This window comes from Sphingobium sp. KKT206 (assembly GCF_055640555.1).
Map to the genome: position 1 here is coordinate 3,458,640 of NZ_CM145764.1, position 57,671 is coordinate 3,516,310.

General features: G+C 63.3%; 49 protein-coding genes (2 of these 49 cut by a window edge). 27 read left to right on the top strand and 22 right to left on the bottom strand.

The features are described 5' to 3' along the window. The 5 genes in view from ACZ2HM_RS16770 to ACZ2HM_RS16790 are tightly spaced (each overlapping or abutting the next) and all read left to right on the top strand, a layout consistent with a single transcriptional unit that may run on beyond the window. Nucleotides 1-178, top strand: partial view of a CaiB/BaiF CoA-transferase family protein gene (locus tag ACZ2HM_RS16770; protein WP_470425763.1) — the final stretch only. The gene continues 1,907 nt to the left of window position 1, outside the view; only the last 178 of its 2,085 coding nucleotides appear in the window; its start codon lies beyond the left edge, outside the window; it ends in the stop codon at nt 176-178. Next, nucleotides 175-1,476 (top strand): 2-hydroxyacyl-CoA dehydratase subunit D, encoded by a 1,302-nt coding sequence (locus ACZ2HM_RS16775; RefSeq protein ID WP_037474934.1) that lies wholly within the window; start codon nt 175-177, stop codon nt 1,474-1,476. Before ACZ2HM_RS16770 ends, ACZ2HM_RS16775 begins: the two co-directional genes overlap by 4 nt. Beyond that, nucleotides 1,473-2,516 (top strand): TRAP transporter substrate-binding protein DctP, encoded by a 1,044-nt coding sequence (gene dctP / locus ACZ2HM_RS16780; RefSeq protein ID WP_237748826.1) that lies wholly within the window; start codon nt 1,473-1,475, stop codon nt 2,514-2,516. Before ACZ2HM_RS16775 ends, dctP begins: the two co-directional genes overlap by 4 nt. Next, complete coding sequence (locus tag ACZ2HM_RS16785; RefSeq protein ID WP_037474937.1) at nt 2,513-3,442, top strand: alpha/beta hydrolase; 930 nt, start codon at nt 2,513-2,515, stop codon at nt 3,440-3,442. Before dctP ends, ACZ2HM_RS16785 begins: the two co-directional genes overlap by 4 nt. Continuing rightward, entirely contained in the window at nt 3,439-4,596 is a 1,158-nt protein-coding gene (locus tag ACZ2HM_RS16790) for a CaiB/BaiF CoA transferase family protein (RefSeq protein WP_037474939.1), read from the top strand. Before ACZ2HM_RS16785 ends, ACZ2HM_RS16790 begins: the two co-directional genes overlap by 4 nt. A 69-nt stretch (nt 4,597-4,665) precedes the next feature. On the opposite strand, the gene ACZ2HM_RS16795 is transcribed toward ACZ2HM_RS16790, so the two are convergent. The 8 genes from ACZ2HM_RS16795 to ACZ2HM_RS16830 form a co-directional block, all read right to left on the bottom strand. Continuing rightward, entirely contained in the window at nt 4,666-4,770 is a 105-nt protein-coding gene (locus ACZ2HM_RS16795) for a DUF2474 family protein (RefSeq protein ID WP_076605484.1), read from the bottom strand. Beyond that, nucleotides 4,770-5,768, bottom strand: coding sequence for a cytochrome d ubiquinol oxidase subunit II (cydB, locus tag ACZ2HM_RS16800; RefSeq protein ID WP_037474943.1), 999 nt, complete (start codon nt 5,766-5,768; stop codon nt 4,770-4,772). The genes ACZ2HM_RS16795 and cydB overlap by 1 nt, the downstream gene beginning before the upstream one ends. Further along, entirely contained in the window at nt 5,765-7,168 is a 1,404-nt protein-coding gene (locus tag ACZ2HM_RS16805; RefSeq protein ID WP_037474946.1) for a cytochrome ubiquinol oxidase subunit I, read from the bottom strand. Before ACZ2HM_RS16805 ends, cydB begins: the two co-directional genes overlap by 4 nt. A 63-nt stretch (nt 7,169-7,231) precedes the next feature. Further along, nucleotides 7,232-8,023, bottom strand: a complete 792-nt coding sequence (locus ACZ2HM_RS16810; RefSeq protein WP_470425764.1) for a sulfite exporter TauE/SafE family protein — start codon at nt 8,021-8,023, stop codon at nt 7,232-7,234. Then, nucleotides 8,020-9,600 (bottom strand): bifunctional protein tyrosine phosphatase family protein/NAD(P)/FAD-dependent oxidoreductase, encoded by a 1,581-nt coding sequence (locus tag ACZ2HM_RS16815; RefSeq protein ID WP_470425765.1) that lies wholly within the window; start codon nt 9,598-9,600, stop codon nt 8,020-8,022. Before ACZ2HM_RS16815 ends, ACZ2HM_RS16810 begins: the two co-directional genes overlap by 4 nt. A 28-nt stretch (nt 9,601-9,628) precedes the next feature. Further along, entirely contained in the window at nt 9,629-10,039 is a 411-nt protein-coding gene (locus tag ACZ2HM_RS16820; RefSeq protein WP_470425766.1) for a DUF6691 family protein, read from the bottom strand. Beyond that, complete coding sequence (locus ACZ2HM_RS16825; RefSeq protein ID WP_037476462.1) at nt 10,039-10,476, bottom strand: YeeE/YedE family protein; 438 nt, start codon at nt 10,474-10,476, stop codon at nt 10,039-10,041. The genes ACZ2HM_RS16820 and ACZ2HM_RS16825 overlap by 1 nt, the downstream gene beginning before the upstream one ends. Continuing rightward, entirely contained in the window at nt 10,473-11,390 is a 918-nt protein-coding gene (locus ACZ2HM_RS16830; protein WP_037476460.1) for an MBL fold metallo-hydrolase, read from the bottom strand. The genes ACZ2HM_RS16825 and ACZ2HM_RS16830 overlap by 4 nt, the downstream gene beginning before the upstream one ends. 102 nt (nt 11,391-11,492) lie before the next feature. On the opposite strand from ACZ2HM_RS16830, the gene ACZ2HM_RS16835 reads away from it, so the two are divergent. The 3 genes from ACZ2HM_RS16835 to ACZ2HM_RS16845 all read left to right on the top strand — a co-directional run bounded on the left by ACZ2HM_RS16835 (nt 11,493) and on the right by ACZ2HM_RS16845 (nt 14,205). Continuing rightward, entirely contained in the window at nt 11,493-12,116 is a 624-nt protein-coding gene (locus tag ACZ2HM_RS16835; RefSeq protein ID WP_037476458.1) for a peroxiredoxin, read from the top strand. Next, complete coding sequence (locus ACZ2HM_RS16840; protein ID WP_037476456.1) at nt 12,113-12,499, top strand: ArsR/SmtB family transcription factor; 387 nt, start codon at nt 12,113-12,115, stop codon at nt 12,497-12,499. The genes ACZ2HM_RS16835 and ACZ2HM_RS16840 overlap by 4 nt, the downstream gene beginning before the upstream one ends. Nucleotides 12,500-12,666: 167 nt before the next feature. Beyond that, nucleotides 12,667-14,205 carry an alkaline phosphatase D family protein gene (locus ACZ2HM_RS16845; protein ID WP_037476454.1) on the top strand — a complete coding sequence of 513 codons (1,539 nt, stop codon included), beginning with the start codon at nt 12,667-12,669 and terminating at the stop codon, nt 14,203-14,205. Between the two features lie 65 nt (nt 14,206-14,270). On the opposite strand, the gene ACZ2HM_RS16850 is transcribed toward ACZ2HM_RS16845, so the two are convergent. The 5 genes from ACZ2HM_RS16850 to ACZ2HM_RS16870 form a co-directional block, all read right to left on the bottom strand. Then, nucleotides 14,271-16,376, bottom strand: a complete 2,106-nt coding sequence (locus ACZ2HM_RS16850) for a phosphocholine-specific phospholipase C (RefSeq protein ID WP_037476452.1) — start codon at nt 16,374-16,376, stop codon at nt 14,271-14,273. Nucleotides 16,377-16,403: 27 nt separating this feature from the next. Beyond that, the gene (phnE, locus tag ACZ2HM_RS16855; RefSeq protein ID WP_470425767.1) at nt 16,404-17,405 is read right to left on the bottom strand and encodes a phosphonate ABC transporter, permease protein PhnE; all 1,002 of its coding nucleotides are present in this window, start codon (nt 17,403-17,405) and stop codon (nt 16,404-16,406) included. Continuing rightward, entirely contained in the window at nt 17,402-18,172 is a 771-nt protein-coding gene (locus ACZ2HM_RS16860) for a phosphonate ABC transporter ATP-binding protein (RefSeq protein ID WP_470425768.1), read from the bottom strand. Before ACZ2HM_RS16860 ends, phnE begins: the two co-directional genes overlap by 4 nt. Continuing rightward, nucleotides 18,169-19,092: a phosphate/phosphite/phosphonate ABC transporter substrate-binding protein gene (locus ACZ2HM_RS16865; RefSeq protein ID WP_470425769.1), complete on the bottom strand. Its 924-nt coding sequence runs from the start codon at nt 19,090-19,092 to the stop codon at nt 18,169-18,171. Before ACZ2HM_RS16865 ends, ACZ2HM_RS16860 begins: the two co-directional genes overlap by 4 nt. Nucleotides 19,093-19,183: 91 nt before the next feature. Then, on the bottom strand, nt 19,184-21,394 hold the full coding sequence (locus tag ACZ2HM_RS16870; RefSeq protein WP_470425770.1) for a TonB-dependent receptor plug domain-containing protein: 2,211 nt from the start codon (nt 21,392-21,394) through the stop codon (nt 19,184-19,186). Nucleotides 21,395-21,666: 272 nt separating this feature from the next. Between ACZ2HM_RS16870 and ACZ2HM_RS16875 the strand changes: the two genes are divergently transcribed. Next, on the top strand, nt 21,667-22,563 hold the full coding sequence (locus ACZ2HM_RS16875; protein WP_037476176.1) for a MurR/RpiR family transcriptional regulator: 897 nt from the start codon (nt 21,667-21,669) through the stop codon (nt 22,561-22,563). Between the two features lie 13 nt (nt 22,564-22,576). On the opposite strand, the gene ACZ2HM_RS16880 is transcribed toward ACZ2HM_RS16875, so the two are convergent. From ACZ2HM_RS16880 to ACZ2HM_RS16890, 3 genes are all read right to left on the bottom strand, one after another. After that, the gene (locus ACZ2HM_RS16880) at nt 22,577-23,245 is read right to left on the bottom strand and encodes an HAD hydrolase-like protein (RefSeq protein WP_237748876.1); all 669 of its coding nucleotides are present in this window, start codon (nt 23,243-23,245) and stop codon (nt 22,577-22,579) included. A 286-nt stretch (nt 23,246-23,531) separates the two neighbouring features. Next, nucleotides 23,532-24,923, bottom strand: coding sequence for a sensor histidine kinase (locus ACZ2HM_RS16885; protein WP_037476178.1), 1,392 nt, complete (start codon nt 24,921-24,923; stop codon nt 23,532-23,534). After that, a complete protein-coding gene (locus ACZ2HM_RS16890) occupies nt 24,913-25,566 on the bottom strand; it encodes a response regulator (protein WP_037478628.1) in 654 nt (217 codons plus the stop codon). Before ACZ2HM_RS16890 ends, ACZ2HM_RS16885 begins: the two co-directional genes overlap by 11 nt. 109 nt (nt 25,567-25,675) lie before the next feature. Between ACZ2HM_RS16890 and ACZ2HM_RS16895 the strand changes: the two genes are divergently transcribed. Genes ACZ2HM_RS16895 through ACZ2HM_RS16905 form a run of 3 tightly spaced genes read left to right on the top strand, consistent with a single transcriptional unit; the run spans nt 25,676 to nt 29,578 of the window. Next, nucleotides 25,676-26,764 (top strand): ABC transporter substrate-binding protein, encoded by a 1,089-nt coding sequence (locus tag ACZ2HM_RS16895; RefSeq protein WP_037476182.1) that lies wholly within the window; start codon nt 25,676-25,678, stop codon nt 26,762-26,764. After that, the gene (locus tag ACZ2HM_RS16900) at nt 26,761-28,242 is read left to right on the top strand and encodes an OprO/OprP family phosphate-selective porin (RefSeq protein WP_470425771.1); all 1,482 of its coding nucleotides are present in this window, start codon (nt 26,761-26,763) and stop codon (nt 28,240-28,242) included. Before ACZ2HM_RS16895 ends, ACZ2HM_RS16900 begins: the two co-directional genes overlap by 4 nt. Before the next feature lie 34 nt (nt 28,243-28,276). Then, nucleotides 28,277-29,578: a CitMHS family transporter gene (locus ACZ2HM_RS16905; protein ID WP_037476188.1), complete on the top strand. Its 1,302-nt coding sequence runs from the start codon at nt 28,277-28,279 to the stop codon at nt 29,576-29,578. A 62-nt stretch (nt 29,579-29,640) separates the two neighbouring features. Here ACZ2HM_RS16905 and ACZ2HM_RS16910 read toward each other — a convergent pair whose 3' ends face one another. Continuing rightward, a complete protein-coding gene (locus tag ACZ2HM_RS16910; protein ID WP_470426874.1) occupies nt 29,641-29,979 on the bottom strand; it encodes a hypothetical protein in 339 nt (112 codons plus the stop codon). Between the two features lie 497 nt (nt 29,980-30,476). Here ACZ2HM_RS16910 and ACZ2HM_RS16915 point away from each other — a divergent pair, with 497 nt between their 5' ends. The 3 genes from ACZ2HM_RS16915 to ACZ2HM_RS16925 all read left to right on the top strand — a co-directional run bounded on the left by ACZ2HM_RS16915 (nt 30,477) and on the right by ACZ2HM_RS16925 (nt 36,068). Beyond that, nucleotides 30,477-32,594: a TonB-dependent siderophore receptor gene (locus tag ACZ2HM_RS16915; protein ID WP_052027786.1), complete on the top strand. Its 2,118-nt coding sequence runs from the start codon at nt 30,477-30,479 to the stop codon at nt 32,592-32,594. 17 nt (nt 32,595-32,611) lie between these two features. Then, nucleotides 32,612-33,781 (top strand): PepSY-associated TM helix domain-containing protein, encoded by a 1,170-nt coding sequence (locus ACZ2HM_RS16920; protein ID WP_237236489.1) that lies wholly within the window; start codon nt 32,612-32,614, stop codon nt 33,779-33,781. 190 nt (nt 33,782-33,971) lie between these two features. Continuing rightward, complete coding sequence (locus tag ACZ2HM_RS16925) at nt 33,972-36,068, top strand: right-handed parallel beta-helix repeat-containing protein (protein WP_470425772.1); 2,097 nt, start codon at nt 33,972-33,974, stop codon at nt 36,066-36,068. A 204-nt stretch (nt 36,069-36,272) separates the two neighbouring features. Here the strand turns inward: ACZ2HM_RS16925 and ACZ2HM_RS16930 are convergent, their stop codons facing one another. The 4 genes from ACZ2HM_RS16930 to ACZ2HM_RS16945 form a co-directional block, all read right to left on the bottom strand. Beyond that, nucleotides 36,273-37,529 (bottom strand): ABC transporter permease, encoded by a 1,257-nt coding sequence (locus ACZ2HM_RS16930; RefSeq protein WP_470425773.1) that lies wholly within the window; start codon nt 37,527-37,529, stop codon nt 36,273-36,275. Next, a complete protein-coding gene (locus ACZ2HM_RS16935; RefSeq protein WP_470425774.1) occupies nt 37,526-38,968 on the bottom strand; it encodes an ABC transporter permease in 1,443 nt (480 codons plus the stop codon). Before ACZ2HM_RS16935 ends, ACZ2HM_RS16930 begins: the two co-directional genes overlap by 4 nt. After that, the gene (locus tag ACZ2HM_RS16940; protein ID WP_037478594.1) at nt 38,965-39,702 is read right to left on the bottom strand and encodes an ABC transporter ATP-binding protein; all 738 of its coding nucleotides are present in this window, start codon (nt 39,700-39,702) and stop codon (nt 38,965-38,967) included. Before ACZ2HM_RS16940 ends, ACZ2HM_RS16935 begins: the two co-directional genes overlap by 4 nt. Nucleotides 39,703-40,020: 318 nt before the next feature. Then, the gene (locus tag ACZ2HM_RS16945; RefSeq protein ID WP_037476121.1) at nt 40,021-40,554 is read right to left on the bottom strand and encodes a MarR family winged helix-turn-helix transcriptional regulator; all 534 of its coding nucleotides are present in this window, start codon (nt 40,552-40,554) and stop codon (nt 40,021-40,023) included. Between the two features lie 185 nt (nt 40,555-40,739). Between ACZ2HM_RS16945 and ACZ2HM_RS16950 the strand changes: the two genes are divergently transcribed. The 11 genes from ACZ2HM_RS16950 (at nt 40,740) to ACZ2HM_RS17000 (ending at nt 56,051) form a co-directional block, all read left to right on the top strand. Next, entirely contained in the window at nt 40,740-43,667 is a 2,928-nt protein-coding gene (locus ACZ2HM_RS16950; RefSeq protein ID WP_470425775.1) for a TonB-dependent receptor domain-containing protein, read from the top strand. 24 nt (nt 43,668-43,691) lie between these two features. Continuing rightward, the gene (locus ACZ2HM_RS16955) at nt 43,692-45,110 is read left to right on the top strand and encodes an MFS transporter (protein ID WP_470425776.1); all 1,419 of its coding nucleotides are present in this window, start codon (nt 43,692-43,694) and stop codon (nt 45,108-45,110) included. A 14-nt stretch (nt 45,111-45,124) separates the two neighbouring features. Next, complete coding sequence (locus ACZ2HM_RS16960; RefSeq protein WP_470425777.1) at nt 45,125-46,039, top strand: TauD/TfdA dioxygenase family protein; 915 nt, start codon at nt 45,125-45,127, stop codon at nt 46,037-46,039. A gap of 9 nt (nt 46,040-46,048) precedes the next feature. Beyond that, on the top strand, nt 46,049-47,020 hold the full coding sequence (locus ACZ2HM_RS16965) for a 2-hydroxyacid dehydrogenase (RefSeq protein WP_470425778.1): 972 nt from the start codon (nt 46,049-46,051) through the stop codon (nt 47,018-47,020). Further along, nucleotides 47,020-47,916, top strand: a complete 897-nt coding sequence (locus tag ACZ2HM_RS16970) for a kinase (protein ID WP_470425779.1) — start codon at nt 47,020-47,022, stop codon at nt 47,914-47,916. The genes ACZ2HM_RS16965 and ACZ2HM_RS16970 overlap by 1 nt, the downstream gene beginning before the upstream one ends. Further along, entirely contained in the window at nt 47,906-48,394 is a 489-nt protein-coding gene (locus tag ACZ2HM_RS16975; protein WP_470425780.1) for a DUF3237 domain-containing protein, read from the top strand. The genes ACZ2HM_RS16970 and ACZ2HM_RS16975 overlap by 11 nt, the downstream gene beginning before the upstream one ends. 219 nt (nt 48,395-48,613) lie before the next feature. After that, entirely contained in the window at nt 48,614-49,867 is a 1,254-nt protein-coding gene (locus tag ACZ2HM_RS16980) for an aromatic ring-hydroxylating oxygenase subunit alpha (protein WP_037476135.1), read from the top strand. 110 nt (nt 49,868-49,977) lie between these two features. Continuing rightward, nucleotides 49,978-50,478 carry an RNA polymerase sigma factor gene (locus tag ACZ2HM_RS16985; protein ID WP_470425781.1) on the top strand — a complete coding sequence of 167 codons (501 nt, stop codon included), beginning with the start codon at nt 49,978-49,980 and terminating at the stop codon, nt 50,476-50,478. A gap of 1 nt (nt 50,479) precedes the next feature. After that, entirely contained in the window at nt 50,480-51,403 is a 924-nt protein-coding gene (locus tag ACZ2HM_RS16990) for a FecR family protein (RefSeq protein WP_470425782.1), read from the top strand. Nucleotides 51,404-51,497: 94 nt separating this feature from the next. Further along, a complete protein-coding gene (locus ACZ2HM_RS16995; RefSeq protein ID WP_470425783.1) occupies nt 51,498-54,536 on the top strand; it encodes a TonB-dependent receptor in 3,039 nt (1,012 codons plus the stop codon). A 90-nt stretch (nt 54,537-54,626) separates the two neighbouring features. After that, entirely contained in the window at nt 54,627-56,051 is a 1,425-nt protein-coding gene (locus tag ACZ2HM_RS17000) for a PHP domain-containing protein (RefSeq protein ID WP_470425784.1), read from the top strand. Nucleotides 56,052-56,379: 328 nt separating this feature from the next. Here the strand turns inward: ACZ2HM_RS17000 and ACZ2HM_RS17005 are convergent, their stop codons facing one another. Beyond that, nucleotides 56,380-57,024 (bottom strand): TetR/AcrR family transcriptional regulator, encoded by a 645-nt coding sequence (locus ACZ2HM_RS17005; protein ID WP_052027529.1) that lies wholly within the window; start codon nt 57,022-57,024, stop codon nt 56,380-56,382. 120 nt (nt 57,025-57,144) lie between these two features. Between ACZ2HM_RS17005 and ACZ2HM_RS17010 the strand changes: the two genes are divergently transcribed. Beyond that, nucleotides 57,145-57,671, top strand: the 5' portion of a protein-coding gene (locus tag ACZ2HM_RS17010) for a Rieske 2Fe-2S domain-containing protein (protein ID WP_470425785.1). The gene runs 520 nt beyond the window's last position; only the first 527 of its 1,047 coding nucleotides appear in the window; the start codon lies at nt 57,145-57,147; its stop codon lies off the right edge, out of view.

The following is a 57,671-nucleotide window of genomic DNA, read 5'->3' on the forward strand; positions in this document are numbered from 1 at the left end:
TCATCCGATCCTGGGACCGTTCGGCCATATCGCGACCCCCATTTCCCTTTCCCGCGACAGGTTCGCACCCTTCCGCGCGCCTGGCATGGGTGAGCATGCCCATGCCATCGCCCGGACCCTGTGCGGGCTTGATGATGCGCGCATCGCCGAACTGGAAGCGGCAGGAGTTTTTCAATGAACGACATAATAGCCCCCCGCGCCACCGGTCAGCGCAGCCGCAAGGATCTGGCCTGCACCTCGGTCGCCAGCGCGTATCAGAAGCAATTTGGCGCGGACCTCAAACGGCGGGTCGTGGACGAAGGCGAACCCTTCGCCATCGTCCAGGCCGACACGCCGCACGAGATTTTCCATGTGATGGACATCCCCATCATCACCAACCAATGGTGGTCGGCCTATATCTCCGCCAAACAATTGTCCGGCCATTATTTCGACGTGATGGCGCGGCATGGCTATCCTGAAAACAGCTGCAAATATTGCTCGCTTGGCCTGGCCTGCACGCTGGCGAACGATCCCAAGACCGCGCCCTGGGGCGGATTGCCCAAGCCAACCGTGCTGGTCGCGCGCCTGACCTGTGACTGCATCCAGCATGTCTTTGGCCAATGGGCACAGGCGCTGGGCAGCGAATTTTTCCCGATGGAAGCGCCGGCATGGGAGCATAAGGAGGCCCATTGGTTCCAGCATAGTCGCAGCGCGTGGCGGCGGGTCTATGAGCCGGATCGCATCGCGCTGATGGTCGCGGAAATGCGCGATCTCATCAGCTTGTTGGAAAATCGCACTGGCCGCCGGTTCGACGAGGCGAAGCTGCATCACCTGATGGAGCGGATCAACGAACAGGAAGGCTATATCTGGGAAGCCGCGCAGGCGATCGGCAGCGCGCGCCCCTGCCCGGTGTCGATCGCCGAACAAATGCCCAATACGATGATTCCGCAATGGCATCGCGGGTCGGACTGGGCCGTCGCCCATGCCAGGCGCTTTCGCGACGAAGTCATGGAACGGGTGGCGAGCGGCGCGGGTGCGGCCGACAATGAACGCGTGCGGCTGATGTGGATCGGCGCGGGCGTGTGGCATGATCCGGGCTTTTATCAGGCGCTGGAAGAGCGACTGGGCGCGGTCTTCGTCTGGTCGATGTATATGCCCTTTGCCGGGCCACAATATATTCGCGAGTTGCAGGGCCAGCCGATGGATGCGCTGGCCAGCCGCATCTGTTCGATGAACGAAGTGCTGCATCTGCCGCCATGGATGAACGGGTGGATGACCAGCGAGGCGGAACGGTGCGGCATCGATGCCTGCGTCATCCTGCTGCCGCCCGACAACCGCCTGTCGCAATCGGGCACGAAACTGACGGCGCTTTCACTGGAAGCAGCGGGCGTTCCGGTGCTGGCGATCGACGCGGACATGGTGGATGCGGCCAATTGGAACCATGACGCGATGGTCGCGATGGTTGCCGACTTTCTGGCCGCGCGGGGGCTGGCGTGACGCTCCGCGCGCTGCTGTCCCTGTTGGTGCCGCTGTGCCTGATGACGGCGTGCGCCCGGCCGCTACCGCCCGGTGTGACGGAACTGACTTATGCGACGCCCTACAGCCCGAACCATCCGTTCAGCAAAGCGGACAAGGCATGGATGGAATTTGTCGAACACAAGTCGCAAGGGCGCATCCGCATTCGGCCGATCTGGTCGGGCGCGCTGCTGTCGTCGGACATGTCGATGGAGGAATTGCGCTATGGCGTGGCCGATGTCGGCCTCATCACGCCCATCTATGTGCGCGGCGGCACCCATCTGATCCGCATCCAGACCGGTTTCTACAGCGGAGCGGACAGCATCGACTCGCAGTTGAAACTCTATCGCTGCATCGCCGCGGCCAACCCGCAGATCGGCCATGAATTGCACGGGCTAAAGGTGCTAGCGGTCCAGGGCGGCTCGCTCGCCGGGATCGTCACGACCGACCGGCAGGTGCGCAATCTGGCCGACCTGCGCGGGCTGCGGCTGCGCGCGCCCACCGAATTGCTCACGGTGCTGGAGTCGCTGGGCGCGGACCCGGTCAACATGCCGATGGCGGATGTCTATTCGGCGATGGCCAAGGGGGTGATCGACGGCGTGATCGCGCCGGGCGACACGTTCAAGTCGCTGCATTTCGCGGAAGTGGCCAGCCATTATAACAACCTCGCTATCCCGCGTGGTGCCTATCCGGCAAGAGCGATAGGGCTGACACGATGGAACCGGCTGAGCGAGGCGGAGCGGGCGATCCTGACGCAGTCGCAAGCGGTGTGGGAGGATGCGCTGTCGCGCGAAATCCATGCGGCGCTGGTCAAGGGGCTGGAGGAAGCCAAGGCGCAGAAGGTGACGATCTCCGGCATGTCCGCACAGGAACAGGCGCGCTTCGATGCCCTCTATCTGCGCGATTCCGAAGGCAATGCCCGCAGCCTGTCGCGGTTTGGCATCGACGGGATGCAGGCGTTCCGAACGGCGCGGGCGGCAGTGCGCGGGCGCGACGATATACAGTGCGGAGGGAAGATATGACGCCTTTGATCGTGATCGCGGCGATGGCAACGATGATCGTCGGCACCGCATCGGCGCAGCCGACGCAGGACAAGGTCGCGCGCCGGATCGGCGATCCTGCAGGCACGGGGCGATGGCCTGCGGTCGCGGAAGGCTTTGCCGACGCGCCCGGCTATACGCTGTACCGTCCCGCCACATGGCCGCGCGAACGATTGCCGTTGGTCCTGTGGGGCAATGGCGGCTGCCGCGACAATGGCCTGTCGGCCAGCCATTTCCTGCGCGAAATCGCCAGTCACGGCTATATCGTGATCGCCAATGGCGCCCCACGCGAAGAACAGCCGCCGCTGACAGCCTTGCCGAACGAGGATGATGCGCCTGCACCGGTGGGGCCGCCACCGGCCAAGGCCGACGAAACGCAGGTGGATCAGTTGCTGGCGGCGATCGACTGGGCGACGCAGGGCATCCATCGCGATCATGTCGATGCACAGCGCATTGCGGTGATGGGGCATAGCTGCGGCGGATTGCAGGCGCTGGCCGCAGGCGCTGATCCGAGGATCGACACGGTCGTCGCATTCAACAGCGGGGTCTATAACCGGCCCGGCGGCGGTCTGAGCGGTGTCTGGATCACCAAGGATGATTTGAAGAAGCTCCACATGCCCGTTGCCTATATATTGGGCGGGCCATCCGACATCGCCTACCCCAATGGGAGCGACGACGTGGCGCGACTATCGCATGTCCCCGTCTTCTACGCGAACAAAGATACGGGGCATGGCGGCACATTTTCGCTCGTCAATGGCGGGGATTATGGTCGGGTCGCGGTCGGATGGCTCGACTGGCAATTGAAGCAGGATGCCGGTGCCGCCGCGATGTTCGTCGGTGCGGACTGCACCCTTTGCCAAGACCCCAGTTGGTCCATCATCCGCAAGCAATTCCCGGAGCAACCATGAACAAGCCGCTCGCGGGCATCCGCATCGCCGATTTCAGCCATGTCATGGCCGGTCCCTACGCCTCGCATCTTTTGCGTCTGATGGGGGCGGAGGTGATCAAGATCGAGCCGCCGCAGGGCGACAGCTTCCGGTCCTACAATGTCGATCCACGGTTCGAGGGCATGTCCCCGGCATTCATCGCCGCCAATGCGGGAAAGAAATCGATCGCCCTTGATCTGAAACAAGCCGACGATCTTGCGATCGCCCAGGGTATCGTGTCGCGCTGCGACGTCCTGCTCGAAAATTTCCGCCCCGGCGTGATCGATCGACTGGGGCTTGGCTATGATGCCGTCCGCGCGTTGAACCCGGACATCATCTTCTGCTCGGTATCGGGCTATGGGCAGGACAGTCCGCAACGGGACTGGCCCGCGATCGACAATATCGTCCAGGCTACCAGCGGCATGATGATGCTGAGCGGCGAAGAGGGCGATCCGCCTGTCCGCGTCGGCTTTCCCATCGTCGATACCTTGACCGGCCAGACTGCCGCCTTCGCCATCCTCTCTGCGCTGATCCGGCGCATGCAGGGTGACGGCGGCAGTTTCATCGACGTCTCCATGTTCGACGCCAGCCTGGCGTTCATGACGTCGGCGGTGACGCCCTTCCTGGTGACGGGGCGCGCGATGACGCGCATGGGCAATACCGGCTATAGCGGCCTGCCGACCGCATCGCTGTTCACGGCAAGGGACGGCCGCCAGGTGTCGCTGGGCGTCGTGCAGCCCAACCAGTTCGCCGCCCTCGCCCGCTTCACCGGCCGCGAGGATTGGTTGCGCAATCCGCTCTTTGCCACGCCGGAGGCGCGACGCGCGAATTTCGACGCCATGAAGGCGGAGTTGGAAACGGTCATCGCCACCCGCGACGCCGCTGATTGGGAAGCGGGCATGAGCGCGGCAGGCATACCCTGCGGCATGGTCCGCCGCGTGGACGAAGCCGCAGCCCTGGCGCGGCCGGACGCCTTATTGTCGTTCGATGGTCTCGGCGGGCCGGATGGCGCGATCCGCGCGCCAGGTGCTGGCTTTCGCCTGACGCCAGGCGCGCAGGAGGGCCAAATGCCGCCCCGACTGGATGAACATCGCGATGAAATATTGGATTGGCTCGGCGTTGCCGACGATCGATAGCCACGGATATCCGCGTTAACCGGCTATATTTTGTCCCATCGATATCAGGTCGTCGCTCCCTTCAAATCCTCAGAGCAACCAGTGGCGCAGGCCTAAGGATAGCAGCCCAAGGGCCGCGATGCTCGCGGCCCAGATGCCGATGAACCAGCCGATTTGGCGTAGCTGTTTACGCATCAGTGATAGCCATCGCTGCCGACCTTGCCGCGGAACACCCAATAGGCCCAGGCGGTGTAGGCGAGGATGATCGGGACGAGTACCGCGCCGCCGACCAGCATGAAGAGCTGGCTGCGATAGGGGGCGGCGGCTTCCCAGATGGTGACGCGCTCTGGTATCACATAGGGCCAGATCGAAATGCCAAGGCCAAGCAGGCACAGCCCGAACAGGGCGAGCGCCCAGAGGAAGGGCTGCGCGTCCTTGCGTTGGGAAAGGCTGCGGTAGAAGAGCGCGGTGACGATGATCGTCGCCAGCGGTACTTGCGCGGTGGCCAGCACGCCGGGCCAGGCCAGCCAGCGGCTTTGATAGCTGCCCTCCAGCGTCAGCGTGGCCAGGCTCACCGCGCCGATCACGACCAGCATGACGATGCCCAGCCGCCCGGCATAGGTCACGGCCTGGCGCTGCAAGCCGCCCTCGGTCTTCCAGTTGAGCCAGCAGGCGCCGAGCAGCGCATAGCCGACCATCAGGCCAAAGCCGGTGAGCAGCGAGAAGGGCGAGAGCCATTCCCACCAGCCGCCCGAATAAGCGCGGCCTTCGACACTGATGCCCTGCAGCAAGGCACCCAGCGCAATCCCTTGGGCAAAGGTGGCGACGGCGGACCCGCCGGTGAAGGCGCGGTCCCACCAGGCGCGATGCGCGGGATCGCGCCAGCGAAACTCGAACGCGACGCCGCGCAGCACGAGGCCGAGCAGCATGGCGATTAACGGCGCATAAAGGGCGGGCAGGATGATGGCATAGGCGAGCGGAAAGGCGGCAAGCAGCCCGCCGCCGCCCAGCACCAGCCAGGTTTCATTGCCGTCCCATACCGGCGCGATGCTGTTCATCGCGGTGTCGCGGTCCTTGCCCACCTTGAACAGCGGGAAGAGCAGGCCGATGCCGAGGTCGAACCCGTCCATCACGACATAGGCGATGATCGCAAAGCCGATGATGGCGGCCCAGATGACGGTCAGGTCGATCATGCTTCGCCTCCTTCGATGGCGGGTGCGGGGGTGATGCCTGCGGTGCGGATCGGCGCGCCGTCCAGCGTGCTTTCATGCGCTTCGGGCGGCTTCTTCATCAGGTGCAGCAGATACCAGATGCCCATGCCGAAGACGCTGAAATAGACGATGACGAAGGCCAGCAGCGAGGCCGCAACCGCGGGCGCATCCAGCGGTGAGGCACTTTGCGCGGTGCGCAGCAGGCCGTAGACGGTGAAAGGCTGCCGCCCGACTTCGGTCACAATCCATCCCGCCAGCACGGCGACGAACCCCGATGGCCCCAGCACCAGTGCGGCGCGATGCAGCCATGGCCAGTCATGCAGCTTGCCGCGCCAGCGCGCGATCAGGCTCCACAGGCCCAGCCCCAACATCGCAAAACCGATGCCGACCATGACGCGAAACGCCCAGAAGACGATCCCGACCGGCGGCTGATCGGCTTCCGGCACGGTGTCGAGCCCCTTCATCGGCGCATTGAGGTCATGCTTGAGGATCAGCGACGATGCCTTGGGAATGGAGACTGCATAATCGACCCGCTTGTTGGCGCTGTCGGGGATGCCGAACAGGATGAGCGGCGCGCCGTCGGGGTGGCTGTCATAATGGCCTTCCATCGCCATCACCTTGACCGGCTGATGCTCCAGCGTGTTGAGACCGTGCATGTCGCCCGCGAAAATCTGGATCGGCGCGACGATCGCCGCCATCCACATCGCCATGGAGAACATGGTCCGCGCGCCGGGGTTGGTCCGGTCCTTGAGCAGATGCCAGGCCCCCACGCCGCCGACCGCAAAGGCCGTGGTCAGATAGGCGGCCAGGACGGTGTGAACCAGGCGATAGGGGAAGCTGGGGTTGAAGATGATCGCCATCCAGCTGGGTCCGGGCAGGAACTGGCCGTTCGCGCCGATCTCGTAACCGGTCGGCGTTTGCATCCAGCTGTTGACCGACAATATCCAGAAGGCGGAGATGAAAGTGCCGATGGCGACCGCGCAGGTGGCGGTGAAGTGCAGCTTGCGCCCGACCTTGTTGATGCCGAACAGCATGACGCCCAGGAAACCGGCCTCCAGGAAGAAGGCAGTCAGCACTTCATAAGCCATGAGCGGGCCGATGACCGGACCCGCCTTGTCGGAGAAGACCGACCAGTTGGTGCCGAACTGATAGGACATGACGATGCCCGACACGACGCCCATGGCGAAGACGACGGCGAAAATCTTGAGCCAGTAGCGGAAGAGATTGGCATAGACGCCCTTGCCGGTGGCGAGCCACAGCCCCTCCAGCACCATCAGGAAACTGGCGAGGCCGATCGAAAAGGCCGGGAAGAGGAAATGGAAGCTCACCGTGAAGGCGAACTGGGCGCGGGCGAGGATCAGGGCGTCTAAGGAGTCGAACATTGGACATGTCCTTTCGCCCGATCTTGTACCAGATGGGCAGGGATAAAGAGATAGGTCAGATTGTCAGAGGCCGGGCAGGAAGGCAGCCGCGCTGCGCCAGAGCATGTAAAGGGCGACGACGAAGATCAGGATCGCAAAGACGGTGGTCAGGCGCCCGGTCTTGGCCCCCAGCCGCTCGGCCAGCCGCGTGCCGCCGACGCTGCCGACGACCCCACCCGCCACGAACACCGCGGCGAGCGGCCAGTCGATCAGCCCGGAAGAGGCATAGTTGGCGGCCGTGGTGAGGCCGAACGCCGTAACGGCGACGAGCGACGTGCCGACCGCCATCAGCATCGGCATGCCGGTCGAGGCGACCAAGCCCGGCACGATCAGGAAACCGCCGCCAATGCCGAAGAAGCCGGAAAACAAGCCCGACCCAAGGCCATAGCCGACCACCTTGGGCGCTTTTTCGCGATTGCATTCTGCGCCCGGATTGCCCGCATTGCCGCGCCCCTTGAGCATCAGCACGCCGACCAGCAGCATGACGAGCGCGAACAGGGCCAGCAATTTGTCGCCATCCACCATCTTGCCAAAGGTCGATCCGGCGAGCGCGCCGACGATGCCCGCCGCGGCATAGATGCCGCCGCAGCGCCATTTGACATGATGGGCGCGGGCATGGCTGGCAAGGCCCGTCGCGGCATTGATGGCAACGGCGAGCGCGCTGGTGCCGATGGCGACATGCGGGTTGGGCACGCCGACCAGATAGACCATCAGCGGCACGGCCAGGATGGACCCGCCGCCGCCGACCAGACCCAGCACGAAGCCGACCAGGCTACCCGACAGGCCGCCCAGCAGATATTGGGTCAGGTCCATCATGACCGCGACTCGATCGGCTGGGGCTTGACCATCCACTCGCGGCCCTTGAGCATTCCATGCCAATAGACTGGCGGCAGGATGGTATCCTTGAGCAGCCAGGACAGGCGTGACGGGCGGGTGCCGTCGATCAGCCAGTTGGGGAAGCTGGGCATCAATTTGCCGCCATAGCCGAACTCGGCCAGCACGATCTTGCCGGCCTCCACGGTCAGCGGACAACTGCCATAGCCGTCATAGGCCGCGACCGGGGGATGGCCATCAAGCGCGGCCAGCGCGTTCACCGCGACCACCGGCGCCTGCTTGCGCGCGGCGGCCATCGTCTTGGCATTGGATGCGGAACAGGCATCGCCGAGCGCGAAAATATCGGGGTAGTGCGGGTGGCGCAGCGTCGCCTCGTCCACCGCGACGAAGCCGGAGGGGGCGGCGAGCAGACTGTTGCGGATGAAGTCCGGCGCGACCTGCGGGGGGACGACATGGATCATGTCATAGCGTTCCGCCACGCGCTTGACGCCATCGCCGTCCGCCTGCTCGAAAATGGCGGTCTTGGCCGGGCCATCAATCTCCACCAGCTTCGACCCGAAATTGAGGTGAATGCCGTAGCGATCGACATAGTCCATCAGCGCCGGGACATAGGCGGCGACCCCGAACAGCGCTGGACCGGCGGTGTGGAACTGCACGTCGCTTTGCGCCAGCACGCCCGCTTTTTCCCAGCGGTGGCAGGACAGATACATCGCCTTTTGCGGTGCGCCTGCGCATTTGATCGGCATGGGTGGTTGGGTGAAGAGTGCGCGTCCGCCCTTGAACGCCTTGGCCAGGCGATGGGTATAGGGGGCCAGATCGTAGCGATAATTGGACGTGACGCCATCATGGCCCAGCGCATCGGCGAGGCCCGGAATGGCGTTCCAGTCGAGCTTGATGCCGGGGCAGACGATCAACACGCCATAGCCGATCCGCCGCCCGTCATCGAGCAGCACCTGTTTGTCATCGGGCTGGAAATGGCTGACCGACCCCTTGATCCAGGTCGCGCCGTTCGGGATCAGGTGCGCCTCGCTACGCCGGGTAAAGCCGCTGTCGAACACGCCCGCGCCCACCATCGTCCAGCCGGGCTGATAATAATGATCGTCGCTCGGTTCGACGATGGCGAGGCGGATGCCCCGGCGGCGCTTGAGGATGCTGGCGGCCGTGGCGATCCCGGCGCTGCCGCCGCCGATGATCAGGATATCATAAGGGGTGGCGTCCTGTCCGGCGACCAGTGCGTCCGCCATCGCCGCCAGTTTTTCGGCGCGCGCGCCTGACCGGCAATAGCCCAGCACCGGGCCAGGGAGGGTATCGAGCGCGTGGCGCATCGCCTGCGCATCGGCATCGGTCATCGCGCCGGGGGTTACGGGGATGTGCGCGAAAGCGAGGCCAGCGGCTCTGGCAACCGCACCGATGTCGGCAGCGGTCGGCTGGCCATCCTCCTCGCCATCGGGGCGGTTGCAGATGATCGCGCGAAATCCGTCGCGCGCGGCCTGTTCGACATCGTGCGGCGTCAGTTGCGGGGCCGTGCCGAAGGCTGGGGTCAGCCGCTTGATATCCATGATGATCCTCCTTGGTCCGGCGTGCCGGTTATGGTCTTGACGTGACGCGGTGCAGCGCCATGCCGCCCAGCATGGCCAGCACGAAGGGAGCGACCGCCGCCGGGGCGAGCGCCAGGCTGGCGAGGGCGGGGCCGGGGCACAGGCCGCCTATGCCCCAGCCGATGCCGAACAGGATCGCGCCGAGCGCAAGTTTGCCGTCGATCCCTCTGGTTTCGGGCAGGTTGAACTGCTGATCGGCAATGGGGCGCTCGATCCGCTTCTGCACCATCCAGGCAAACGCCATCGGGATCATCGCGCCGCCCATGACGAAGGCCAGCGTCGGATCCCACGGTCCCAACAGGTCGAGAAAGGCGCGCACCCGCATCGGATCGGCCATGCCCGATAGGGCAAGGCCCGCGCCGAACAGCGAACCGGACAGTAGCGCAAGGATGACCCGCATCACAAAAGTCCCGCCAAACGGAGGATCGCCACGGTGGCAAAGCCGCTGCCCATGAACAAAGCGGTGGCGGTGAGCGAGCGGCGCGACAGGCGCGACACGCCGCATACGCCATGGCCGCTGGTGCAGCCTGACCCCAGCCGCGTGCCATAACCGACGATCAGGCCGGCAACGATCAGCAGGGCGGGCGCGGGGTAGCTGGCCGGGACGCCGCCCGACAGCAGCGCCACGACCAGCGCACCCAATGGCAAGCCGAGGATGAAGGCGATGGCGACGCTGCGCGGTGCGCCGCCCTGCGTGAAGCCAACGGCCCGCGCCGCAAGCCCGCTGACGCCCGCGATCCGGCCGAGGCCGAGCAGCATGATCGCCGCCGCCACGCCGATCATCAGCCCGCCGATGAGGCCCGCCACCGGCTGCGCATCGGGAAAGCCGGGGATCATAGCTGGTTCACCGGGATCTTGAGATAGGCGACGCCATTATCCTCGGCGACCGGCAGATGGCCCGCGCGCATGTTGACCTGAACCGAGGGCAGGATCAGGCGCGGCATGTCCAGCGTGCGGTCGCGCGCTTCGCGCATGGCGACGAATTCGTCTTCGGTTATGCCGTCATGGGCGTGGATATTGGCCCGGCGCTGGTCCGCCACGGTCGTTTCCCAGACATAATGGTCGCGGCCTGCGGGTAGATAGTCATGGCACAGGAAGAGCCGGGTTTCGGGCGGCAGTTCCAGCAACCGGCGCATCGACCGGAACAAGGTGCGCGCGTCGCCGCCGGGGAAGTCGGCGCGCGCGGTGCCATAATCGGGCATGAACATGGTATCGCCCACGAATACCGCATCGCCGATCACATAGGCGACGCAGGCCGGGGTGTGGCCGGGCACATGCAGCACGGTGACCGACAGGGTGCCGATTGCGAAACTGTCACCATCGGCCCACAGATGGTCGAAGTCCGATCCATCGCGCGGAAATTCCGCGCCGACGTTGAACAGCTTGCCGAACATATGCTGCACCTCGCAGATATGCGCGCCAATCGCGATCTTCCCGCCCAGCTTCTGCTGGAGATAGGGAGCCGCCGAGAGATGATCGGCATGGGCGTGGGTTTCCAGATGCCAATCGACGGTCAGCCCCTCCGCCTCGACATAGGCGATCACCGGATCGGCGGATTCGACATTCGTGCGGCCGGAAGCGGGATCATAGGTCATCACGCTATCGATCACGGCGGCGCGATGCGTCTGCGCGTCATGCACGACATAGGTCACGGTGAAGGTCGGCGGATCGAAGAAGGACTTGATCACGGGCACGCCTTCGCGGGCGGCGAGGATCTGCGTCTGGGCTTTGGTCAATGCGGGGTCGGACATGCGACTTTCCTTTAGTTTCATATTTACATGAATCATGTATATGTATAGAGCTAGGCCGTCAAGGGGTTGCCTCATGGTGGCCAGGATTGCAGGACGACAGGCATGAACGAAGTGATGACAGATGGACGGCGGCCGGTGCGGATCGGCGACATGGCCCCTGATTTCCGTGCCCGATCGACCAAGGGCGATTTTCAACTCTCGGCGCTGCGCGGCCAATGGGTGATCTTCTTTTCGCACCCCGCCGATTTCACGCCGGTATGCAGCACTGAGTTCGCCGCGCTGGCGCGGCGTCAGGCGGATTTCGACGCGCTCGATTGCAAGCTGGTCGGCCTGTCGGTGGACAGCCTCTATGCCCATCTCGCCTGGGTCCGCGCGCTGCGCGATCTGTTCGGCGTGGGAATCGACTTTCCCATCATCGAAGATCCCAGCATGGCGGTCGGCCGCGCCTATGGGATGATCGATGACTCAGCCGTCGACAGCATGGCCATGCGCTCGACCTTCTTCATCGATCCGCAGGGGGTCGTTCGCGCGACGACCTGCTATCCGCATAATGTCGGCCGCTCGGTGGACGAGATGCTGCGCCTGTTGCGCGCGTTGCAGCGGGTCGATGGCGCAAGCAGCCTGACGCCTGAGGGCTGGACGGACGGTCAGCCGCTATTGCTGCCCGCCGCTGACGGGACCGATGCAGCACCCGACTGGTTCTGCCGGTTCGAGGCGTCCGCATGAGCGCGCTTTATGTGGATCGCGACGCCGCGGCGTTGGCCGCTGAAAAGATCAAGGTCTTCGCCCAGCCGCAGCGGTTGATGATCCTGTCCTGCCTGCTGCGCGGCGAACGCAATGTCGGCGAGATCGCCGAGATCACGGGCATCGGCCAGCCAGCGCTCAGCCAGCAACTGGCCGAACTGCGCCGCGCCGACCTGGTGCAGAACCGCAAGGAGGCCAAGCAGGTCTGGTATATGCTCGCCGACGATGGCGTGGCGCTCTGCGTCCGCACGATCGAGGCAATATTCGCAGGCGATGGCGCACCGTCTTTGCCAACCGTCGAACCGACATCCTTACCCGCGCCGACGATCGACGGTGTGGCGGCCTTTGCCCGCATTATACACTAGGCGCGTTCGCCGGTCCGACCCCATTTTGGCTTGGCGACATAGGAGATAGCGGAACAAATCAGATCCTACTCCATGCACGGATATGTATAATTCTCACATAAATATGCAATGATATTGAGTATATTTCACTCTTGGCCAGCATCCGCTGTCTGCAGGGGAGATTCCATATGCTCACACGTCGCCTGTTTCTGGGAGCGTCGACCGCCACCGCGCTTCTAACATCGTCCCTGGTGCGCGCGCAGATCAAGGTGAATCCGTTCACACTGGGCATCGCGTCCGGCGCGCCGCGTGATACCAGTGTGATCCTGTGGACCCGGCTTGCGCCTGACCCGCTGAAAGGCGGCGGCATGCCGTCGAGCGACGTGCCGGTCCGCTACCGGGTCTGGGCCGATGCGGAACAGCGCAGGCTTGTCCGCGAGAGTGAGGCTGTTGCGCGCGCGAGCGAAGGCCATTCGGTGCATGCGCTGATCGAGGGACTGCAGCCGGGTCGCGAATATTGGTATCAGTTTACGGTGGGTGCGTTCGAGACGGCTATCGGCCGGACCCGCACCAGCAATCGCCGCGATCCGTCGGTCAAGCTGGCGGTTGCCAGCTGTCAATCCTGGCAGAGCGGCTATTTCAACGCCTTTGCCGATATGGCGGCCTGGGCGCCGGACTGCGTGATCCATGTCGGCGATTATATCTATGAAGGGGGTATCAGCCCGCTGGGCGAGCGTCGCGTCGATCTGGCCGGAGAACAGCGCGTCTTCCGCACCGTGCGTCAGCATAATAGCGCGGAAATCGTGAGCCTTTGGGATTATCGCAACCGCTATGCGCTCTACAATTCTGACCCCGCGCTCCAGGCGGCGCGGGCGGCCAGCCCGTGGATCGTCGCCATGGACGATCATGAAATCGACAATAATTGGGCAGGCGATACGCCGCAGGATCCCGAAGCGCAGACGCCGCTGGAATGGAAGGTCCGCAAACTGGCCGCCTTGAAGGCCTATTATGAGCATATGCCGATCGAAAAGCCGCCGATCATCGACGGGATCGAGAGCAGTCTGCAGATGTATGGTCTGTATCGCTTTGGCCCGGCGCAGGTGCATCTGCTCGACACCCGCCAGTTTCGCGCCGATCAGGTGTGCGGTGATGGCTTTCCGGGGCAAGTGCCGTGCGCGGAAGCGGCTCGTCCCGACCGGTCGATGCTGGGGGCGACGCAGGAACAATGGCTTTATGGGGCGCTGAATCGATCGGACGCGGCGTTCAACGTACTGGCATCTCAATGCTGGTTGTCACCCTATCGCTACAATAAGGCGCCAGAGCCTGCCGCGGTGAACTTCGACAGTTGGGATGGCTATCCTGTCGCGCGTCAGCAGTTGCTGGATGTTTTGGGCGATGGCGTGGCCAATCCTGTGGCGATCAGCGGCGATTGGCATTGTGCGGCGGCCATGACGATGCATGCCGAGCCGTTAAACGCCAAATCCCGCAGGATCGGGCATGAATTTGCCGGAACGTCGATCGCATCGGAATGTCCATGGGCTGGGGCGATGGAGCAATCGCGCGCTGATAACCCGCATGTGCGCCATTATAATGGCCGTCAGCGGGGCTATTGCCGGTTCGAGGTGGACGGCAAACATTGGACCACGGCCTATCGCGTGGTCGCGGACCAATATGATGCCAAGTCCGCCGTTTCGACCGAGATAGAGATGCGCGTCGCCGACCTGTAGGCTGGTCATGAAAAAGGGGGCTGGCCGATGTCTCGGCCAGCCCCCTTTTTTGCCTTTGCTCGGCTTCAGGCCCGCATGAGCGGGTCGCTGATGCCGTGGCGTCCGGTTTCGACCCGTCCGGCCAGGTGGATGTCCATGCCCGCCATGGCGACGGTCAGATCATACCAGTCTTCGCTCTTCGCCACCGGCCAGCGTTCGTTGGTGCTGCTGCCGCCTATGACCATGACCGCCCGGTCGGCCTGAACCCCATAGGCATCCTTGCCCAATGTGACGCTGGCAGGGGTCGATCCATCGGACGCGAGACGCAGGCGCATGGCCTTGCCCGCCGCATCATAACGGGCGGTGAGGACCGGCGCGGCGGCGGCCTGCGCCAGATCGCCAGTGAAGCCCCGGACGAAGCCATTGGGACCAAGCACGATGAGGTCGAAGCGGCCCTGATCGTTGGCGGCCCATTGATCGTTCAGCGATTTGCCCGCTTCCACCGTGTAGCGGCGCGGGATCTGATGCAGCCTATGCTTGTCATAGACGTGGAAGACGGCACCGGCGCGTCCTTCATTGGTGAATGTCAGGGTTAGAGCATCCTTCGTCGCGACGGCATCGACGTGGAGGATGTAGGGCAGGGCGCGCGATCGGCGGATACCCGCTTCCTGATACATGTCCTGCGGCGCGCGCGGCGGCAGCGCCTTGGGACGGGCAAGATGATCGGCCAGGATCGCGCTGGCGGCGCTGACATCGGGCAGGTCGGGGAAAGTGGCATCGCTACTCTGGCTGAAATCGAAGCAGCTGGTCAGGTCGCCACAGACAGCGCGATGCCATGGGCTGATGCCGGGGATCGTGACACCGAAGCGTTTTTCGAGGAACTGGCCGACCGAAGTGTGATCGAATATCTCGCTGTTGACCCAGCCGCCCCGGCTCCATGGCGAAACGACATACATGGGCACGCGCGGGCCAAGCCCCCAGGGCCGTGTCGTGCCGCTCACATCGTCATCGCGCGACGTATATTTATCCTCATGATCGTCGAAATATTCGCCCGCCAGGTCGAGCGTCGCCTTGCCCGCCATCGTGCCGTCGCGATTATAGGACGGCGGCGCGGGCGGCGGCACATGGTCGAACAACCCGTCATTCTCGTCGAACGTCTGAAAGAAGACGGTCTGGCTCCACAGGTCCGGGTTGGCAGTGAGCGCGTCCAGAACCTCCGCCGTGAAGGCCGCACCCTCGATCGGGGTGGAGGCGCTGGGATGTTCCGATCGCTCCTTGGGCGGCAAGATCCAGGTTACGGCAGGCAGCGTGCCGTCCTTCACATCCTTGGCGAACTGTTCGAGCGAAAAGGCGCTCATGCCGCGCTGATAGAGGGCAGAATCCGGCTTGGCATCGCGGAACCCCTTGAAGGCGAGGCCGCCATGCATCGCGCCGGTCCAATTGTCGTTAGGGTCTTGATAGATGCGCCAGTCGACCCCGGCCGCCTCCAGCACTTCGGGAATGGTCGCCCATTCCAGCGCATTGCCGGCATAGGTGTAGCCAGGCTCCGGCAGTGCGCCCTTGATCCAGCAGCGCAGATTATTGGGTTCCGAATGCGTGTCCCGGCAATTCACGCCCTTGGCCGCGATGGCGGGATCGAAGCTGGAGCCGGACCAGAAGACGATGCGATTGGGGTCGGTGCCGCTGGTGACCGAACAATGATAAGCGTCGCAGATGGTGAAGGCCTCGGCGAGCGCAAACTGGAAGGGAATATCCTGCCGCTTGTAATAGCCCATCGAATAATCGGTCTTATATTTGGGCCACAGACCGAATTTGCCCTGATTCCAGGCGGCCTGCGCGTCGGAAAAGCTGTGTGGGGTGCCCGGCACCTTGAGTGCGTTGGTCCGCTCCGTATCCAGATGGAAGGGCGGCAGGTCGCGCGCGCCGTTGGATTGCCACCAGACCGGGCGATTGTCGGGCAGGGGGATGGGATGGCGATCGCCAAAACCCCGCACCCCTTTGAGCGTGCCGAAATAATGATCGAAGGACCGGTTTTCCTGCATCAGGATGACGATATGCTTCACGTCCTTGATCGTGCCGGTCACGCGCTTGGGCGCGATGGCCAGTGCCCGCCCGATGCTGCCCGGTATGGCCGCCATGGTCCCCGCCACGCTGGCGGTCTTGAGGAAATCGCGTCTGTTCTTCAGGGACATGGCCGCTCCGATCGATAGGATGGGGGGTTATAAAAGGGATTTGCGTAGCCGTCCGGCGCTGCGATCCAGCAGCAGAACGACGATGAAGATCGCGATCAGGATGGTGCCGACATGGCCATATTCATACATGTCGTAGCGGCCCTTGAGTTCCTGACCGATGCCGCCCGCACCCACCAGCCCGATTACGGTCGCCATGCGGACATTCCGGTCGAGGATGTAGAGGGTGTAGGCGATATATTGGGGCAGCACCTGGGGCAGGATGGCATAGCGCCACATCAACATCTTGCCCGCGCCGATGGCGGTCAGGGCTTCCTGTGGCCGGGGGTCGGCATTTTCGGCATCGTCGGCATAGAATTTGCCGAGGAAACCTGCGCCATAGAGGCCAAGCGCCAATATGCCCGCGATCGGGCCGAAACCATAGGCGATGACGAGAAACAGGGCGCTGACCAGTTCGGGAATGGCGCGGCAAAAGCCGATGATGCCGCGCGCCATCATGCGGATGGCCGCAAAGCGCATCATGTTGCGCGCGCCCAGCAACGCCAGCGGAAAGCCGATGAGAATGGCGACGATCGTGCCCCAGAGCGCGATTTCCAGCGTCTCCAGCATCTTGGCCGCGACCAGCCAGACATAGCCCAGCGGTTGCACCAGATAGGTCGTTCGGACCGGGCGGCTTTCCATCCGCATCGTTTGCGGATTGATCGTTTCCGCGCGACGTTCCACGACCTCGACATGGGAAAGGAATGGCAGGTCGGTTGGATCGAAACCCTCGATCCGGCTGATCTCCTGCCGCTCGGAAAGCTGGATGGGAACGAGCTGGCCGATGGCGTTGCCAAGGCCGTCGGCGACCTGTGATTGCTCGGCCAGGCCGAATTGCACGGCAACGGCCTGCGTCGTCATCATCACCATCCGGCCGATTTCGACGCGCTGGCCCGTATACCAAAGCAGCAGGGCCGCGCCGATCAGCGCCAGTATCGTGCCGCTGCCATAGGGGCGCGGGTAGGACCAGCGGGTGGGCGCCTGCGCGGTCATGCCAGCACCGCCTGGACCGGGGCGGAGGCATCCTGCTTTGCATAGATGCGCTTGGCGTCATAGTCGTCGAACATCGCGGGCGGGCCGTCGAACACGACCCGGCCACCCTGCAGGGCGACGATCCGGTCGGCATAATCGCGTGCCAGATCGACCTGATGTAGGCTGCACAGCACGGTCGCGCCCCGTTCGCGCGCCTGCGTCCGCAACAGATCCAGCACCTCGCGGCTGAGCCGGGGATCGAGGCTGGCGACCGGTTCGTCGGCCAGGATGATGGCAGGGTCCAGCATGAAGGCGCGCGCGATGCCGACGCGCTGTTGCTGGCCACCCGACAGCCGATCGGCACGGCGGGCAAGATGCGCTTCGTCCAGGCCGACAGCCGCGATGAGGGCACAGGCCTTGTCCTGCAAGGCCGGGGTATAAAAGCCCGACAGCGCCCGCCAGAAGGGCATGGCAGGCACCGCGCCGGCCATGACATTGGTGGCGACGCTGGCCCTGGCGGTCAGGCCATAATGTTGGTGAACCATGCCGATGCGGCGACGCAAGAAGGGCAGGGTCTTGCGATCGACCGGCTTGCCGCCCACCACCACGCGACCGCCGGTTATGGCGGACAAGCCATTGACGGTGCGCAGCAGGGTGGACTTTCCGGCACCCGAATGGCCCAGCACGACGCCAAATTGCCCCGCAGGGACCGTGAAGGACACACCATCCAGCGCGCATGTGCCGTCGGGATAGTGAACGGTGGTGCTATCGAAACGAATATCCATCATCGTTGCGCCGATTTCTTGAGGATTTCCGCCTTCAGCGCATCGCTGACCATCGCCATCTTCTGCGCGGCGGGGGTGAATTTGGCGGCGGGGAAATGGGCGTCATAGCCATCGACCTGCCCCCCGCCATAGCCCCGGATCATCTCTTGCGTGATGCCGGGTTCATGGGCGATATTCTGGAATGCGGATTGCAGCCGGTTGCGGGTCGCGGCCGGTAGTTTGCTGTTCACGACCAAGGGGGGGTAGGGAATGGGATCGCTGCGCGCGATGATCTTCACATCGCGAACGCCCGGCACATTCTCCCGCACCGCCTTTTCATAGCTTTCGAAGGAGAGGGCTGCGACGTCGACCTGCCCCTGCAACAAGGCGGCGAGGCTGCTGGCATGGCTGCCGGTCAGGCGAACCTCTTTCAGATCCTTGGCCGGATCGATCCCCGCATCCATCAACATGGTCATCGGGAAAATGAAGGACGAGGTCGAATTGACGTCGCCAAACGCCACGCGCTTGCCCCGCACGTCGGCGGCGGTGGCGATGGCGGCGTCCTTGTGTGCGAATAGCCCGGCATAATAGACCGAGGCACCGGATTTGACCGCCACCGCCAGCAATTCGGCGCAACCGCGATCCTTCGCCTGCAAATAGGTGACGGGGCCGACAAAGGCGATGTCGGCCGCGCCGTTGCACATTCCCTCGACCACCGCGCCATAGGATTGGGCGACTTTCAGGTCGAAGGTCAGGCCGGTGTTACGGGACACGGCGTTGAAGATCGGCTGATAGTCCGCCAGCGTCCCGCTTTCCGTGCCGCCATCGGCGGGAATGAGCAGAACCTGCAAGGCTTGCGTCTTCTGGCTTTGCCGGGTCGCCCAAAACAGGCCGACCCCGCCCGCCATCAGCACCAAGATCGCCGCGATCATCCACCGTTTCATATGCACATCCTTCCTATCCCGCTCCGTCGGAGCGGCGGACGGAATAGGTCGGGGCTGTGACATGACGGTGAATGCTCTGTCATATGGGCGATCAGAAGCTGGTGGTGAAGGAGGCGTAGACGGCGCGGGGTTTGCCCTCGAATTCATAGCCGTAGAAATAGGCGTCGCTGTTCGCCGCAATTTCGCCGCGCAGGAAGGCGGAACTGAAGCGCATATTGCCGTAGCCATAGCGTTCGGCATATTTGGTGTTGGTGATGTTGACGACGCGAAGCTGGAAGCGATGCTGCCGCTCGTCGCCCGCCCAATAGGCAATCGACCCGTTCATGACGAAATAATTGCCGAAATTGTTGCGGAACCGGGCGGCCATGCTGCCATCGGGTTGGCGAACATTGCCGCCGCCGGTCGCATATTCCGGCCCCTGATAGCGCGGTAGCAGGGTGACGTGGAACCGGTCATTCGCGCTATGCCAGGCGACATTGCCGGTGATCATATATTCCGGCGTCTCGTTGATCTGAAGATCGGTGCCCGCGAGGCGCGCCTGTTGCTTCGTGTAGTTGATGTTGGCCGTGAACTGCTTGCCGAGGATAAAATCCATGTCCGCGGTGATGCCCCGAATTTCGGTGACGGCGCTGTTGTTGAACCATGTGTTAGGCGTCAGGCCCGACGTACCCTGGATACGGTTGCTGATGTCGGTGCGGAACGCGCCAACTTCGGCATTGATCTGCACGCCGCCGAAGGCTTTGCTGAACCCCACCGCGCCATTATAGGTTTCGGTCGTTTCGGTCTGCAGATTGGGGTTGCCGACCTGGGTCGGGCTGACCGAGAAAAGTTCGTTGGTGCGCGGCAGGCTGTAGGACGTGCCGCCGTTGCCGCGAATGTAGAAGGGACCGATCGGCTGGCGGAAGCCGAATTTCCAGATGGTCTTGGAATCGAAGCTCTTGGCGAAATCGGTGCGGACCGCGAGCGAAATCTTGGTATCCGGGCTGAAGGGGATGACTGGCCGCGCGTCCAAATAAAGACCCGTGATCGTCGTGGAAGCATCGCCGACCGGGAAGACCGGATCGGAGTCATCCTTGTAGGATACGACCTGGACCCCCGCGACGAATTCGACCAGCTTGGGGAAGGTGAAGGTGTTGCGGAAATTGAGACCCCGCTCCTGAAAGCCGCCAACCTTGGAGTCCGCGCCGAAACCCTTGTTGGGATAAGGGGTCGACCGGCCCGTGGCGTCGCCGAAGCGGATCGGCTGGCCCTTCACATCGACACACCCTGCGCGATTGGTGCAGGTTTCGGCGAAGGTTTCAGTATTGTTGAGCCGTGGGTTGCTCCAATAGCCGGTCAGTTCGGAGTAGATCGCATCGGACCAGCGCCGGTCGATCGAGAAATCGATGATCGGGTAGCGGACCCGGTTCGGCGAGAAGGTTTCATTGTCCGGGAACGGATCCTGAAATTCGATCTGGGTATATTGGCCGTTGAGCCGGAAGTTGGTGTCGTCGTCGATCTTCCAGAGATATTTGACGCCGATATTGTTGCGGTTGAGCGGATATTTCTGGATGCCGCCAGCTTTGGCGACGTTGTCGACATAGCTTTCCGGCGCGAAGATGCGCGGGCCGTCGGTCTGCTGGCTGCTGCCATAGACCATGACACTATGCCGCCCTTCGGCATCCAGCGCGAATTTGGCATTGCCCCACAATTCGCGCGAATTGAACTCGCCATAGCTTGCGCCCAATTCCACCTTGTTGGTGCCGTCGGGACGCTTGGTGACCAGACTGATGACGCCGATGCCGCCGTTCGATCCGAAGAAGAGGCTGTTGCCGCCACGGAATACTTCGACGCGTTCGATCATGTGCGGGTCGATCGTCGTCGATCCCCAAATATCTTCCAGCGCCGGGCCACGATCGTACAGCGGCACGCCATCAAGGACGACGAGCGTGTCGCGGTCGCCGCCGCCGTCGAGGCGAATGGTATATTCGCCCTCGTCCGGCGAATAGCCGATATTGGCACCCTTGATGAGGAATTGGGCCAGTTCCGCGAAGTTGCTGGCACCGCTGGCGGCGATCGCTTCGGAACTGACGATCTGGATATTGTTGCCAAAGGCGATGGCATCGGCCGCCACTTTGGTCGCTTCGACGCGCTGGCCGGTCACGATGATCGATGAAGCAGCAGCCTCGGCTTCGGCGGTTGCTTCGGCAGCGGCGGGTGCCTGGGCGATGGCCGTTGTCGGCAGCAGGCTGGCCCCCAGCAACAGGCCAAGATGCACCGCGCCGAATTTCGATCGGCCGTAAGGACGTGAATGTTTCACCATGACAATACCCCCAAAAATGTTCGGGTTGCCGGGGCAGCAGCATGTCGTGGAACCGACTCGATGCTGCAGCGCGTCAACCGCTTGCAGGGGTCAAGTAGGAGGCCGATGTGACAGTTGAATGAACATTACTCAATTTTATATCGCATTAAAAATGAGTTTGCTGTGGTGGGAAGGCACGCAGCGTTGAGCCCGATTAAAATACACTCAATTTTGCAGGGCGACGAAATGCTGTTAGAGGTGGTTCGCGCCCGCGCTCGCCATTCAGGACTCTCATGACAGCCCCTACCCCCAAACGCCGTGCCCTGCCGACCACCGACAATGGTCCCATCGACAACACGCTCAATCGCATTCGCGTGGCCCAGCCGGGCATGGCGAAGGGGGCGAGCCGGATCGCCGATTATATCCTCGCCCAGCCCGAAAAGATCGTCGGCATGTCGGTGACCGAATTGTCCGAAGAGACGGGCGTGAGCGAAGGCAGCATCATCAATTTCTGTCGCGGTATCGGCCTGTCCGGCTTCCAGCAGATGAAGCTCAGCCTGGCCCAGGAAATCGTGCAACCGGTCCAGTTCATCCACGAAGATGTCACGCGCGATGACGACATGGACACCATCTGCCGGAAGGTATTTCATTCCGGCATTCAGGCCTTGCGCGATTCGCTGTCGGTGCTGGACCCCACCGCGCTGTCCCGCGCGGTCGACATGATCCGCGCGGCCAAGCGCGTGGAAGTCTATGGCATCGGCTCGTCCGCGCCGATCGCCGAGGACACGCATTATCGCATGTTGCGCATCGGCCTCGACGCGCGGGTGGTGGTCGATAGCCATGTGCAGGCGATCTGCGCATCCCGATGCGACCCCGATGTCGTCGTGCTGACCATCTCGCACAGCGGCGCCACGCATGAGACCGTGGCGGCCACCCGGCTGGCCAGGGAGGCGGGCGCGAAAACCATCGTCATCACCAATTTCGCCCGTTCGCCAATCCAGGCCTATGCCGACCTGGTCCTGTTCACCATGGCGCGCGAGACGAGTTTTCGCACCGAGGCGATGACCAGCCGGATCGCGCAGCTCTGCGTGGTCGATGCGCTGATCGCGGCCTTGGCGCTGGCGGATTATGAGCGCTCGACCGAGACGCTGCGCCAGACGTTCGACGTTCTGTCGATCAAGCGCTTTTGAGGCGCAACGCCGCTTACCAGTTGAGGATGTCGTCCAGGGTCAGCCCGGCATCCGGCCCGATGAGTATGGGGTAGATGCCATAATCGATCGCGCCTTTTCCGTCCGTTTCCGGATTGTCGCCGATCATCACGGCGTCATGCGGTGCGACGCCAGCGACTTCACAAGCGCGCGCAAACAGGAGGGGGCCGGGTTTGCCGACCGTCACCATAGGAGCAGTCGGTACACAGGCCAGCAAGGCCGCGAGCATCGCCCCGGTTTCCGGCACGATATGGCCATCGGGTCCGGGATGCGTCGTATCGACATTGGCGACGATCAGCTTCGCGCCTCGCTGCAGAGCGTTCGCTGCACGGCATAATTTGGCATAGGTAAAGCGCGTGTCGCGCGTCAGCAGGATCTGATCCGGCGCGTCCCGCACAAGCGTCAGCCCCATCTGCCGGGCATAGGCTTTGATCCGCGTCGTTCCGAGCAGCAAGGTGCGGGCCTCCGGCGTCTGCATGGCCAGGCGTACCGCTTCCGCACCGGCAAGGATGATCCGATCCGGCGCGATATGGACATTCGCCTGGTTCAATATGCGCATGAAATCTTCGGGCAGATGCGTCGAATTGTTGGACAGAATGACGACGCGATCCGCATGCCGCTCCAACAGCGTGCGCGCCGCCGGGATCAGAGTGTTGCCGATCATCACACAGCCGTCCCAGTCGAGGAATATGGCGGCGGCATTGTCGAAAGCGCATTTCGGCGATGGGGAAGAGGATGCCCCATATCGCATAATCTTCATTTGCATGAGCGACCCTTTGGCAACCTGCCTCCGAAATACTCATATATTTCATGTTGTAAAGTGAGATTATCTCAAAATAAGTTAGTGCTTATATCGTTTAAGAGGCGTTACATACCATCGGACACACTCGCTAGGGTCTCGCCGTGATGCCCTGTAAAAGCACAGGGTGAATGGGGCCTGCTCGGCGATATCAGCCTGTAGGGAATCGTATGACGATCGCCGTCCCGACCCGCATATCGCCCAATTCGACGCGGGCACCCATGCGCTGCGCGGCGGATCGGACGATCGCCAGGCCAAGGCCCGTGCCATCAGGCCCCTGCGCGCCGCCCAGCCGGACGAAACGCTCGAAGATCGCTTCCCGTTTGTCAGGCGGTATGCCGGGGCCGTCGTCACGGACGGCCAGCAGCGTTTCGCCCTGCCGCCGCGACAAGGTGATCGATACGGTGCCACCGCGACGGTTGTAGCGGATGCCATTGTCGATGAGGTTCGCGATGATCTCGAACGCCAAAGTGCGGTGGCCGGATATGCCATAATCCGTCCCGTCGTTTGCCTCCAGGTTGAGTTCGACACCGGCCATGATCGCCTGGTTGATCAGGCGGCTGATCACGGCGGAACAGACTTCCTTGAGGTCGACGGCCTCCAGCGGGGCGGACACGCCCGCTTCCTCGGCGCGGGCGAGCGCGAGAAGCTGGGTCACGAGCCGTTCAAGCCGCGTCACAGCATCGCTGATCTCGTCAAGGGCGCCGCTCGATCCGCGCCGGGCCAGCGCGACCTGCACCTTTAGCACGGACAAAGGCGTGCGCATCTGGTGCGACGCATCGGCGGTGAAGCGGCGCACGCCGCCGGTCGCCGTGTCGAGCTGCGCCAGCAACTGGTTGAACGCCGTTGCCAGCGGCTGCAACTCCCTAGGCAAGGGCCCGTTGTCGAGCGGCGAAAAATCCGGACGACTGCTCAGTTCTCGCGACTCGATCGCCTCCCGCAACCGGGCAAGCGGGCGCAGGCTCCACCCCAGCGCCGGGCGTAGCAGCAAGGCCGCCATCCCCACCAACACTAATTCTGCCAGCAGCAGCGCGCCCAACAGCCGATTGGTCAACGCCTTGCGATTGTCGAGCGTTTCGGCGATCTGCACGATGACGGGACGATCGATCCGGGGCAGCATCCGCTTCACCTCGCCGATGCGGATGTCCTGGTCACGATAGCGGGCGAAGCGGAAACGGGGCTGGTCGGTGACCAACGTTTCGGGGTCGGGCGCGGGCAGGTCGGCATAGCCGGTCAGCAATTCGCCTCCCACGGCGATGCGGTAATAGACATTGTCGCGTTCGCCATTTTCCAGCATGCCAAAGGCTGCGGGCGGCAGGTCGAGCGTCACGTCGCCCCGCTCGACCTGCACCGTTTCGGCAATGGCGCCCAGCGCGCCGCCCAAGACCCGGTCGTTGGTGCGGCGCACGACATCGGCGATCAGCGTCGCGCCGCCGATGCCGACAATCGCCGCCACCGCCAGCAACGGCCCCAGCATCGCCGCCAGCAAGCGGGTGCGCAGCGCAATGGCCTGGCGCGGTTCCGGGCCTGTCTCAGTCGGCATCGAGCATATAGCCAACCCCCCTCACCGTGCGGATACCGGGGCCATCGGGCGCCAGCTTGCCGCGCAGCCGGGTGACATGCACCTCGATCGCATTGCCGCCCACCGGCTCGTCGAAACCGAACACTTCGCCGATCAGCAATTCGCGCGGCACGACCTGGCCCGCACGGGTCGCCAGCGCGTCAAGCACCGCCAGTTCGCGGCGGCGCAAGTCCAGCGATCGCCCGGCAATGTCCGCCATGCCGGTCGAGCGGTTGATCGTCAGCGCGCCAACGACAAGCTGCGGTGTCGGATCGCCGCCGCGCCGCCGCCCCAGAGCGCGCACGCGGGCTTCCAGTTCTTCCGGCTCGAACGGCTTGCGCAGATAATCGTCCGCGCCCAGATCCAGCCCGCGCACGCGGTCGTCCAGTGCATCGCGCGCCGTCAGCATCAGGACGGGCGTGCGCGCGCCGCGCCTGCGCAATTCGGCCAGCACCGTGAAGCCGTCGATATCGGGAAGGCCAACGTCCAGTATCGCCAGCGCATAGGGTTCGCTGCCGATCACGGCCAAGGCATCCTCGCCGGTCGCGACATGATCGACGGCATGCCCCCCTGCACGGAGCAATGCCGAAATGCTGCGCGCCAGCGCGGCGTCGTCCTCGATGATCAAAATGCGGATGGGGCACCGGTTGCTGAAAGGTTGATGACAGGTTCCTTTTGTATGCCACCCTCGCATCTTATCCGAACATAGAGGCGGAAAGCGAGGAGATGGAGTGATGCGATGGGTTATTCTGAAGATAGCGATACTGGCAAGCCTGGCCGTGCCCGCCATCCCGGCGCGCGCGCAGCAGCGCCCGACCGGCTATCCGCGCTCCTATGACCAACTGATCGCCGCCGCGCGCGTCGAGCGGCAGGTCAGCGTCTACGCCAATGCCGATCGGGCCGAGATGGTGCCGATCATCCTCGCCTTCAAGCGCCGCTATCCCGGCGTCACCGTCAATTACGCCGACCTGGGCTCGGCCGAAATTGCCCGCCGCTTCCTGGCCGAGACACGCGCGCGAAAGCCGTCCGCCGATCTTGTCTGGTCATCCGCGATGGACCTGCAAGGCAAGCTGATCAACGATGGCTTCGCGCAGGCCTATGCCAGCCCGGAAAAGCCCGCTCTGCCCGCGCCGGCGGTGTGGAAGAATATGGGCTTTGGAGTCACGGCCGAACCGATCGGCTATGTCTACAACAGAAAGGCGATCCCGGCGGCGCGGGTACCGCGCACCCATGCCGCGCTTGAAGCGATGTTGCGGCGCGACCGCCGGGCGCTGACGGGCAAGGTCACCACCTTCGATCCGGCGCTGTCCAATGTCGGCTATCTGTACCTGACCGAAGATTTCGCGATTACCCGCGATACCCGGTCGCTGGTGGAGGCGATGGCCGCGACCCGGCCCGTGCTGGCCACGACAACGGAAGCGATGTTGCGCGCGGTGGCGCAAGGGCGGCAGGCGATCGCCTATAATGTCATCGGCTCCTACGCGCTGGAGCGGGCGCGGCGCGATCCCCGGATCGGCGTGGTCTTTCCGCAGGACTATACGATCGTCACCTCGCGCATTGCCTTCATCGCGCGTGACGCGCGCCATCCGGCGGCGGCAAAGCTGCTTCTTGATTTTCTGCTGTCGCGCCAGGGGCAATCGCTGCTGGCCCAGCACAGCCTTTGGCCGGTGCGGACGGACATCCGCGCCCGCCGCCTGCCCGCTGGCCAGGCCCGCCCGATCCGGGTCGGCCCCCAGCTTCTCGTCAATCTCGATCGCGTCAAACGCCAGCGTTTCCTGCGCGATTGGAACGATATTCTCGTCGCCGGAGCCAAAAGCCAATGACCTCGTCCTTCCTGCGCGGCGGTTGTGCCGCGCTGGCGCTGATCGCCGCTACGCCCGCTCTGGCCCAGGCACCGAGTAACGCCGACCTGGCCGATCTGGTGCGCGCGCAAGCGGCAGAGATTGCCATGCTGAAGGCGCGGCTCGACAAGCTGGAAGGACCGACGGCGGCCACGGTTGCGCCAGAGGCCATGGCCGCGCCGCAAATGGCGCAGCAGCAAGCCACCTCGCCGCCGATGATCGTCAGCCCGTTCGCACCGCAGATTGTGCCGCCTGGTCCTGCCGATATCGACGTGGCGCAAGCGCGCGCCATCGCGGCCGCTGAAGTCGGCCTGAAGACCGAATGGGGTGCGGGGCTGCCGGTATTCCGCAGCGCCGACGGCATATTCACCTACAAGCCGCGCGGCCGCATTCTGGTTGACGTCAGTTCCACCATGGGTTCGCGCTATGGTGGCCGCAACACCACCACGACTGGCATGCGCGCGCTGCGCCTGGGCCTAGAGGGCGGGGTTGGTCCCCATTTCTTCTACCAGTTCGAAACCGATTTCTCCGAAAATGAAGTGGATATCGTCACCGCCTTCATGGGCTGGCGCAACAAGATCAGCACCAATGTCGATTATGACGTGCGCGTCGGCCACCTGTTCAACGACCGCGCGTTCGAAGGCAGCACGGGCTCTGACTCCACGCCCTTCCTGGAGCGTGGTACGGTATCGACCGCCATCATTCCGCAACGCGGCTTCTACGGCATCGGCATCATGGGCCGGATGTTCGGCCCCAACTGGCATGCATCGGTCGCCATCACTGGTGACCGGGTCGACGGGCAACAGGCGACGAACGACAGCCGCACCGTGTCGGCACGCGCGCACTGGAACCCGGTCAAGACCGACAAGACCCTGTTGCATCTGGGCGCTTGGGGCTTCGATGAAGCCTTGTCGAACGCCGCGACCGTCCTGACGCGCAGCACCGTGATCGGCGGACGCTTCAACGGCGCGGTGCGGGTCAGTACGGGCGACCTGCTCGGCGGCCGGTCGACCACCGGCTATGGCGTCGAACTGGGCGGCTATAGCGGCGGCCTGTGGGTGATGGGCGAAGCGGGCCAGCGGATCGCCCGGCTCGACGCCGGTCGGCCTGATTTCAAGAGCAAGGCCTGGAGCGTATCGACCGGCTTTTTCCTGACCGGCGAACTGCCGCCTTACAACCCTCGCCTTGGCAGCTTCGGCCAGCCCAATGTGCTCGATCCCGTCCTCGACGGCGGCACCGGTGCGATCGAGCTGACCGCACGCTATGAAAATCTCGACTATACCGATCTGGCCCTGGGCGGCGAGGGTTGGGCCGCGACCGTAGGGGTCAACTGGTATCTCAACAGCTTCACCCGCTTTCAGCTCAACGGCATCCAGTGGCACAGCGACAATCGTGCCGGCACTTACACCGGCAGCGACGATGGCCAGACCATCTCCGCCCGCGTCGGCGTGACCTTCTGATCCCCCTTCCTCCAGTTCTTTCAAGGACGCAGCGATGAACCTCGCCCTGCTCGGCTTTCTCATGGTCGCCACCTTCATGACGCTGATCATGACCAAGAAGATGACGCCGCTGGTCGCGCTGATCGTCATTCCCTCCGTCTTCGGCGTCATCGCCGGGCAATCGGCGGGGCTGGGCGACATGATGATCGAGGGTATCAAGAATTTGGCGCCGACCGGCGTCATGCTGCTGTTCGCGATCCTCTTCTTCTCGATCATGACCGACACCGGCCTGTTCGATCCGCTGGTCGCGCGGCTGATCCGTATCGTGCATGGCGATCCAATGCTGATCCTGATCGGCAGCGTGGTGTTGTGCGCGCTCGTCAGCCTCGATGGCGATGGATCGACGACCTACATCATCACCATCGCCGCCTTGCTGCCGCTGTACAAAAGGTTCGGGATGAACCGGCTCTATCTATGCTGCCTATTGATGGTGACTAGCGGCGTGATGAACCTGACGCCATGGGGCGGGCCGACCGCCCGTGCCGCGAGCGCGCTGAAGCTGGACCCGGCCACGCTGTTCCTGCCGCTGATCCCCGGCATGATCGCGGGTCTCGCCTTTCTGGTCGGCCTTGCGGTCTGGTTCGGGCGGAAGGAACGCCGCCGCTTGGGCCATGTCAGCGTCCAGCAATCGCACGCGATGGCCGACCTGGCGGTCTCGCAATATCCAGAGGCGCGCCGCCCGCGTCTGATCTGGTTCAACGGTGCGCTGGTCGTGGCGCTGCTCACCCTGCTGGTCTGGGGCCTTTTACCGCTGTCGGTCCTGATGATGATCGCCTTCGCCATCGCCATGATCGTCAACTATCCGGGCGTCGCCGAGCAGAAGGAGCGGATCGCTGCCCATGCCGGCAATGTCCTGTCCGTCGTCTCCCTCATCTTCGCGGCGGGCATCTTCACCGGCATATTGGGCGGCACGGGCATGGTCGAGGCGATGAGCAAGGAAGTCGTCGGTTTCATTCCGCCTGCGCTCGGCCCTTATATGGCGCCGATCACGGCGCTGCTCAGCCTGCCCTTTACCTTCTTCATTTCCAACGATGCCTTCTATTTCGGCATGCTACCCATCCTGGCCGAAGCAGGTGCCCATTATGGCGTGGAGCCGATGGCCATCGCCCGCGCATCGCTGATGGGCCAGCCTGTCCATCTGCTCAGCCCGCTGGTGCCGTCCACCTATTTGCTGGTCAGCCTGGCCGGTATCGACCTGGCCGATCATCAGCGCTTCACCCTGCTGCCCGCAGCGGCGGTGTGCATCGTCATGACGCTGGTGGGCATGATCGCGCTGGCTTTCCCGCTGGTCGCCTGACGCAACCGGCGCGCCGGGGCCGATTAACTGAATAACAGGCGCGCCGACGCAGCGGCGCTGCCTTATCGCTGTTTCTTGGCCATTGTCGCTGTGAAATCGGGATCCTTGTTCGCCACCCAATCGACGAATTTGCGGATGTTGGGATTGTCCAGCAGGCCATCCACCACCATCCCGTGGCGCTGCAGCTCGGAATTGGTGAAATTCGCGATCAATGTCTGCTGGCATATGGGGTGCATGGGAACGACGTCCCGCCCGCCCCGGCTCTTGGGCACGGGATGATGCCACACGATGGTCTTGCCCGTCGGCCGACCGCACAGCCAGCAAGGAACGACCGGCGCTGGCACCTCCTCCTCGACATGCGAGTCATCATAGGAACCATGTTTCGAATGTTTGCGGGCCATCATCTACCTGAATGTCGTAAGATTATGCATCGTCCGTAGAACCACCACGGCGACATTACCACATCGGACATCCAGGCGCGGACCGCCGCATCAATACCATGTGCAATAAGGCACTATTTGCATGGCTGGCCTATTTCCAGACTGCACCTCGCATTGAATCATTTGGACTGGGGATTGCGTATAAAATAACCCCGCCGGAGCTAGCTCACGGCGGGGCCAAGGTTCAGGGAGATGTCGCTCCAAAGGGGGAAAGAAGCGACACCCTATATCTAGGGTCACCGGCAAGCGTTTCAAGGCCTTAGCTTCCAATGCCTCGTTCCACAGGGCGGTTCGCGTGGTGCCCAGCGTTTCCGGTCGCTTTGCGGCATCGCGCCTACGGGAATGGGTAAACCGTCCCGTTGGCGCGATGCGTAAAACGGACTCTGGCCGCTTGCTCTTAGCATTCAAATCCACTATCGCGAATCACTATCATTAGCGAAACTGATATGGGGGTTACTTTGTCCATTTTCCGCGTGGCGCTGTTTGCGTCTGTTTCCCTGTCGGCTTGGGCGTCGGTGGCTTCCGCACAGGATGCCCCTGCGGCGGCACCCGATGCAGCCATGGCCGATAGCGATCAGATCATCGTGACGGGCCGCGCGCAGCGCCTCTACCGCACCGAAACTACGACCGTCGGCAAAAGCGCCGAAGACCCGCTCGACATTCCGCAGGCCTTGCAGGTGATCAACAAGGATCTGTTTGCCGATCAAGGCGCGCGCGACGCGACCGACATCTATCGCAATATTTCGGGTGTCAGCTTCTTTAGCTATGCAGGCGTCACCTTCCGCGGCTTTCGCCAGGACCAGTCCTTCTACGACGGGATGCGCGGCAATCCGTTCATCGGCTTTTCCGTGCCCCAGCTTTTCAATATCGAACGGGTGGAAGTGTTGAAGGGACCGGCAGGGCTTTTCTTCGGCCCTGGTTCGCCCGGCGGCATCATCAACTATGTGTCGAAGGTGCCCGGCGATATCAGCGCCATGCGCCTGGTCGCGACGGCGGGCAATTATGATCGTCGCGGCATATCAGCCGAAGCGACCGGCCCGATCGACAAGGACGGGATCGTCACCTACCGCCTCGGCGGCTTTTACGAGGCGATGAACCCCTATCGGCGCAATACGAAGAATGTGTCGCTGATCGGAGATGGCGGCCTGGCGATCAAGACCAATGAGGGCGGCAAGCTGACGTTGCAGGCGACGGTCTATGACAATGATCTCCAAGCGAACCGCCTGCGCGGCATTTTGACCGACGATGACGGCAATTTCCTGACCGACATTCGCTGGAATGCCAACGAACCTACCGATTTTCTGCATTTGAAGTCGCAGGCCTATCAGGCGCGTTATGCGACCGCGATCGGGGAGCGGGTCACGTTCGACGCGGGGGTGCGCTATTTCAAGGCGACCGAGACGCAGCAATATCATGAGCCGCGCGGGTTGGTCGCTGGCAGCGATGACCTGGTCGCACGCGAGTTTCGCGATCAGATCCGTGACGTCGATGGCCTGTCCTTTTCGGCCAATCTGACGGCGCGGGTCGATTTGCTCGGCATGGAGCATAAGTTCCAGACCGGCGCGGATTGGTATGACGAAACGAGCGTGTTGAATTCGCGCATCTTGCGCGCAGGCGTGACGCCGCTCAGCCTCAGCAATCCCGTCTATACCAACAGCGCGCGCGACGTGGTGCGGGCCGCTTTGCTGCCCTTTACCGTCACGGATACGCGCACGAAGCGTCAGGGTGCCTATCTGCAGGACCAGATCAGCCTGACCGATGCCTTCATGCTGGTCGGTGGCGTGCGCTACGACAAGTTCGAGGACGCGGTTGTCAACGCCGCCGCTTATGAGGATGACGATATCACTTTCCGCACCGGCGCGATATACAAGCCGCGCAAGGATGTGTCCGTCTATCTGAGTTGGTCGCAAAGTTTCGAGCCGCAAACGGCCGCCAGCCAGAATGGCGATGTCGGTGGCCCCTTCGCCCCTGTCACCGGCGACCAGTTTGAAGGCGGCATCAAGACCGACCTGTTCGACGGCAGGCTCCAGGCCAATCTGGCCGCCTACCGCATCGTGCGCAAGAATATCCTCCAAGCCGATACCAGCCTGCCGCCTGTCAACGGCCAGGACCAGTTGCGTCCGATCGGCGAGGTGACGAGCAAGGGGTTCGAGATCGACCTGTCGACCGACATTACCGCCAATTGGGTGGCGCTGGTCAATTATGGTTATAATGACACGAAGATCACCGGCACGATCGCGGGCCAGGCGATCACCAACGCCGTCGGCAATCGCTTCGCCAATGCGCCCAAGCATAAGGTCGGCTTCTGGACCCGCTATCAGGTGCCGGCGATCGACGCCGCCTTTGCGGTGGGGGGTGAGCATGTGTCGAAGCGCATCAGCCTGTCGGGGCAGACCGTCAAACCCTATACGATCTTCGACGCATCGATCACCAAGGGGCTTGGCTTTGCCGAACTGATGCTGCGGGTCGATAATATGTTCGACAAGGTCTATGCCGCATCGGGCTTTTCGGCGCAGAGCGGGCATTTTCCGGGCGAGCCGCGGACATTCCTGGCCGAACTGCGCTTTCAATTCTGACTATGGATCAGCTGCGCGTGAAAAAGGGTCGGTCGCTCTGGTGGGTGGTGCATAGCTGGATCGGCCTCAAACTGTCGATCTTCCTGACCTTCATCCTGGCGACGGGCACCTTCGCCGTGTTCGCGCATGAAATCGACTGGCTGGCGACGCCCGCGATGCGGGTATCGCCCCGGTCGGAACCCGTCGCATCCTGGGGGGCGTTGGCGCAGGCGGCGGCCCGCGCCGCGCCCGATGCCCGGCTCCAGACCCTCTATGCGCCGATCGACCCCTGGTTTGCGGTCGAAGCCTGGGTCAGTCGCGGCAAGGGCGCGCCAGACCGTGTCTATATCGATCCGTGGACGGCAAAGGTTACAGGCAGGCATGGATGGGCCAGTGTCCACCGCTTCCTGCGGCAGGCCCATCGCCACCTGATGCTGCCGACGAAGATCGGCATACCGATCGTCTGTTCGCTCGCCCTGCTGCTGGCGGCCTCTTTGGTGTCGGGCATCGTCACCTACAAGAAATGGTGGCGCGGCTTCTTCCGAGCGCCGCGCGGCGGCGATGGGCGGCGGATGACGGGCGACCTGCATCGCCTGATGGGCCTGTGGAGCTTGTGGTTCGTGGCGCTGATCACGCTGACGGGCCTATGGTATCTGGTGGAGACATTGGGCGGGAACGCCAAGGTGCCCAAATTACCGGAAGTGGCGGCTGGTGCGATGCCGACCGGGGCCGCGCTGGACCGGCTGGTCGCCGTCGCGCGCCGCGCCGATCCTGCGCTCGATATTCGGGAAATCCGCTTCACGCCCGACAATGGCGTCATCTTCCTCGGCCAGTCCTCCGCCTGGCTGGTGCGCGATCGCGCCAATGCGGTGGTCGTCGATCCGGCGACATCGCGCGTCGTCGCGCAGCTGGATGGCCGCACGTTGAGCGCGCATCAGCGCATTTCCGAAATGGCCGATCCGCTACATTTCGGCACCTTCGGCGGCCTGTGGACCAAAGTCCTCTGGTTCCTGTTCGGCGCGCTGCTGACGGCGATGGCCGTCACCGGCACGATGATCTACGCGATGCGGCTGGCCCGATCTTCGCGATCCGACGCGGGCAGCCTGAAGATCGCCTGGCAGGGCATGGGCGCCTGGGGATATGTCGGCATCGCCCTCATTCTCCTGACGCTCATCCTGACACCGGGGGCGATCGGTGGGGCGAGTTGAAGGACGGTTGGCTTCGCTACAGTCGAAGCCTGAACCCCATTCGGATCACAGGCTGCGTTTTCCCCTTTTACTCTGACAGGGCCTCATTCACGCCTATGGCTGCGGCCGCTGAGCTGCTACCCTTGGCCGATTGCGACGATCGCGCCTAGACGCTGACGTTGGATAAAGGATGGAGATGCTAGGAATGCGGATGCGGTGGTTATGTCTGTTCGCCATCTCGGCAGGATCGAGCGGTCCTGCGATGACGCAACTACCCGCCATGCCCGACATTCCCCGCGTGGCCCCATCTGAGCGCCCCGAAGACAGGCATTTCCGGGTCGTCATCCCGAACCGCCCGGCACCGACGCCGATCATCCTGCATGTGTCGCCGCAGGGGTCGGACGACGGCGATGGATCGGCGCGCAAGCCCTTTGCCTCGCTGGTCCGCGCGCAAAAGGCGGTGCGGAGCCTCAACCGCGACCATGATGTGACGGTCTCTTTGGCGGCGGGAACCTACCGCCTGAACGCCCCCTTGCGCTTTAGTGCCGGAGACGGCGGTCAGAATGGCTATACGGTGCGGTGGGAGGGCGCGCCGGGCACACGCGCCATCCTGTCGGGCGGTCAACCGGTCACCGGCTGGCGGCAAGTCGACCAGCAGCGGAATATCTGGGCGGCCAGCGTTCCTGCGGGCACGGACCCCCGGCAATTGACCGTCGCGGGGAAACTCGCGCCACGCGCCTCGGTCGAAATCCCGCGGACCGCCGTCGCTTTCCATCCTTGGGGACTGGAGATCAAGGATGCGGCCTGGCGCTTTCTGGCGCAACTCCCCGGTCAGAGCCGCATCGAAGTGGAAGGCATGAGCTGGTTCACCCATCGCCATGCCATGGTCGACCGTATCGAAGGCGACAGGATCATCATGCAGCAACCGGGATGGCGCAATAATCTGGTCGGCTATGACACGATGGCGCGACCGGTATCGGCCGAAGTCGCGCGCCTCTTCCTGGTGAATGCCCTCGCCTTCCTGCGGGAGCCGGGCCAATGGTTCGTCGATCCGAAGGCCGGGCAACTCTATTACAAGCCCCGGCCGGGCGAGGATATGAGCCAAATTGACGTCGTCCTGCCGCGGCTGGAACATCTGCTGTCGATCGCGGGCAGCTATGACGAACCCGTCCGCGATCTCGAATTTCGTCGCTTGCAATTCAGCCATACGAGCTGGCTGCAGCCGTCGGGACCGGAGGGCTATGCCAGCCAGCAGAGCGGCGCCTATCTGGCGGGCGAACTGGTCGATTATCCCGCCGATCCGATCCGCGATTGCAGCTGGGGTTGCGCATCCTTCGAACGGATGCGCAACCGGTGGAGTCAGCAGCCCGCCGCAGTACAGGTCGCTGCGGCCCGGCGCATCGTCTTTGACGACGATCGCTTTTCGCAACTGGGGCAGATCGCGCTCGGCATCGGTACCAACCCGGAAGCCAATGAAAGCGGCGTGGGCCTTGGCACGTCGGCGATCGAGGTGACGAACAACGAATTTGCCGATCTGGCTGGCGGCGCGATCATGGCGGGCGGGGTACAGCCGGACGCGCATCATCCAACCCGGCCTGAGATGGGCTTGCGCGACATAATCATCCGCAACAACCGGATCGAAGGGGTGTCGCGCGATTATAAGGAACAGTCGGCGATCCTCGTCACCTATGCGTCCGGCACGCTCATCCTGAACAACGACGTCTCCGACGCGCCCTATGACGGCATCGATGTCGGCTGGGGGTGGGGTGCCAATGATCCGGGCGGCAGCGCCGAATATTGGCGCAAGCAACGCGGCTATTATGACCAGCCCGGCAACATCGTCTATGATACGCCCACGACCCTGCGCGACACCGTGGTCATGGGGAACCGGGTCAGCCGGGTGAAACAATGGTTCCCCGACGGCGGCGCCATCTATCATCTGTCCGCTGATCCCGGCGCGCTGATCGCGGAAAATTACATATCCGACATCGCCGGATCGGGCGGGATCGGCATCTATCTGGACGAAGGGTCGCGCTATGTCACCGTGCGCAACAATGTCATCGACCGGGTCGGCGGCGTCTGGCTCAACCTCAACACCCAGTCGCATATCGCGCCGCGGCGCACGGCGTTGGACAATGTCGCCACGGCCAACTGGTATAATAGCGGCAAGCTCAACGGCGAATGGAGCGCCTATCTCAACAATCGCGCCACGGACAATGTGGCGGTGGTCGGAAACCAATGGCCAGCGGAGGCCAAGCGCGTGATCGACGCGAGTGGCGTGCGACCGGCGGAGGCCGCCGGTCGCTGACGGACGAAATCAACGGGCATGCAGCTTTGCTGTGACCTGCCGTTCTCCCGACGTTCTCTGTCCCACGCGATAGTGACGGAAGATTGATCTGGCGAAGCCTTGGCTTCGGCCATCCGCCATAGGTCTGGCGATGAGTTACCACCGGTGGCGATCAGGAGCGACTGGCCCTATTCCTTCACGACGCTTTCCGTTCGTGACGCAGGACTAAGCGCCGCCGACAAAGGTCGGCGCGCGATCAAAGTCGTCCTTTTCGAACGGCGTATCGGTGAACAGATAGCGGTAATAGAAATTCCGCAATTTTTCATGGAAGGCCCGGATTCGATCCTGATAGGCCAGTTGGGCTGCCATGTCGGTGTTGGCGAGACGGGTCAGAGCCGCCTGCACCCCGACCGACGGCAATAGCCAGCCGATCCCGCGCGCGGCGGTATCGCGCGCTTCTATGCCGTTTCGATAGGCGGCGACCTTTGGCGCGACGCTTTCGTCGCCGACCTGATGGAAGGCGAAATACCATTTATAGTGGAAGGCGTCCGTCAGCGGCGGGCTATCTTTCCATTCGGGATGACCGGCGTAAAATGCGCGCATCGTGTCCGCACGGGGGATGTCCCATGCGCGGTTGACCGCTTCGCGTTGGGCGAGCGTCAGTTCCACGCCCTCACCCACCGGGATGAGGCGGTTGATCGCGACATGGGCGATGGTCGGCAGGATCAGCGTCAGCACCAGCCAGATACCGGCCAGCGTCGCGGCATTGGCGACGGAACTCCAGCGCATCCGCCCGACCAGCAACGTCACGCCGATCCAGAAGGCGAGGTAGAGCGCGACTAGACCCTGCACGGACAGGAGGGTGGGGAAGGGCACGGCGGACAGGATGGCGCCTATCGTCAGCGGCCCGGCAAGCGCCAGGAACAGCAAGCCGCCGCGCAGCAGCACGCGCCGACGCCATAGCGACCTGCCCGATCCCGCCAGGGCGTCCAGCATGCGCAGCCTTCCCGCTTCCCGTTCCCCCGACACCAGATCGTGAAACAGGGCGATCACGAACAAAGGGGTCAGATAGACCAGCACGAAGGAAAAATCGAAACGACCCGGCAGGGCGAGTTCAGGATTGAACGCCTCGCCATCATAAAGCTGCGCTTCCAGGCCAAGGGCGCGAACACGCAGGATGTAAGGCGCGACATCGCGCAGGCCGAGGGCGGCAAAAGCCAGCGGCGACGGCGTGTCCCAAGTGGCGTGAAAACTATAATAGGCCGCGGTGCCAGGATCCTTCGTCTCGGCCGCCCATTGCGCGACCGCCGCCATATCCTGCGCCTGTTTGGGCTGGATACGGGCGATGACGTCGCGTTGGCGGGCGACTTCGGCCATGCCGGCCGCCACGGAGGCAGCCGCCAGCAAAGCGACCAACAGCAGCGCCAGCAGCGCCATGCGGGAGCGCAGCAGCAGGCGCAATTCATGGGTGAGGAGGGTCATGCACGAGCTTTCTGAAGAATGCGGGCAACGGGCAGCAACGCCAGCAGCGCGAACGCCAGCCAGGCGAGCAACAGGCCAAGCCCAGGCAGGCTGGCTTCGACCAGATCGCCCGTGGTCGCCGGTTGGAAGCGGAATTGCGGGATCGTCTGCCAATGGTCGGCGGAGATGCGCTTGCGCTGATCGGCACCGGCATCCTTGGCCTTGTCATCGGCATAGCGGACGGTGTCGGCCTGCAACTCGTTCAGCTGCTGGACCATGGCATAACGATAGGCTTCGGCCTGAGCCAGGAACTGGCGATGGCCTTCCAGGTCGGTGCCTGCCGCAGCCATCGACAGCCGGCGCAGGGCGATGGCTGGACTGATGATGCCAAAACCGTCGGTCAGTCGGCTCTGCGCCTGCTGGACGGTGAAGCTGCGCCTGGCATAATCGTCGAACAGGCGCGATGTCAGCTTCTCGCCTTCGACCGCGAGCAGGCCGTTATAATTGACCGGCAGATCCTCGATCCTGTCGACGCCATAGTGGCGCAGCACCTTTTGCCTGAAGGCGGTGAAGAAGGGATCGTCGGGATTATGCGCGTCGCCGAGACGATGCAGATCCTGCTGGATCGCAATGTCGGTTTCGAGCCGGGTGGGGAGCATGTAGGTTTGCGCCGCAATGTCGGGCGCAACGCGCGGGAGCAGGATGACAAGCACCGTCCAGAGCGCGAGCAGCGCAAGCAGCGCGTCGCGCCCGCGCCGCACCAGCGCGGATACCAGGATGACGATGATCGACCAAAGCGCCAGATAGGCACCATAGCCCAGCACCATGACGGCGATCGGCCCGGCCAGCGCGCCCGGCTGCCCCGCGATCAGCAGAAAGGCGGCCAGCGCGGGAAGCCCGACCAGCGCAGCGACTATAGCGAGCGCCAGCAACTTGCCCAGCAGCAGCGCGCGCGCGGAAACCCCCTGGACGAGCATCTGGCGCAGCGTGCCGCGTTCCCGTTCCCGCGCGACTGCCCCATAGCCGAGGAAAACCAGCAACAATGGGGCGATCACTTGCAGGACGAAGGCCGGTGTCAGCTGGCCGAAGCGCACCAGCAGCGATGATTGGCGGACATCGCCGAAATTGGCGCTGTTCTGCCGATGGCCTTCCAGGAACATGCTGTTGCCGGTGAAGGCATCGACACCCGGATCGAAGGCCGCGAGCGGCGGCAGGGGGCGAAAGATGAAATTGCCGAAATGGACCATCCGATGGGGATGCCGGTCGGGCTGCGCCGTAAATTCCTGCGCTGCCTGCGCCTGGAACCGAGCGCGGGTTTCGGCGATGCCGGTCTGATGGGACCAACTGATGAGGGCGGCGGCGAGCGTGAGGAGGGTGAGCAGCGCGAAGGCAATGACGGTGACGCGATTGCGCCGCATCAGCCGCAATTCGTCGCGGGCGATCAGGGTGATGGCGTTCATGCGGTGACGGCCTCCCGCGCAAATTTGCGATGCAGGTCGCGCACGTCGAAGCGGTCCGCGCCCTGCGCCGCTGCCTCGTCGATGATGCGGCCCGATTCCAGGAAGCCGATGCGATCGGCAATGTCGGCGGCGGACAGCAGGTCGTGGGTGACCATCAGCACCGCCGCGCCCCTGCGTGCCACGTCGTGGACCAGCCTGTTGAAATCGGCGGTTGCGCGCGGATCAAGGCCCGATGACGGCTCGTCGAGCAGCAGCACCGGCACGGCGCGTAGCAGGGCGATGGCGATCGCCACTTTCTGCCGCATGCCTTTGGAAAAGCCGCTCATCCGCTTGTCCCAGGCCGATGTCTGCAGGCCGGTGGCCTCGAACGCGCCGTCGATATCCTGCGGGGCGGGGTGGCGACCCGCCAAAGCGAGCAGATAGGCGGCATTCTCGCGCGCGGTCAGATGTTCGTAGAGGGCGACATTTTCCGGCACATAAGCGATTTGTTCACGCGCCTTGTCGGCCTGTGCGATCGGATCATGCCCGGCCACAAGGACAGTGCCGCTATCTGGCCGGGCAAAGCCCAACAGGGCCGACATGGTGGTCGACTTGCCCGCGCCATTGCCGCCCAGAAGCGCGTAAATTTCGCCTGCATCGACATGCAGGCTCAGGCCGCGCAGCACGGGCTGGCTGCCATAGGATAGGTGAACGTCGGACAAGATGATGCGCTGGCCGGTGGCGGTCAGGGACATGATATGGGCTCCTTGGCTGTTGGCGCGGAGCATTTCGCCGTTGCAGCAATCTGTCAATGAAATAATATAACATTTCTAATGCGTCCCAGGGATGTCTCCCTTCGGGGGCGTTGCGCATCGGCCACTCAAGACCCGCACGATATCGCGCTCTACTGCCAGTGTCACAGGATCAAGAGGATATTCGGCAAACTCAAGGACTGGCGTCGCATCCCCAGCTACGACCGATACGCCGACACTTTCATGTCCGCAATTTGTACCGCCGCAACAGTCATCTTATGGTTGAATCAATAAGTCCTGAGCTAAGATTATCGAGTAATATCACACCGCATCCGCCTCCTGGGCTTCACTCACGCCGACGACGACCTTCTCCAAAACGCGCGTCGCCAGTTCCATCTCTTCTTTGCTGAGTTTGGCAAATACCGTCGATCGAATGTCCGACAGAACGGGCTGAACCTGCTCGACGACCGCCATGCCCGCTGGCGTGATCTCGATATGGCGCGAGCGCTTGTCGTGCGGGTTTTCCGTCCGGCGGATCAGGCCATCGGCTTCCAGCGAATTCAATGTTCGGATCAGCGGTGGCCATTGAATGGCGAGGCGGGCCGACAAGAGCGATGTCGTGACCGGGGGCGTGGCGACGCTCAGGACAAAGAGGGTCTGCCATCGCGACCGGGACTGGCCCGTGGCCGCCAACATGCGATTTTCGACATGCGTCCCCCATCGACGGGCCGACAGCGACAATATCCGGGTCAGCCGGAATTCGACGTCATCGCGCGATCCTTCGGGAAAATAGGCGCGATATTGCGCTGTGCTGCTGTCGAACGGATCGGCTGGATTCGGATCGTCGGAGGCCATGTCATTCCCATTGCAAAGGCGGGACAGTGGATTGCAGCCCGCATGCCATTCTTAGCGGCGCTGGTAAACAACTGCAAAATATCAGATTTCCCCCAAATTTTTCCCCTGAAAGGAGGGCGTTGACAATCTATGTATCACGATACATAAATCGTTCAGAGGCCGCAGCAGAAGGCCAGGAGAGGGAAATGAAGATGCGATTGAGCACCCAGCGCATGCGCGCAAACGCGAGTGTCTTGGCCATGATGGGGGTAGCGCTGGCGTTGCCGACCGGTGTGGCCGCACAGGAGTCCGCCCCGGCTGATCCAACTACCGCCCCGCAATCCGTCGATGCCCAGACGACCGAAGGCGCATCGGGTGCCTTGCCCGTGACTGACATCGTCGTGACGGGCACGCGCCTGGGTTCCAATTTCAACGCGCCGACGCCGGTCACCTCGATCGGCGCTGAACGGCTCGATGCGCTGGGCATCACCAATGTCGGTGAAGCGCTGAACCAACTGCCCAGTTTTCGCGCGTCGAGCGGTCCGGCGGCGCAGGCCAATCTGGGCGGCAATATCGGCGCTCGGCTGCTCGATCTGCGCGGGCTCGATCCCCAGCGCACGCTCGTCCTGGTCGATGGCAAGCGTTTCGTGCCCAGCACTGTGCAGGGTTCGGTCGATACCAACCTGATCCCGTCCTCCCTGTTGCGCAGCGTCGATGTCGTGACCGGGGGTGCCTCGGCCGCTTATGGGTCGGATGCGGTTGCAGGGGTGGTGAACTTCGTCCTCGACCGCAAGAAGGAAGGCCTGGACGGCGAATTTGCCGCGGGCATGTCGCAGCGGGGCGATGACGGCAATATGTTCGCCAGCCTGTCGGGCGGCATGCGCTTTGGCGATCGCATCCATGTGATCGGCGCGGTCGAATATGAAAAGCTGGAAGGGTTGGGCACCTGCACCAGCCGTAGCTGGTGCGACAGCCAGACCCTGATCCTGGGCAATACGCCCGGTGCCGGTGGCCTGCCCGCCAATCTGATCATCGGCGGGGTCAATACATCGACCATGTCACCGGGTGGCCTGATCAATCGGTCGTACAATGCGGCGGGTCAGGTGATCGGCACTACGGCGACCGATCCGTTGCGCGGCACCAAATTCCTGGCCGACGGCACGCCGGGGCGGTTCCAATATGGTTCGCTGGTCGGTCCGCTATTCATGCTCGGCGGCGAGGGGCAAGGGCGTAACGGTTTCATCTCCGCTCTGCGGCTCAAAGTGCCGCTGGAACGCGTGTCTACTTATGGTGCCCTGACGGCGGACCTGACCGACGATGTCACGCTGACCGCCGACCTGTCCTATGGCCGGGTCAAGGGGACCGTCGACGGCGCCATCTTCCGCGACTTCAACGGGACGTTGCTGGGCCGTATCAAGCGCGACAATCCCTTCATCCCTGCCGCAGTCGCATCGACGATGGATGCCAATGGCGTCGCCTCCTTCATCCTGGGCAAGGCCGCGTTCGACCTTGGCCCCGGCCGGGCGACATCGACCACCGAAACCTATCGCGGCGTGCTGGGTGTCGAGGCGAAGCTGAGCGACAAATGGACGGTCAACGGCTTCTATCAATATGGCCGCACCAATTTCACGCAACGGGCGACGAACCTCGTCAATCAGGCCAATCTCCTCAAAGCCGTAGACGCGGTGCGTTCCGGCGGCCAGATTGTCTGCCGCGTCAATGCCGACGCGATCGCCAGCAATGACGATGCGGGCTGCGTACCGTTCAACCCGTTCGGCGAAGGGCAATTCAGCCAGGCGTCGGTCGGCTATATCACTGGCAACGGCCTGCAGCGAACCGTCAATGAACAGCATGTCGCGGGCGTGGACCTGCGCGGCGAGCTGTTCGACCTGCCAGCGGGACCGGTAACGGTCGCGGTGGGCGCGGAATATCGGCGCGATACGGTGGACGGCACCGCCGATCCCATCTCGGCGGCGAACGGCTTTTATTCCCTCAACGGCTCCGCTCTGTCGGGCGGCGTGACGGTGAAGGAAATATTCGGCGAGATCGCCGTCCCCGTCTTGCGCAATTCATCGGTCGGCTATGCGCTCGACCTCAATGGTGCGGCCCGTCGCACCGATTACAGCACCACAGGGTCGGTCACGACCTGGAAAGCCGGGCTCGTCTACGAACCGATCGAAGGCGTCCGCTTGCGCGGCACGCGGTCGCGCGACATTCGCGCGCCTAATATTTTCGAACTGTTCGGCCCGCAGACGCTGCGCTCGATCGGCCTGTCCGACCCGTTGAACGGCGGATTGCAGACCAACCCCTTCGTCGTCACCGGGGCCAATCCGAACCTGTCGGTCGAAAAGGCGGACAGCTGGACCGGCGGTTTCGTGATCGCCCCCCGGTCCGGCCTGCTCCAGCGGCTGCGCCTGTCGGTGGACTATTATAATATCAAGGTGGCCGACGCGATCGGTGCCCTGGGCGCGCAGACATTGGTCAACCGGTGCGCGCAGGGGGCCACCAATTTCTGTGACCAGATCACCCGCGATGCCAACAACCAGATTCTTCAGGTCCGCGACGTCATCCTCAATTCCAACGCCCTCAAGACCAGCGGCTATGATATCGAACTCCAATATCGCCAGCCGCTTGGTTCATGGGGCGAGCTGAATGGGCAGTTTATCGCGAACATCACGAAGGAACTGACGACCGTCGATGCCCTGGGCGCGGTCGATCGCGCAGGCCAGACGGGCGTTCGCACGGGCACAATCCCTGGCGTGCCCGATTATGTGCTGGACGGCGTGCTGACCTGGACGGTCGGCAAATTCCAGCTGACCGGTCATGGCCGCTATATCCCGTCGGGCATCTACTGGACCAATTTCGTCGGTCCCGATCAGGATGGCTATGCCGTCACCGCACCGAATAGCGTCGACAATAATAATGTGCCCAGCCGCTTCTACCTCGACATGACGGCGCGGGTGAATGTCGATGCCGGCAATGGGCGGACCTTCCAATTGTTCGCTACGGTGAACAATCTGCTCGATCGCGATCCGCCCGCCATGCCCGGACCATCGGGCGGCACCAACCAGGTCCTGTTCGATCCGGTCGGTCGCGCGTTCAAGGTCGGCGCGCGCTTCCACTTCGGTGCATAAGGCGCAGGAGAGGGACGAGCCACGATGAGCATGACCGCAACCGATCCATCGCCCCCCGTCGTCATCGAGGTGACGGACGTGATCGAACGTCAGCGGATCAATGCGTTCGTCATCCGCCTCGTTGCGATATCGTGGACTGTCACCTTTCTCGACGGTTTCGACATGCTCGTCATTTCCTTCGTCGCGCCCTATCTGCGCGACGGGTTCGGTGCGGACGTCATTTCCTTGGGCGAACTGTTCGCTATGGGCGTGTTCGGCGCGATGCTGGGCGGGATCGCTTTTGGTTGGCTGGGTGACCGCTATGGGCGACGCCCGATCATCATCGCGTCGGTGGTGGCGTTCGGGGCGACCAGCATGGCCATTGCGCTCGCGCCCAATATGCAGGTGCTGCTGGCGCTGCGTTTCCTGAACGGCGTGGCCCTGGGCGGGTTGATGCCGCTCGCCTGGGCGCTCAACATCGAATATGTGCCGCGCCGCTATCGGGCGACCGTCGTGACCGTCATCATGATGGGCTATACGCTAGGCGGCGTCGTCGCAGGGCCAATGACGGTGTGGCTCGCGCCGCTCTATGGCTGGCAATCGGTATTCATGGTGTCGGGCGTGGCGACGCTGCTGCTCGTCCCGCTCCTCTTTGCCCTGCTCCCTGAATCCGCCCGCTATCTGGCGGTAAAGGGGCGATCGCCCGACAAGATCGCAAAGGCGCTGAACGCGCTGGCACCGGGGCTTGGCGCGCGGCCGCAGGACCGCTTCATGGTCACGGACGAAACAGCGCCCGCCACAGGAAAGGGCTTCCGTATCGCCACCCTGTTCAAGGGCGATCTGCGGCCGATCACCAGCCTGCTCTGGCTTGCCTATATCGGCAGTTCGATGGCGGTCTATTTCAAGTCCAACTGGGGTCCGATCATCTTCGAGGATGTCGGTTTCACCCGGACGCAGGCGGCGATGATCATGTCCGTCAGTTCGATCGGCGGCTCGCTTGCGGGCCTGGCGCTCATGCGCTTTACCGACCGGCTGGGGCCGATCGCGATCGCTTTCTATCCGATGCTGGCGGCACCGCTGCTGCTCGTCATGGGCCTCGCTCCCGTCTCGCTGCAAGGTCTGGCCGCCTTCTCCCTTCTAAGCATGGCGATGATCAGCGGCACGCATTTCGGCATGCATTCCATCGCGGGCATTTTCTATCCCAGCGCCATCCGCGCCAATGGCGCGGGCTGGGCGACATCGGTGGCCAAGATCGGATCGATCTTCGCACCGCTGCTGGGCGGCTATCTGCTGGCGATGAACATGCCCCCCCGCCTGCTGTTCGTCCTGCTTGCGGCGACGCCGCTACTCTCGTGCGTTTCGCTGCTCCTGCTTGCCCGTGTCGGCAAGCGCCAAGCGGCCCGCACGCCCGTTCCCACCGAAACCATCGTCCTTCCGGCGCATGCCGTGGCGACCAAGCCCTAACAGGAAATATGATCATGGCTTTGACTGCGACCCCCATCACCCCGCGCTTTGGTGCCGAGCTTTCCGGCATCGACGTCAGCAAGCCGTTGAGCGACGCCGATGTCGCCGCCATCAAGGATGCGATGAACCAGTGGGGCGTGTGCGTCATTCGCGGCACCGGTTTCGACAATGCCTCCCATGTCGCTTTCAGCCGCCATTTCGGTCATTTGGAAACGGCGCCATCGGTAAAGAACCGGCCGCGTCGTCACCCGGACACGCCGGAGATATTCGACGCCAGCAACCTGACCCCGGCGGGCGAGATACTGGTCGATGAGAATATGGTTCTGCACAAGAAGGGCGACCGGCTCTGGCATACCGATTCCTCCTTCATGGACCTGCGCTCGGCCTATTCGCTGTTGCTCGCCTATGAGGTGCCCAAGAAAGGCGGGCTGACCTATTTCGCGGACATGCGGTCGGCCTATGAAGACCTGCCTGCCGACATCAAGGAAAAGGTCGATACGCTGCAGGCCGAACATTCGCTCTGGTATTCGCGCCTGCTCGCGGGTTTCCCGATCACCGAGGAGGAGATTGACGGCCGTCCCAAAGCCCGCCAGCCCATGGTCATGCACCAGGAAGCAACCGGACGCACCGCCATCTATATCGGCAGCCATGCGATGGACGTCGTTGGCCTGCCACGCGAGGAAGGGCGCGCGCTCATCAAATATCTGATCGAATTCGCCACCCAGCCACACTATGTATTCGGCGTCTCCTACCAACCGGGCGACATCGTCATCTGGGACAATCTGGCGACCATGCACCGGGGCGGCGATTTCGACATCTATAAGGAAAGGCGCGACATGCGTCGGACGACCGTGCGCGAAGGCGAACCACCCGAACATGCCGACGATCCCTTCACAGCCTATTTCTCCGCTTCGGCACCGCAGAGCTGATCCGTGACGATGCCCGACAAGCCCCGCTTATTGGTGACGCGCAAATGGCCCGAACGGGTCGAGGCGCTGATCGCGGAACGCTATGATGCGACGTTCAATCAGGATGACGTCCCGCTGACGCAAGCGGCACTGGCTGCGGCGATGCAGGACTATGACGCCATCTGCCCCACCATCACCGACAAGCTGCACGCCGGCATTGTCGGGACGGCGGGGCAACGCGCGAAGATCATCGCCAATTACGGCGCGGGCATCGATCATATCGATGTGGCGGCGGCGCGCGGCGCAGGCGTCGTCGTGACCAATACGCCGGGCGTCCTGACGGATGCGACCGCCGATATCGCCGTCACCCTGATGCTGATGGCGTCGCGGCGCGCGGGCGAAGGCGAGCGGGAATTACGCGCCGGGCAATGGGCGGGCTGGCGGCCGACCCATCTGCTTGGCACCAGCCTGCGCGGCAAGACGCTGGGGCTGGTCGGTTTCGGCCGCATTGCCCAGGCGATGGCCGAACGCGCCCGTTTCGGCTTTGGCATGGACATCGTCTATTATTCGCGGCGTCCCGGTGCGCAGGATGTAGTGCAGCGCCTGGGCGCGCGCTATGTGCCAACGCTGGCCGAGATGGTCGCCCAATGCGATGTCGTCTCGCTGCATATTCCGGGCGGCGCGGAAACCCGCAACATCATCGATGGGGCCATCTTCGCGCAGATGGCGCCCCATGCGATCCTGATCAACACCGCGCGCGGCGACGTGGTCGATGAAGACGCGCTGGTCGATGCGCTGGAAGCCGGGCGGATCGGTGGCGCGGGCCTCGATGTCTTCGTCGGCGAACCCCATGTCTCCCAACGCCTGCGCGACGCGCCGAACACGGTACTCCTTCCCCATCTGGGCAGCGCGACGCGGGAGACGCGGGAGGCGATGGGCCTGCGCGCGCTCGCCAATCTCGACGACTGGAGGGAGGGGCGGGTGCCTCAGGACAGCCTGTAATGGCGACCGCCATCGACGATCTCATCGCCGCCGAGCGATTGCCGCCATCCTATGCGGCGATGGTCGATCGCTGGTGGCGGCCGCTCGCACGGCAGATCGCACATTGGCATGCATCGGCCGGACGGCCCCTCATCATCGGGATCAACGGTGCGCAGGGCAGCGGGAAATCCACGGTCTGCCGCTTTCTCCAGGCATCACTGTTGCCCGAACAGGGGCTGTCGGCGGCGGTCGTCTCCCTGGACGATCTTTACCTGCCGTTGCAGGCGCGGGATCAAATGGCGAGGGACGTCCACCCCCTGTTCCGCACGCGCGGGGTGCCCGGCACGCATGATGTCGATGCGGGCATGGCGCTGCTGGAGGCTATGGTCGCCGGTCGAGACACGCTGATCCCGCGGTTCAGCAAGGCGTTGGACGACCGGTTGCCGCAGGCCGACTGGACGCGCCATGCGGGCGAGGTCGATATCCTGCTGTTCGAAGGCTGGTGCGTGGGCGCGCGCCCGCAGCCTGCCGCCGCCCTGGAGCAGCCGCTCAATGCGCTGGAGGCGCAGGAGGATCCCGACGGCATCTGGCGGCGTCATGTGAACAGCGCTCTTGAGACATGCTATGCGCAGTGGTTCGCGATGATCGATCATCTGGTGATGTTGAAGCCGCCGTCTTTCGACCATGTTTTGAAAAACCGGTTGCTCCAGGAACATAAGCTGCGGGCGACCGCGCCGGATGCGCCGGGGATCATGGACGACGCCGCAGTCGCGCGGTTCGTCAGCCATTATGAGCGTGTGACTCGCCACATGGTCGCCGACCTGCCGGATCATGTCGACCTATTGTTCCAGCTAAGCGCCGGGCAGGACGTGATATCCTGTACGGGCCTTGCAAATGAGGATGCCCATGTCTCCTGAAGATGCCGTGCCCGCCGACGCCATTCGACCAGGGTTGGCGTTCGTCTATGCGGCCAGCGCCGAACTGGCCGCACCCATTCCGATCGGGGAAACGCCCGATGGCATGCGGCGGATCATCCCCATCCTGTCGGGCACGGTCGAAGGGCCGCATATCCGTGGCCGCATCCTTGGCGGAGGCAGCGATTGGCAACTTCTGCGGTCCGATGGCGTCACCGTCGCGGATGCAACCTATGGCATCGAAACCGATGACGGCACCATCATCCAGATCCGCAATCGCGGCCTGCGCCACGGGCCTGCCGAGGTCATGGCCCGCCTGGCAGCCGGTGACACGGTCGATCCGTCAGCCTATTATTTTCGCACCATACCCGAATTCATCGCGCCGCTCGGTCCCTATGCATGGCTCAATAGCAGCATCTTCGTCTGTTCGGGCGGGCGCTATCCCGATTCCATCCGGCTTTGGGTCTGGCGTGTCACCTGATCGGGACAAGGCATATGCTCGCTTGGCGGTGTCCCTGGAATTCAACGTCTCTGTGATCGCCGTCGCCCTACCTATCATTTATGTTCGTAGCCGGGCCGCGCCCGCCTGCCCTATCTTTCCCTCGCGCCAGGCCAGCCTTGCGTGGTCCGCAGGCACGGCCGCTGCCCCATGAATGCAGAATAATGCACGGGGTATCTATGGGAGGATGAGATCAACGTCATGGAAACGATCGAGGGGCTGCAGCAACGCGTCGACTATGAGAAGGGGCGTAAGGGCTATCCGGAGGGCTTTCCTCCATTGCCGGACATCCCGGCCGAGCGCTATATTTCGCCGGAATTCTATCAGCTCGAACTGAAATATCTCTGGCAGCGCAGTTGGCTCTATGCCGGGCACAAGGATCAGTTTCCCAAAGTCGGCAGCTTTCTCAAGTTCGAGGGCGTCCCCGGCATGCCGGTCATCGTCGTGCGGACGGAAAACGGCTTCAACGCCTTCTACAATACCTGCTCGCACCGTGGCGGCTGCATCGTACAGGAGCGTCAGGGGACGTGCCTGGGCAAGCGGCTGATCTGCGGCTACCACGCCTGGACCTATAATCTGGACGGCGAACTGCTCGGCGTACCGGACAGCCGGGATTTCGACGGGCTGGACAAATCGAAGCGCGGCCTGGTGAAGCTGCGATGCGAAACATGGGGCGGCTGGATATTCATCAATGCCGAGCCCGATGCGGAACCGCTCCAGCAATATCTGGGTGTCTTGCCGGGCCAGTTGGCCCAATTCGACCTCGACAAGCTCAGCTACATCACCAGCTACAGCTATGACGTGGCGTGTAATTGGAAAGTCCTGATGGACGCCTTCGCCGAAAATTATCACTTCGTTTCGGTTCACCGGGGCAGCGTCGGCCTGCCTGGCCCCAAATGCGCGGTCGATCATCATGGCACGGTGATGTCGCTGTTCAAAAACGGCCACTCGCGCAACATCCTGCCGTGGAATGATGGCTTTCAGCCGACGGCCGACGTGTCGGAGGAAACCGGTTTCAGCATGGGTATGGGCGGGATCGCCGATATACCGAGCGTCGGCCCGATCCCCCGGCAGTTCGTGACCGCCTTCACCGCCTTCCCGAACCTGACCACGCCGGTCTATGCCAATGGCTTTCCCTTGCTGCTGTTCTGGCCCACGGGGATCAACACCAGCCGCTTCGAAGTCATCTGGTTCGGATTGCCGCATGGCGAAAGCGCATTGCCGGAGGCGTGGAAGCAGAAGATCGAGGCCTTCAACTTCATTCTCGATGAAGATCTGACCTACCTGCCGAGCGTTCAGCTGTCGGCCGAATCCCCAGCCTTCCGCTCGATCGTGCTCAACTATCAGGAGCGCCGCATCTATCATGCCCATGAACAGATCGACCGCGTGATCGGCGCGGACCAGATTCCCGAACGGCTTCGCGTCCAGCAAGTGCTTGCGCCCTTCGTGGAATAGGAGACGCCCGCCGGACGCCTCGTGCAGGATGTCCCGCATCGCCGTGCATGTCATGATGCTGACGCCGATCTGTCATGAAATCGTATCGCCCCATTCCTAGACGCGCGGCGATGGAATGTTCAAAGGCATCGACGCGCGAAGGGGCGCTGGGCTTTAGCTGGGTCAGGCTGCGCAATCAGATTGCGCGCATGACCCGGCGCGACGATGCCGACGATCTGCTGCAGGATGCGTGGCTCAGCGTGGCGGCGCGGCGGACACAGGCCGACAATGCCGAAGCCTTGCTCGCGCGGATCGCGGCCAATCGCGGTATCGATGCCTATCGCCGGGAACGGCGGGTCGGTTCGACGATCGTGGCGGAAACCACGAGCGACAGCGTCGCAGACAGCTTCCCCCTGCAGGACGAAGTGATGATCGCGCGAGAACGTCTGGACCATGTGCGCGGCGGGGTCGCGCAACTCAGCCCCCGTACCCGCCAGATTTTCTTGATGTATCGCCTGGACGGGCGTAAATATCGCGAGATCGCCGAGGAGTTGGGGATCAGCCAGAGCGCAGTCGAAAAACATATCGCAAAAGCGATGGCGCATCTGGCCGAATGGATGGAGCATTGGTGACGTGAACTTCCGCAGCAAGCCGGAAAATGTGAACCGGCAGGCAGCGGATTGGCTTGCGCGCTTACACGCCGACAACCGATCCACCCAGGACGAAGCGGCATTTCGCGCCTGGTTGAATGCTGATCCGTCCCATGCCCTCGCCTTCGATCACAGCTCCACCGTCTGGGACGCCGTCGGCGGCCTTCGCGACGATCCACGCAGCGCGCCCGCGCCGCAGCGATTGTCGCGCCGGGCCGTCATGGCCGGGGGCGTCGGAATCATCCTGTCCGCGGGGCTGACGGTCGGATGGCAGCAGGCGCAGGCTGGCGTGTACCGGACAGGCGTTGGCGAACAGCGCCGCCTGATGCTGGATGACGGCACCCGCGTCATGCTGGACACCAATACGCAGATCCGGTTCCGGGCGCGCGAAACCATGCGCCTGCTCTCGCTCGAAACGGGTCGCATCAACCTGGATATCGCCCGCGATCCGCGGCCCTTCGTCATCGAGGCGGGTGACAGGCGGGCGGTGGCGGACGTGGCCCGGCTCGATCTGCGCCGCGATGACGATCAAGTGATGCTGACGGCTATTCAGGGCAGCGCCCGTGTCGAGGCGATGCAGGCGCCGGTCCTGCTGTCGCAAGGGCATCGCATCGCCATGACGGCCGGGCATCCCGATCAACTCGACCGGCCGGAACTGGAAGACCTGACGGCGTGGCAGAGCGGTCGCCTGGCCTTCCGCGATCAGACGGTCGCCGAGGCGGCGGCGGAGATGAACCGCTACGCCGAACGGGCGCTGGTCGTGTCCGACGCCAAGGCTGCGGCCATGCGCGTCAGTGGCGTCTACAGCGTCGGTGATCCCGAAGCCTTCGCCCGCTCGCTCGCCGTCCTGCTGCCCATTCGCGTCACCGCACAGGCCGACGCCGTCCGCATCGCCAGCATGTACTGATTTTATTTGCATGCGGGGGGTGGGGAAATACCGAGCCCCAGCGACGAGGATATAAGCGGCGCTCGCGGGGAACGCCGAACAGGGACATCACATTATGATCAGTTTGAAACGGCAGCTTTGCCGATCGGCGGCGCTCGCCCTCACGCTTTCCTCCATGGCGATGTCGGCCACGCTGCAGGCGCAGACGCAGGGCCAGTCGCGCCAGATGCGCGTGACCATGGCAGCCCAGCCGATGGCCAGCGCGCTTGAACAGCTGGCGCGCCAGAGCGGTCAGGACATCCTCTTCACGCGCGACGCCGTGGCGCAACTGCGGGCACCCGCTTTGTCGGGCATGTTTGACGCGGAAACGGCGGCACGCCGACTGGTCGCGGGCACGTCGCTCGTCGTCGTGCGTGATCGCGCGGGGGCGCTGATCGTTCGCCCTCAGACGGCGGCGGCCGCAGAAACGCCGGCAAGCGCCAACCTTGATTCGGCTGCGAGCAACAATATCGTCGTGACGGCCAGCTTTTCCGAAGGCGTCGGCCGGTCGCTCGATTTGAAGCGTAAAGCCGATTCGATCGCGGATGCGGTCGTCGCGGCCGATATCGGCAAGCTGCCGGCGTTCAACGTGGCCGAGGCTTTGCAGCGCGTGCCCGGCGTTACCATCGTCCGCGAGGCGGGCGAGGGGCAGTTCATCAGCGTGCGCGGCCTGGGGCCGAATTTCCAGTCGGTCACGTTCGACGGCATGCCGCTCGCTTATAACGAGAATATCCGCAATTCGGGCCAGTCGGGGCGTCAGTTCCGTCTGCAAATCCTGCCCGCGACATTGATCGACAGTGTGGTGGTGGTCAAGTCGCCCACCGCCGACCTGGTCGAAAGCGGGATCGGATCGTCGGTCGATATCCGCCTGATCAAGCCGCTCGATCGCCCATCGTTTATCGCCGCCAATGCCTATGCGGGGTATGAAGAGCGCACCGACACGGTCAATCCCAATGGCACGATATCGGGGGGCTGGCGCAATGCGGACGGCACTTTCGGCCTGCTGGGCGGGCTGTCCTATTCGCGGCGCGAGGTGCAGTTCGACCGCCTGCGCATGGGGTGGCAGGAAGCGGAGGTCGAGGGCCTGGGCACGTTGCGCGTGCCAGGCGATGCGCAGCCCTATCTGGAGCTTGAGGATCGCGAGCGGATCAGTGCGGTGCTGGGCGTCCAATGGCGTCCGTCATCCACGTTCGAGATCGACATTAACGGCCTCTATTCGCAGTTCAACAACAAGACGGTCGAACAGCGGCTGACCTATTATATTCCCAACGAATTGTCGCGGCTCGACCTGTCCAGTGCGGTGGTCGAGGACGGACGGCTGGTCGCGGGCACGATCCGGGGCGCGCGCATCCGCAACTACAGCGAAAATATGGATCAGTCGCACCAGAATCTGCAGCTCAATGCGACGATGAAGCTGGACCTTGGGGGCTGGCAGATCGAACCGCGGGTCAGCTATGCGCGGGCGCGCAGCGGTCTCGACACGCCGATCCAGCGGGTACAATATCGCACCCGCAGCGGTGCGGGCGGCAATCTGACCTTCGATTTTCGCGGCGACGTGCTGGGCAATCAGCGCATCACATCGCTCTACACCGATCTTGACCTGACCGATCCGTCGGTCATGCCGTTCGAAAGCTTTGCGATCCGGCCGATCAATTCGGAAGACGAAGACAAGAGCGCCATCGTCAATATAGCGCGCGACATCGATTTCGGCCTGGGTGGCGTGAACTTCACGCGGCTGCGTTTCGGTGGGCAGCTGTCCGATCGCTATCGCGATTATCAGCGTCGTGATCGCAACAATGCCGTGCTGCGGAGCGGCGCGACCCGGACGGATGCGTTCCTGCAATATCCGGTGGCCAGCAACGCCTTCGACCAATCGATCGCCAATCGCCAGACATGGGGCAGCGTCGATTGGGCGTTGTTCAACCAGGCCTATACGCTGGGCAGCGAATATGACGGCGTCAGCCCCAGCGCCTACGACCTTGATCCGACGGCGGCCGACCTCCAAAATTCCTACCGGATCGGCGAAAAGATCCTGGCGGGCTATGGTCGGCTCGACTTCGAATCGATTGTCGGCAACGTCCCGGTCACCGGCAATTTCGGCCTGCGCTATGTGCGCACCCGCACCAATGTTCGCGGCACGACGATAGCGCCCGTTTCCGATGGCGCGGGCGGGGTGACGACGCAGGTGACGCCGACCACCACCAAGGCGAGCTATGGCGAGTTCCTGCCCAGCGCCAACGCCATGTTCGAAATCGCGGACAATATGCAGTTGCGGCTTGGCGTCGCCCGGACGATGACGCGGCCGTCGCTGTCGGAATTGCGCAATTCCATCAACACGAACAGCGTGACGGTGACGAGCATCTTCAACGAAGGCGCGGCGGCGCTCGCTGACCCGACGCTCAACCTGACCGCAGCGGCGGGCAATCCGAACCTGCGTCCCTATACGTCGTGGAACCTGGACGTTTCCTTCGAATGGTATTTCGACAAGTTCGGCGCGTTCACGGTCGCAGCGTTCCACAAGGACATCAGCGATTATGTCGCGTCGGATTTCGAGACGCGCACGCTGGCCTTTGCCGTCAACGACGGATCGACGCTGCCGGTGGATATTCTGGTGTCGACGCCGACCAATGTCGGGGATGCCACCATATCCGGCATCGAGTTCGGCTATACGAAAAAGCTGCCATTCGGCCTGGGGGTCACGGCGACCGCGACCTTCGCCACGTCGAAGCTGGAGCTTGATCGCACGGGCGTCGGCCTTCAGTCGGCAGGTATCCAGGGCGTGTCCGACGTCAGCTATTCGATCACGCCCTTCTTCGAATCGGGGCCGTTCGAAATCAACCTCAGCTACACCTATCGCAGCGATTATATGACGGATGCCGGGGCGGTGGTCACATCGCTGCCCAGCCCGGAAGATGTCGTGCCCTATTATCAAAAGGGGTTCGGTATCGTCGATCTGGGCGCCAGCTATCAGATCAAGCCCAATGTGGAGATGTTCGTGCAGGCGGTGAACCTGTTCGACCAGCGCCAGGTGTCCTTCGCCGGAACGGAGCAGGAAGTCAGCGAAATCCACACATTCGGCCGCACGGTCAACTTCGGCGTCCGCGCCAAATTCTGACCCTGGCCGCTGTTGCCGCACCGTGGCGGGGCCATCGCCTCGATACGGTGCGGCACGCCCCCAAAACGGATTTTTCGACGAGGAAGCTGCATGTACCGCATGTTCGTCATCGGGTCGTTCGCCCTGTGCGCCCTGGCAGGGCCGGTACAGGCTCGTCCCGCCGATGGTCGCCGCTGGCTTGCGGGCGACCATCATGTGCATAGCATCTACAGCGCGCAATATCGCGCCGACCCGGCCCATCCCCATGCGCCGCCCGCGCCGATCATCGGCGGCGACTCGTCGCACACCATTGTCGAAAACGCCCGGATGGCGCGCCGTTTCGGCCTGTCATGGATGGTGTCGACGGACCATGGCGGACCCCGTCATTCGGTCCTCAACCATGACCGCGCTTGGCCCGATGTCGTCGCGGCACGCAAGGCCGTGTCGGACCTCGTCCTGTTCTACGGCGCCGAGTTCGACGTGCCCGGCGGCGAACATGCCAGCCTGATCCTGCCGATCGACGCGCAGGAGCGCGATACGTTGCGCGCTATCGAATCGCGCTTCGGCAAGCGCGAGGCGTTCCCGGCCGACCCGGCCCGCAACACCAAGTCCCGCATGATCGCGGCCCTCGGCTATATGGCCGACTTGCCGAATGCCCCTGTCGTCATCGGCACTCATCCGTCACGAACGGCGACGGGCCTTGGCCAATGGGGGCTTCATGCGCCCGCCGAATATCGGGCCTGGCATGATGCCGCGCCCCATGTCGCGATCGGCATGGAGGGTGCTCCTGGGCATCAGGCGGCAGCCTCCAAGCCGGGACTGGACGCAGCGCACGGGTCGCGCGGCCTCTATGGTGGATATCCCACGATGGGCGGCTTCGATCAGATGGTCGCCACGCTTGGCGGCGGATGGGATGCCCTGCTTGGCCAGGGGCTGCACTGGACGATCACGGCCACGTCGGATTCGCATGGCCACTGGACGGCGGGCGGGGCCGATTTCTGGCCCGGCGAATATGCCAAGACATGGGTGTTGGCGACACCGACCGGCGCGGACATTCTGGACGGCTTGCGTAGCGGGCGCGTCTTCGCGGTGACGGGCGACCTTATCGACGCGCTGGATTTTACGGCGGCCCGCGTACGGATGCCCGGTCAGCCTGCCGCCATTGGCGATACGCTCGCCGTGCCGGGCGGCGAGGACATCGTCGTGACAATCCGATGGCGACCGGCCCGCACGGCGAACGCCCATGGCGACGTGCCAAAGCTGGATCATGTCGACCTCATCGCAGGCGGCCCCTCCGCAGCGGCGGGTGATCGCAACGCGACGGCCAAGGTCATTCGCCGCTTCACCGCCCAGCAATGGAAGCAGGAAGGCGATTATCACGTCGTCGAACACCGCATCGGCGCACAGGACATGCCCCGCTACCTCCGCGTCCGTGGCACGAACACGACGCAAACCGAACCCGGTCCCGACCCCGTGGGCGAAAATCCCTGGAACGACCTGTGGTTCTATTCCAACCCGATCTACATCGATCGATAGGCAGACGTCAGGCCGCAGTGGAACCGGGGCAACTGGATGCACTTCGGGCAGGAAGGGTGGGGCACTAGCTTGCGATCTGTCCTCACAGACAGCCCGTGGTCGAGCAGACGAGCGTAGAAATTGCGGTCAAGCTGCGGGGCAGGGACTGCGCTACCCTTGCGCACTGCTCATGCGTGTCGAGGTCGGACAGAAAGGTATCACTATCCATTGCGACACCGGACAGATGGCGGCGCGGCTCGCGGTCACCATAATAGTTCCACAGTAAAACCGGATGCAGCGCTGATCCCGTTCATTGCCCAAGCGTATCGCTGGCGAAGGGAGCGCTTGGTCAGGCAGAAGCGAAAATGGGCACCAGCATATGGTCAATAGCCTTATCCACCCATTGGGTTTCGTTTGCCTCCACCCCTGCGAGTCGCGCGATCAGTTCCGGGTTGCCGAATGTTATCAGTGCGGCACCGATCAGTGTGAAATAGGCCATGACCGGCTCTGCACCCGCCAGTCGGCGTTGCGCCTGCAACCCGTCGAACAAAGGTTCGAGCAACCGCCAAACCGGTTGGCCGAAATTGGCGACCACCCATTCGTGGCGTGCCGACAGGACAGAAAATTCCTGAAGCATCAGGCGCGTCAGGCGGGGATTTGACGCGAAGGTCCGCAGAAAGTCCGGCAAAACCTTATGGGCGGTAGCGACGGGGTTGGCCAGCGCATCAGGCGTTAGATGCGCCCTTAGATATGCCTCGCCCTGACGTGCGAATGTTTCGATAACCTGCTGCCAAAGCGCCATTTTCGAAGGGAAATAATAGGCAAGATGGCCCTGCTCGATACCCGCCGCCGCCGCTATCGCCCGCGTACTGGCGCCTTCAAAGCCCAGATCCGAAAAAACCCGCAGCGCTGCATCGAGAACGAGCCGTCGATTTTCCTGACCATCATAGCGGGCGGGACTGCTGTCCTTTGGCGGCTTCTTTCCTTTATTCATCCGCCCCGTTTGCCGGTCCCGCACGCCCGGCGCAAGGGTCAAGTTTGTCGGTTGACAAATATCTTGGTCATATGACAAACACTAGACTCGTGAAAAACTGAACCGTCTTGGGAGAGAGCCATGTATCCGCTTGCCGCTGATCAACCCTATCCGCGTAACCAATGGTGGGTCGCGGCCTACGCATCGGAACTGGGCCGGACGTTGCTGGCCAGGGACATTCTGGGCGAGCCGGTGCTGTTCTATCGCACAGAAAATGGTGATCCGGTTGCGCTGGCAGGCATCTGTCCCCATCGCGCCTTCCCGCTGGAACGCGGGCGCTTGGTCGGGGATGCCGTGCAATGTGGGTATCACGGCTTTACTTTTGCTGCTGACGGGCATTGCCAGTTTGTGCCCAGCCAGAAAAATGTGCCGCAAAAATCAGCTCTGCGCCGCTACCCGATCGTGGAACGAGGCAATCTGCTGTGGATCTGGACCGGACAAGAAAGCCTCGCCGATCCTGGCCTGATCCCCGATATGGAAGCGATCGGACCTGGCAATCTCGACTGGGTCGTTGAACAGCATCCGCTTGCCACCGTCGATGCGCGTTACACGCTCTTGATCGAAAATCTGCTCGATCTCAGCCATGTCACCTTCATTCACGCCAACAC

What these genes read in the sequence shown, in the direction of transcription:
- ACZ2HM_RS16805 (WP_037474946.1), bottom strand. Translation starts at nt 7,168, where the DNA reads ATGTTCGACTCCTTAGACGCCCTGATCCTCGCCCGCGCCCAGTTCGCC.
- ACZ2HM_RS16870 (WP_470425770.1), bottom strand. Translation starts at nt 21,394, where the DNA reads ATGGTGAAACATTCACGTCCTTACGGCCGATCGAAATTCGGCGCGGTG.
- ACZ2HM_RS16930 (WP_470425773.1), bottom strand. Translation starts at nt 37,529, where the DNA reads ATGACCCTCCTCACCCATGAATTGCGCCTGCTGCTGCGCTCCCGCATG.
- ACZ2HM_RS16785 (WP_037474937.1), top strand. Translation starts at nt 2,513, where the DNA reads ATGACGCCTTTGATCGTGATCGCGGCGATGGCAACGATGATCGTCGGC.
- ACZ2HM_RS16815 (WP_470425765.1), bottom strand. Translation starts at nt 9,600, where the DNA reads ATGGATATCAAGCGGCTGACCCCAGCCTTCGGCACGGCCCCGCAACTG.
- ACZ2HM_RS16985 (WP_470425781.1), top strand. Translation starts at nt 49,978, where the DNA reads ATGGAATGTTCAAAGGCATCGACGCGCGAAGGGGCGCTGGGCTTTAGC.
- ACZ2HM_RS16925 (WP_470425772.1), top strand. Translation starts at nt 33,972, where the DNA reads ATGCGGTGGTTATGTCTGTTCGCCATCTCGGCAGGATCGAGCGGTCCT.
- ACZ2HM_RS16970 (WP_470425779.1), top strand. Translation starts at nt 47,020, where the DNA reads ATGGCGACCGCCATCGACGATCTCATCGCCGCCGAGCGATTGCCGCCA.
- ACZ2HM_RS16835 (WP_037476458.1), top strand. Translation starts at nt 11,493, where the DNA reads ATGAACGAAGTGATGACAGATGGACGGCGGCCGGTGCGGATCGGCGAC.
- ACZ2HM_RS16825 (WP_037476462.1), bottom strand. Translation starts at nt 10,476, where the DNA reads ATGATCCCCGGCTTTCCCGATGCGCAGCCGGTGGCGGGCCTCATCGGC.
- ACZ2HM_RS16960 (WP_470425777.1), top strand. Translation starts at nt 45,125, where the DNA reads ATGGCTTTGACTGCGACCCCCATCACCCCGCGCTTTGGTGCCGAGCTT.
- ACZ2HM_RS17000 (WP_470425784.1), top strand. Translation starts at nt 54,627, where the DNA reads ATGTACCGCATGTTCGTCATCGGGTCGTTCGCCCTGTGCGCCCTGGCA.
- ACZ2HM_RS16810 (WP_470425764.1), bottom strand. Translation starts at nt 8,023, where the DNA reads ATGATGGACCTGACCCAATATCTGCTGGGCGGCCTGTCGGGTAGCCTG.
- ACZ2HM_RS16775 (WP_037474934.1), top strand. Translation starts at nt 175, where the DNA reads ATGAACGACATAATAGCCCCCCGCGCCACCGGTCAGCGCAGCCGCAAG.
- ACZ2HM_RS16840 (WP_037476456.1), top strand. Translation starts at nt 12,113, where the DNA reads ATGAGCGCGCTTTATGTGGATCGCGACGCCGCGGCGTTGGCCGCTGAA.
- cydB (WP_037474943.1), bottom strand. Translation starts at nt 5,768, where the DNA reads ATGATCGACCTGACCGTCATCTGGGCCGCCATCATCGGCTTTGCGATC.
- ACZ2HM_RS16865 (WP_470425769.1), bottom strand. Translation starts at nt 19,092, where the DNA reads ATGAAACGGTGGATGATCGCGGCGATCTTGGTGCTGATGGCGGGCGGG.
- ACZ2HM_RS16885 (WP_037476178.1), bottom strand. Translation starts at nt 24,923, where the DNA reads ATGCCGACTGAGACAGGCCCGGAACCGCGCCAGGCCATTGCGCTGCGC.
- ACZ2HM_RS16875 (WP_037476176.1), top strand. Translation starts at nt 21,667, where the DNA reads ATGACAGCCCCTACCCCCAAACGCCGTGCCCTGCCGACCACCGACAAT.
- ACZ2HM_RS16940 (WP_037478594.1), bottom strand. Translation starts at nt 39,702, where the DNA reads ATGTCCCTGACCGCCACCGGCCAGCGCATCATCTTGTCCGACGTTCAC.
- ACZ2HM_RS16850 (WP_037476452.1), bottom strand. Translation starts at nt 16,376, where the DNA reads ATGTCCCTGAAGAACAGACGCGATTTCCTCAAGACCGCCAGCGTGGCG.
- ACZ2HM_RS16945 (WP_037476121.1), bottom strand. Translation starts at nt 40,554, where the DNA reads ATGGCCTCCGACGATCCGAATCCAGCCGATCCGTTCGACAGCAGCACA.
- ACZ2HM_RS16935 (WP_470425774.1), bottom strand. Translation starts at nt 38,968, where the DNA reads ATGAACGCCATCACCCTGATCGCCCGCGACGAATTGCGGCTGATGCGG.
- ACZ2HM_RS16965 (WP_470425778.1), top strand. Translation starts at nt 46,049, where the DNA reads ATGCCCGACAAGCCCCGCTTATTGGTGACGCGCAAATGGCCCGAACGG.
- ACZ2HM_RS16895 (WP_037476182.1), top strand. Translation starts at nt 25,676, where the DNA reads ATGCGATGGGTTATTCTGAAGATAGCGATACTGGCAAGCCTGGCCGTG.
- ACZ2HM_RS16820 (WP_470425766.1), bottom strand. Translation starts at nt 10,039, where the DNA reads ATGCGGGTCATCCTTGCGCTACTGTCCGGTTCGCTGTTCGGCGCGGGC.
- ACZ2HM_RS16980 (WP_037476135.1), top strand. Translation starts at nt 48,614, where the DNA reads ATGGAAACGATCGAGGGGCTGCAGCAACGCGTCGACTATGAGAAGGGG.
- ACZ2HM_RS16995 (WP_470425783.1), top strand. Translation starts at nt 51,498, where the DNA reads ATGATCAGTTTGAAACGGCAGCTTTGCCGATCGGCGGCGCTCGCCCTC.
- ACZ2HM_RS16790 (WP_037474939.1), top strand. Translation starts at nt 3,439, where the DNA reads ATGAACAAGCCGCTCGCGGGCATCCGCATCGCCGATTTCAGCCATGTC.
- ACZ2HM_RS16905 (WP_037476188.1), top strand. Translation starts at nt 28,277, where the DNA reads ATGAACCTCGCCCTGCTCGGCTTTCTCATGGTCGCCACCTTCATGACG.
- phnE (WP_470425767.1), bottom strand. Translation starts at nt 17,405, where the DNA reads ATGACCGCGCAGGCGCCCACCCGCTGGTCCTACCCGCGCCCCTATGGC.
- ACZ2HM_RS16860 (WP_470425768.1), bottom strand. Translation starts at nt 18,172, where the DNA reads ATGATGGATATTCGTTTCGATAGCACCACCGTTCACTATCCCGACGGC.
- ACZ2HM_RS16975 (WP_470425780.1), top strand. Translation starts at nt 47,906, where the DNA reads ATGTCTCCTGAAGATGCCGTGCCCGCCGACGCCATTCGACCAGGGTTG.
- ACZ2HM_RS16830 (WP_037476460.1), bottom strand. Translation starts at nt 11,390, where the DNA reads ATGTCCGACCCCGCATTGACCAAAGCCCAGACGCAGATCCTCGCCGCC.
- ACZ2HM_RS16955 (WP_470425776.1), top strand. Translation starts at nt 43,692, where the DNA reads ATGAGCATGACCGCAACCGATCCATCGCCCCCCGTCGTCATCGAGGTG.
- ACZ2HM_RS16880 (WP_237748876.1), bottom strand. Translation starts at nt 23,245, where the DNA reads ATGATCGGCAACACTCTGATCCCGGCGGCGCGCACGCTGTTGGAGCGG.
- ACZ2HM_RS16845 (WP_037476454.1), top strand. Translation starts at nt 12,667, where the DNA reads ATGCTCACACGTCGCCTGTTTCTGGGAGCGTCGACCGCCACCGCGCTT.
- ACZ2HM_RS16795 (WP_076605484.1), bottom strand. Translation starts at nt 4,770, where the DNA reads ATGCGTAAACAGCTACGCCAAATCGGCTGGTTCATCGGCATCTGGGCC.
- ACZ2HM_RS16900 (WP_470425771.1), top strand. Translation starts at nt 26,761, where the DNA reads ATGACCTCGTCCTTCCTGCGCGGCGGTTGTGCCGCGCTGGCGCTGATC.
- ACZ2HM_RS17005 (WP_052027529.1), bottom strand. Translation starts at nt 57,024, where the DNA reads ATGAATAAAGGAAAGAAGCCGCCAAAGGACAGCAGTCCCGCCCGCTAT.
- ACZ2HM_RS16910 (WP_470426874.1), bottom strand. Translation starts at nt 29,979, where the DNA reads ATGGCCCGCAAACATTCGAAACATGGTTCCTATGATGACTCGCATGTC.
- ACZ2HM_RS16950 (WP_470425775.1), top strand. Translation starts at nt 40,740, where the DNA reads ATGAAGATGCGATTGAGCACCCAGCGCATGCGCGCAAACGCGAGTGTC.